The sequence below is a fragment of the Kitasatospora sp. CB02891 genome (genome assembly GCF_002803145.1).
GTDB lineage: Bacteria > Actinomycetota > Actinomycetes > Streptomycetales > Streptomycetaceae > Kitasatospora > Kitasatospora griseola.
On sequence record NZ_NNBO01000003.1, the window covers coordinates 459,739 to 515,968 of the forward strand.

The 56,230-nt window shown below is 72.4% G+C and carries 57 protein-coding genes and 3 riboswitches (2 of these 60 running past the window's edge); of the genes, 30 read left to right on the plus strand and 27 right to left on the minus strand.

The features are described from left to right. Positions 1-558, minus strand: the 5' portion of a protein-coding gene (locus CG736_RS10815; RefSeq protein WP_100585952.1) for a hypothetical protein. It extends 63 nt beyond the left edge of the window; the window shows 558 of its 621 coding nt (coding positions 1-558); the start codon lies at positions 556-558; its stop codon lies off the left edge, out of view. A gap of 86 nt (positions 559-644) precedes the next feature. Then, positions 645-860: a hypothetical protein gene (locus tag CG736_RS10820; RefSeq protein ID WP_100585953.1), complete on the minus strand. Its 216-nt coding sequence runs from the start codon at positions 858-860 to the stop codon at positions 645-647. A 203-nt stretch (positions 861-1,063) separates the two neighbouring features. Here CG736_RS10820 and CG736_RS10825 point away from each other — a divergent pair, with 203 nt between their 5' ends. Further along, positions 1,064-2,035 (plus strand): carbohydrate kinase family protein, encoded by a 972-nt coding sequence (locus tag CG736_RS10825; RefSeq protein ID WP_100585954.1) that lies wholly within the window; start codon positions 1,064-1,066, stop codon positions 2,033-2,035. A 24-nt stretch (positions 2,036-2,059) separates the two neighbouring features. Here CG736_RS10825 and CG736_RS10830 read toward each other — a convergent pair whose 3' ends face one another. Continuing rightward, positions 2,060-3,448: a cysteine desulfurase/sulfurtransferase TusA family protein gene (locus CG736_RS10830; RefSeq protein ID WP_100585955.1), complete on the minus strand. Its 1,389-nt coding sequence runs from the start codon at positions 3,446-3,448 to the stop codon at positions 2,060-2,062. 353 nt (positions 3,449-3,801) lie between these two features. On the opposite strand from CG736_RS10830, the gene coxB reads away from it, so the two are divergent. The 4 genes from coxB to CG736_RS10850 all read left to right on the plus strand — a co-directional run bounded on the left by coxB (position 3,802) and on the right by CG736_RS10850 (position 8,281). Next, positions 3,802-4,659, plus strand: a complete 858-nt coding sequence (gene coxB, locus CG736_RS10835; RefSeq protein WP_043913543.1) for a cytochrome c oxidase subunit II — start codon at positions 3,802-3,804, stop codon at positions 4,657-4,659. Then, complete coding sequence (gene ctaD, locus CG736_RS10840) at positions 4,656-6,431, plus strand: cytochrome c oxidase subunit I (RefSeq protein ID WP_100585956.1); 1,776 nt, start codon at positions 4,656-4,658, stop codon at positions 6,429-6,431. Before coxB ends, ctaD begins: the two co-directional genes overlap by 4 nt. Further along, positions 6,428-6,844, plus strand: coding sequence for a cytochrome c oxidase subunit 4 (locus CG736_RS10845; protein WP_043913540.1), 417 nt, complete (start codon positions 6,428-6,430; stop codon positions 6,842-6,844). Before ctaD ends, CG736_RS10845 begins: the two co-directional genes overlap by 4 nt. A 171-nt stretch (positions 6,845-7,015) precedes the next feature. After that, positions 7,016-8,281 (plus strand): Ig-like domain-containing protein, encoded by a 1,266-nt coding sequence (locus CG736_RS10850; RefSeq protein ID WP_232733914.1) that lies wholly within the window; start codon positions 7,016-7,018, stop codon positions 8,279-8,281. 70 nt (positions 8,282-8,351) lie between these two features. Here CG736_RS10850 and CG736_RS10855 read toward each other — a convergent pair whose 3' ends face one another. The 5 genes from CG736_RS10855 to CG736_RS10875 all read right to left on the minus strand — a co-directional run bounded on the left by CG736_RS10855 (position 8,352) and on the right by CG736_RS10875 (position 13,076). Beyond that, entirely contained in the window at positions 8,352-8,717 is a 366-nt protein-coding gene (locus tag CG736_RS10855; RefSeq protein WP_043913536.1) for a GntR family transcriptional regulator, read from the minus strand. Positions 8,718-8,819: 102 nt separating this feature from the next. Continuing rightward, positions 8,820-10,481, minus strand: a complete 1,662-nt coding sequence (locus tag CG736_RS10860) for a cytochrome bc complex cytochrome b subunit (RefSeq protein ID WP_100585957.1) — start codon at positions 10,479-10,481, stop codon at positions 8,820-8,822. After that, entirely contained in the window at positions 10,478-11,533 is a 1,056-nt protein-coding gene (locus tag CG736_RS10865; protein WP_232733915.1) for a ubiquinol-cytochrome c reductase iron-sulfur subunit, read from the minus strand. Before CG736_RS10865 ends, CG736_RS10860 begins: the two co-directional genes overlap by 4 nt. Positions 11,534-11,541: 8 nt before the next feature. Beyond that, entirely contained in the window at positions 11,542-12,363 is an 822-nt protein-coding gene (locus CG736_RS10870; RefSeq protein ID WP_043913533.1) for a c-type cytochrome, read from the minus strand. Between the two features lie 92 nt (positions 12,364-12,455). Then, positions 12,456-13,076, minus strand: a complete 621-nt coding sequence (locus CG736_RS10875) for a heme-copper oxidase subunit III (protein WP_043913532.1) — start codon at positions 13,074-13,076, stop codon at positions 12,456-12,458. A 325-nt stretch (positions 13,077-13,401) separates the two neighbouring features. On the opposite strand from CG736_RS10875, the gene CG736_RS10880 reads away from it, so the two are divergent. From CG736_RS10880 to CG736_RS10890, 3 genes are all read left to right on the plus strand, one after another. Continuing rightward, positions 13,402-13,827, plus strand: coding sequence for a response regulator transcription factor (locus CG736_RS10880; RefSeq protein WP_043913531.1), 426 nt, complete (start codon positions 13,402-13,404; stop codon positions 13,825-13,827). Between the two features lie 128 nt (positions 13,828-13,955). Beyond that, the gene (gene trpD, locus CG736_RS10885; RefSeq protein WP_100585959.1) at positions 13,956-15,026 is read left to right on the plus strand and encodes an anthranilate phosphoribosyltransferase; all 1,071 of its coding nucleotides are present in this window, start codon (positions 13,956-13,958) and stop codon (positions 15,024-15,026) included. Between the two features lie 175 nt (positions 15,027-15,201). Next, positions 15,202-15,319: riboswitch (SAM riboswitch) on the plus strand. A 47-nt stretch (positions 15,320-15,366) separates the two neighbouring features. Then, entirely contained in the window at positions 15,367-16,728 is a 1,362-nt protein-coding gene (locus CG736_RS10890; protein ID WP_100585960.1) for an aminotransferase class V-fold PLP-dependent enzyme, read from the plus strand. Between the two features lie 4 nt (positions 16,729-16,732). On the opposite strand, the gene CG736_RS10895 is transcribed toward CG736_RS10890, so the two are convergent. Then, positions 16,733-17,014, minus strand: a complete 282-nt coding sequence (locus tag CG736_RS10895; protein WP_043913528.1) for an Lrp/AsnC ligand binding domain-containing protein — start codon at positions 17,012-17,014, stop codon at positions 16,733-16,735. Next, on the minus strand, positions 17,011-17,817 hold the full coding sequence (locus CG736_RS10900) for a rhomboid family intramembrane serine protease (protein WP_232733916.1): 807 nt from the start codon (positions 17,815-17,817) through the stop codon (positions 17,011-17,013). The genes CG736_RS10895 and CG736_RS10900 overlap by 4 nt, the downstream gene beginning before the upstream one ends. 149 nt (positions 17,818-17,966) lie before the next feature. Here CG736_RS10900 and CG736_RS10905 point away from each other — a divergent pair, with 149 nt between their 5' ends. The 6 genes from CG736_RS10905 to CG736_RS10930 all read left to right on the plus strand — a co-directional run bounded on the left by CG736_RS10905 (position 17,967) and on the right by CG736_RS10930 (position 25,210). Next, complete coding sequence (locus CG736_RS10905; RefSeq protein ID WP_043913527.1) at positions 17,967-18,233, plus strand: hypothetical protein; 267 nt, start codon at positions 17,967-17,969, stop codon at positions 18,231-18,233. A gap of 175 nt (positions 18,234-18,408) precedes the next feature. Continuing rightward, positions 18,409-19,842, plus strand: coding sequence for an NYN domain-containing protein (locus tag CG736_RS10910; protein WP_100585962.1), 1,434 nt, complete (start codon positions 18,409-18,411; stop codon positions 19,840-19,842). 193 nt (positions 19,843-20,035) lie between these two features. Beyond that, positions 20,036-21,070, plus strand: a complete 1,035-nt coding sequence (locus tag CG736_RS10915; protein ID WP_100585963.1) for a C40 family peptidase — start codon at positions 20,036-20,038, stop codon at positions 21,068-21,070. A gap of 362 nt (positions 21,071-21,432) precedes the next feature. Further along, a riboswitch (cyclic di-AMP (ydaO/yuaA leader) is annotated at positions 21,433-21,588 on the plus strand. Positions 21,589-21,598: 10 nt separating this feature from the next. After that, a complete protein-coding gene (locus CG736_RS10920) occupies positions 21,599-22,666 on the plus strand; it encodes a C40 family peptidase (protein ID WP_100586030.1) in 1,068 nt (355 codons plus the stop codon). Between the two features lie 211 nt (positions 22,667-22,877). Continuing rightward, entirely contained in the window at positions 22,878-23,930 is a 1,053-nt protein-coding gene (locus CG736_RS10925) for an NlpC/P60 family protein (RefSeq protein ID WP_100585964.1), read from the plus strand. Between the two features lie 125 nt (positions 23,931-24,055). Continuing rightward, positions 24,056-25,210 carry a hypothetical protein gene (locus CG736_RS10930; RefSeq protein ID WP_100585965.1) on the plus strand — a complete coding sequence of 385 codons (1,155 nt, stop codon included), beginning with the start codon at positions 24,056-24,058 and terminating at the stop codon, positions 25,208-25,210. A 4-nt stretch (positions 25,211-25,214) separates the two neighbouring features. Here the strand turns inward: CG736_RS10930 and CG736_RS10935 are convergent, their stop codons facing one another. Then, positions 25,215-26,114 (minus strand): carbohydrate kinase family protein, encoded by a 900-nt coding sequence (locus CG736_RS10935; RefSeq protein WP_100585966.1) that lies wholly within the window; start codon positions 26,112-26,114, stop codon positions 25,215-25,217. A 73-nt stretch (positions 26,115-26,187) separates the two neighbouring features. After that, entirely contained in the window at positions 26,188-27,552 is a 1,365-nt protein-coding gene (locus CG736_RS10940; protein WP_100585967.1) for a glycosyltransferase 87 family protein, read from the minus strand. 256 nt (positions 27,553-27,808) lie between these two features. Here CG736_RS10940 and CG736_RS10945 point away from each other — a divergent pair, with 256 nt between their 5' ends. Next, positions 27,809-28,951 (plus strand): glycosyltransferase family 4 protein, encoded by a 1,143-nt coding sequence (locus tag CG736_RS10945; RefSeq protein ID WP_100585968.1) that lies wholly within the window; start codon positions 27,809-27,811, stop codon positions 28,949-28,951. Positions 28,952-29,152: 201 nt separating this feature from the next. On the opposite strand, the gene CG736_RS10950 is transcribed toward CG736_RS10945, so the two are convergent. Continuing rightward, positions 29,153-30,949 carry a long-chain fatty acid--CoA ligase gene (locus CG736_RS10950; RefSeq protein WP_100585969.1) on the minus strand — a complete coding sequence of 599 codons (1,797 nt, stop codon included), beginning with the start codon at positions 30,947-30,949 and terminating at the stop codon, positions 29,153-29,155. Positions 30,950-31,197: 248 nt separating this feature from the next. Here CG736_RS10950 and CG736_RS10955 point away from each other — a divergent pair, with 248 nt between their 5' ends. The 5 genes from CG736_RS10955 to CG736_RS10975 all read left to right on the plus strand — a co-directional run bounded on the left by CG736_RS10955 (position 31,198) and on the right by CG736_RS10975 (position 35,085). Next, entirely contained in the window at positions 31,198-31,632 is a 435-nt protein-coding gene (locus CG736_RS10955; protein ID WP_100585970.1) for an SRPBCC family protein, read from the plus strand. Between the two features lie 8 nt (positions 31,633-31,640). Then, positions 31,641-32,801 carry an ArsA family ATPase gene (locus tag CG736_RS10960; RefSeq protein ID WP_100585971.1) on the plus strand — a complete coding sequence of 387 codons (1,161 nt, stop codon included), beginning with the start codon at positions 31,641-31,643 and terminating at the stop codon, positions 32,799-32,801. Positions 32,802-32,827: 26 nt separating this feature from the next. Next, positions 32,828-33,106, plus strand: coding sequence for a DUF5304 family protein (locus tag CG736_RS10965; protein WP_043913518.1), 279 nt, complete (start codon positions 32,828-32,830; stop codon positions 33,104-33,106). 195 nt (positions 33,107-33,301) lie between these two features. Beyond that, positions 33,302-34,243, plus strand: a complete 942-nt coding sequence (locus CG736_RS10970) for an ROK family glucokinase (protein ID WP_100585972.1) — start codon at positions 33,302-33,304, stop codon at positions 34,241-34,243. Between the two features lie 83 nt (positions 34,244-34,326). After that, entirely contained in the window at positions 34,327-35,085 is a 759-nt protein-coding gene (locus tag CG736_RS10975; protein ID WP_100585973.1) for an endonuclease/exonuclease/phosphatase family protein, read from the plus strand. A gap of 56 nt (positions 35,086-35,141) precedes the next feature. On the opposite strand, the gene CG736_RS10980 is transcribed toward CG736_RS10975, so the two are convergent. Together CG736_RS10980 and CG736_RS10985 are read right to left on the minus strand one after the other, a co-directional pair. Further along, positions 35,142-35,732: a hypothetical protein gene (locus CG736_RS10980; protein WP_232733917.1), complete on the minus strand. Its 591-nt coding sequence runs from the start codon at positions 35,730-35,732 to the stop codon at positions 35,142-35,144. A gap of 10 nt (positions 35,733-35,742) precedes the next feature. Beyond that, a complete protein-coding gene (locus CG736_RS10985; protein WP_100585974.1) occupies positions 35,743-36,522 on the minus strand; it encodes a carboxylesterase in 780 nt (259 codons plus the stop codon). A 176-nt stretch (positions 36,523-36,698) separates the two neighbouring features. Here CG736_RS10985 and CG736_RS10990 point away from each other — a divergent pair, with 176 nt between their 5' ends. The 3 genes from CG736_RS10990 to CG736_RS11000 all read left to right on the plus strand — a co-directional run bounded on the left by CG736_RS10990 (position 36,699) and on the right by CG736_RS11000 (position 39,331). Next, on the plus strand, positions 36,699-37,469 hold the full coding sequence (locus tag CG736_RS10990) for a 1-acyl-sn-glycerol-3-phosphate acyltransferase (RefSeq protein WP_100586032.1): 771 nt from the start codon (positions 36,699-36,701) through the stop codon (positions 37,467-37,469). An 82-nt stretch (positions 37,470-37,551) separates the two neighbouring features. Continuing rightward, positions 37,552-38,670: a MacS family sensor histidine kinase gene (gene macS, locus CG736_RS10995; protein ID WP_100586033.1), complete on the plus strand. Its 1,119-nt coding sequence runs from the start codon at positions 37,552-37,554 to the stop codon at positions 38,668-38,670. After that, positions 38,663-39,331, plus strand: coding sequence for a response regulator transcription factor (locus tag CG736_RS11000; RefSeq protein WP_100585975.1), 669 nt, complete (start codon positions 38,663-38,665; stop codon positions 39,329-39,331). Before macS ends, CG736_RS11000 begins: the two co-directional genes overlap by 8 nt. Here the strand turns inward: CG736_RS11000 and CG736_RS11005 are convergent. The 5 genes from CG736_RS11005 to CG736_RS11020 all read right to left on the minus strand — a co-directional run bounded on the left by CG736_RS11005 (position 39,328) and on the right by CG736_RS11020 (position 44,465). After that, positions 39,328-40,212: an ABC transporter substrate-binding protein gene (locus tag CG736_RS11005; protein ID WP_100585976.1), complete on the minus strand. Its 885-nt coding sequence runs from the start codon at positions 40,210-40,212 to the stop codon at positions 39,328-39,330. The two genes, CG736_RS11000 and CG736_RS11005, sit on opposite strands and share 4 nt — an antisense overlap. Before the next feature lie 9 nt (positions 40,213-40,221). Further along, a complete protein-coding gene (locus CG736_RS11010) occupies positions 40,222-41,151 on the minus strand; it encodes a hypothetical protein (RefSeq protein WP_157815512.1) in 930 nt (309 codons plus the stop codon). A gap of 33 nt (positions 41,152-41,184) precedes the next feature. Beyond that, a complete protein-coding gene (locus tag CG736_RS37010) occupies positions 41,185-42,072 on the minus strand; it encodes a trypsin-like peptidase domain-containing protein (protein ID WP_198520433.1) in 888 nt (295 codons plus the stop codon). Continuing rightward, positions 42,069-42,392 (minus strand): CU044_2847 family protein, encoded by a 324-nt coding sequence (locus CG736_RS37015; RefSeq protein ID WP_198520434.1) that lies wholly within the window; start codon positions 42,390-42,392, stop codon positions 42,069-42,071. Before CG736_RS37015 ends, CG736_RS37010 begins: the two co-directional genes overlap by 4 nt. Before the next feature lie 135 nt (positions 42,393-42,527). Then, positions 42,528-44,465, minus strand: coding sequence for an anthranilate synthase family protein (locus tag CG736_RS11020; RefSeq protein WP_100585979.1), 1,938 nt, complete (start codon positions 44,463-44,465; stop codon positions 42,528-42,530). A 296-nt stretch (positions 44,466-44,761) separates the two neighbouring features. On the opposite strand from CG736_RS11020, the gene CG736_RS11025 reads away from it, so the two are divergent. Both CG736_RS11025 and CG736_RS11030 read left to right on the plus strand, forming a co-directional pair. After that, positions 44,762-46,093: a class II 3-deoxy-7-phosphoheptulonate synthase gene (locus tag CG736_RS11025; protein ID WP_043913507.1), complete on the plus strand. Its 1,332-nt coding sequence runs from the start codon at positions 44,762-44,764 to the stop codon at positions 46,091-46,093. A 140-nt stretch (positions 46,094-46,233) separates the two neighbouring features. Next, positions 46,234-46,467, plus strand: coding sequence for a bacterioferritin-associated ferredoxin (locus tag CG736_RS11030; protein ID WP_100585980.1), 234 nt, complete (start codon positions 46,234-46,236; stop codon positions 46,465-46,467). A 32-nt stretch (positions 46,468-46,499) separates the two neighbouring features. Here CG736_RS11030 and bfr read toward each other — a convergent pair whose 3' ends face one another. Beyond that, positions 46,500-46,979, minus strand: a complete 480-nt coding sequence (gene bfr / locus CG736_RS11035; protein WP_100585981.1) for a bacterioferritin — start codon at positions 46,977-46,979, stop codon at positions 46,500-46,502. Between the two features lie 287 nt (positions 46,980-47,266). Here bfr and CG736_RS11040 point away from each other — a divergent pair, with 287 nt between their 5' ends. Beyond that, on the plus strand, positions 47,267-47,896 hold the full coding sequence (locus tag CG736_RS11040; protein WP_100585982.1) for a sulfite oxidase-like oxidoreductase: 630 nt from the start codon (positions 47,267-47,269) through the stop codon (positions 47,894-47,896). 4 nt (positions 47,897-47,900) lie between these two features. Here CG736_RS11040 and pknB read toward each other — a convergent pair whose 3' ends face one another. From pknB to thiO, 5 genes are all read right to left on the minus strand, one after another. Further along, positions 47,901-49,631, minus strand: coding sequence for a Stk1 family PASTA domain-containing Ser/Thr kinase (pknB, locus tag CG736_RS11045; RefSeq protein ID WP_100585983.1), 1,731 nt, complete (start codon positions 49,629-49,631; stop codon positions 47,901-47,903). A gap of 43 nt (positions 49,632-49,674) precedes the next feature. Further along, positions 49,675-50,022 (minus strand): hypothetical protein, encoded by a 348-nt coding sequence (locus tag CG736_RS11050; RefSeq protein WP_100585984.1) that lies wholly within the window; start codon positions 50,020-50,022, stop codon positions 49,675-49,677. A gap of 55 nt (positions 50,023-50,077) precedes the next feature. Continuing rightward, complete coding sequence (locus CG736_RS11055; RefSeq protein WP_100585985.1) at positions 50,078-50,869, minus strand: thiazole synthase; 792 nt, start codon at positions 50,867-50,869, stop codon at positions 50,078-50,080. Position 50,870: 1 nt separating this feature from the next. After that, the gene (thiS, locus tag CG736_RS11060; protein WP_043913501.1) at positions 50,871-51,080 is read right to left on the minus strand and encodes a sulfur carrier protein ThiS; all 210 of its coding nucleotides are present in this window, start codon (positions 51,078-51,080) and stop codon (positions 50,871-50,873) included. Further along, positions 51,077-52,237, minus strand: a complete 1,161-nt coding sequence (thiO, locus tag CG736_RS11065; RefSeq protein ID WP_100585986.1) for a glycine oxidase ThiO — start codon at positions 52,235-52,237, stop codon at positions 51,077-51,079. Before thiO ends, thiS begins: the two co-directional genes overlap by 4 nt. After that, positions 52,232-52,344, minus strand: a riboswitch (TPP riboswitch). It overlaps the preceding gene by 6 nt. Before the next feature lie 48 nt (positions 52,345-52,392). Between thiO and CG736_RS11070 the strand changes: the two genes are divergently transcribed. The 4 genes from CG736_RS11070 (at position 52,393) to CG736_RS11085 (ending at position 55,334) form a co-directional block, all read left to right on the plus strand. Continuing rightward, positions 52,393-53,598 carry an NAD(P)/FAD-dependent oxidoreductase gene (locus CG736_RS11070; protein ID WP_100585987.1) on the plus strand — a complete coding sequence of 402 codons (1,206 nt, stop codon included), beginning with the start codon at positions 52,393-52,395 and terminating at the stop codon, positions 53,596-53,598. 21 nt (positions 53,599-53,619) lie between these two features. Next, complete coding sequence (locus tag CG736_RS11075) at positions 53,620-53,985, plus strand: Rv2175c family DNA-binding protein (protein ID WP_100585988.1); 366 nt, start codon at positions 53,620-53,622, stop codon at positions 53,983-53,985. Then, complete coding sequence (thiE, locus tag CG736_RS11080) at positions 53,982-54,629, plus strand: thiamine phosphate synthase (RefSeq protein WP_100585989.1); 648 nt, start codon at positions 53,982-53,984, stop codon at positions 54,627-54,629. The genes CG736_RS11075 and thiE overlap by 4 nt, the downstream gene beginning before the upstream one ends. Before the next feature lie 78 nt (positions 54,630-54,707). Next, on the plus strand, positions 54,708-55,334 hold the full coding sequence (locus CG736_RS11085) for a VanZ family protein (protein ID WP_232733919.1): 627 nt from the start codon (positions 54,708-54,710) through the stop codon (positions 55,332-55,334). Here the strand turns inward: CG736_RS11085 and CG736_RS11090 are convergent, their stop codons facing one another. Further along, a protein-coding gene (locus CG736_RS11090) for a polyprenyl synthetase family protein (RefSeq protein WP_100585990.1) crosses the window boundary here: on the minus strand, positions 55,335-56,230 show its 3' portion. Its footprint extends 211 nt past the window's final position; only the last 896 of its 1,107 coding nucleotides appear in the window; the start codon falls outside the window, past its right edge; the stop codon is at positions 55,335-55,337.

A 56,230-nucleotide genomic window follows, 5' to 3' on the forward strand; every position in this document is an offset into this window, starting at 1 on the left:
GTCCACCACGCCGCCGCCGTTCATCGGGCGGGGCAGGGTCACCGTCGCCTGCTGCTCCTTCATCACCTGCGGACAGGCCTGGCCCGGCGTGGCGGTCCTGGTGATCACGATCCGCAGCTTCACGGTGGGCGGGGCGTCCTCCTCCAGCCGGACCCCGTACTTGTCGCACACCCCGGCGACGTAGAACACCGTCAACTGGGTGGGGCTGTCCTGCCGGTAGCCCGTCACGGGGATCCTCACCGCGGTCGGCGGGTGCTCGCCGACCGCGATGCCCGGACTGGTCGGCTGTCCGGCGCCGGGCGTCGGCGAGGACTGGGCGCCCGTGTCGGCCCCGCCGGACGGGGTGGCCGTCGGCGATCCGGGGGCGGCGGTGCCCGGGCCGGGCGTCGCGTCGGAGGCGGCGGACGGGCTCGACGAGCCCGGAGAGCCTGCCGCGGTCGGGGCGGAACTGCCGCACGCGGTCAACAGGCCGCCAGCGAGGGACACGGCGGCGAGGGCCAGCGCGGTCCGGCGCAGGTGCGCGGGCTTGGCGGAGACGGCTGCGGTCCTGACGTCCATGATCTGCGTTCCTCCCGAGGGTCGCGCAGTGCCGCCGGGAGCGGCACCGCGCGGATTTGACGTGCTCGGGAGGAATCCGGTTCCCGCTACTCGCCGAACTCCGGCATCCCCGCCACCACCCGGCGCGCCTCCATCGGCACCCGGACGCCCAGCACCGTCGGCACCGACCGCGAAGGGCCCGGCCCGGTGGCCGGCCAGAACCGGCCCAGCTTGCGCGAGGAGTCCAGCAGGTCCGCCAGCGACTCCGCATCGGGGTCGTCCAGGCCGACCGGCAGTCGGCGGGGGGAGTGATCGATCACCATGCGGTACCAGCTCCGATCGCCGCGCCGCGGCCACGCTGCCGCGGACTGGACGGGGGCCGCGTCCGGCCCCCGTACTGGCGACCCTAGGACGCTCCCGGCCCCGGCGACAGGCCTACCCATCGGTAGTACCGGATCGGGCGGGTACCTTAGGTGGGTTGATGTCCGCTGCTCCGGCCCCCGCCGGGCCGCCCGAGGAGAACTCCGTGCGCATCGCCGTCGCCGGCTCGATCGCCACCGACCACCTGACGACCTTCCCCGGCCGCTTCTCGGACCAACTGGTCCCCGAGCAGCTGCACACGGTGTCGCTGTCGTTCCTGGTCGACACCCTCGACATCCGCCGCGGCGGCGTCGGCGGCAACATCGCCTTCGGCATGGGCGTGCTCGGCCTGCGCCCGGTCCTGGTCGGCGCGGCCGGCGCGGACTTCGCCGAGTACCGCAGCTGGCTCGACCGGCACGGCGTGGACACCGAGTCCGTGCACATCTCCGAGACCCGGCACACCGCCCGGTTCATGTGCACCACCGACCAGGACCACAACCAGATCGCGTCCTTCTACACCGGCGCGATGGCCGAGGCCCGCAGCATCGAGCTGAAGCCGATCGCCGACCGGGTCGGCGGCCTCGACCTGGTCCTGATCAGCGCGGACGACCCCGCCGCGATGGTGCGGCACACCCAGGAGTGCCGCACTCGCGGCTACGCGTTCGCCGCCGACCCCTCCCAGCAGCTCGCCCGCCTGGAGGGCGACGACATCCGGGAGATCGTCGACGGCGCGGCCTACCTGTTCACCAACGAGTACGAGGCCGCGCTGATCGAGTCCAAGACCGGCTGGTCCGCGGACGAGATCCTGAGCCGCGTCGGCACCCGGGTCACCACCCTCGGCCCGAAGGGCGTCTGCATCCAGCGCCAGGGCGAGCCGGACATCGTGGTCGGCTGCGCCGCGGAGGAGCGCAAGGTCGACCCCACCGGCGTCGGCGACGGCTTCCGGGCCGGCTTCCTGGCGGGTCTGTCCTGGGGCCTCGGCCTGGAGCGCGCCGCCCAGGTCGGCTGCATGATCGCCACCCTGGTCATCGAGACCGTCGGCACCCAGGAGTACGAGCTGCGCAGCGGGCACTTCCTGGAGCGCTTCGAGGCGGCCTACGGGGCGGACGCCGCGGCCGAGGTCCGCACCAAGCTGTAGTCCGGCCGGGGGCGGAGCCCGCCGCTACGCCCCCGACCTGACCACCAGGTACGCCGTGCCGTGGTCCGCGCCGTAGTCCGTGGCCGGGGTCTCGCCCGCGTAGGTGTGGCCGCACATCTCGCACCAGGCGGGGATGTCGTGGCGGGCCGCTTCGTCGTCGGAGAGGACGGCGACGCGGCCGCCGGGGGCGACCTCGGGGATGCGCTTGGCGAGCTCGATGACCGGGACCGGGCAGCGCCTGCCGAGGGTGTCGAGGACCAGGGCGTCGGCGGTGGCGGCGGGGGCGGGGAGGTCGAGGCCGAGCGGGGCGCGGATATCGGCGACGATCCGGGGGAGCACGTCGAGGAAGCGGTCCACGTCCGCGGCGGCGGTGCCCGGCGGGAGCGAGACGCGGACGTTGCCCTCGGTGAGGACGCCCATCGCGGCCAGCACGTGGCTGGGCGTCAGCGTGCTGGACGTGCAGGAGGAGCCGGAGTTGACGGCGAAGCCGGCCCGGTCGAGTTCGCCGAGCAGCACCTCGCCGTCCACGTACAGGCAGGAGAAGGTGACCAGGTGGGGGAGCCGGAGCTCGGGGTGGCCGACCACCTCCACCGAGGGGACCAGCTGCGGCACCCGATGCCGGATCAGTTCGACCAGGGCGTGCAGCCGGGCGTTCTCGGCCTCGGCCTCGGCCCGGACGGCGCGCAGCGAGGCGGCCGCGGCCACGACCGCGGGGACGTTGACGTAGCCGGGCACCCGGCCGTTCTCCCGGTCGTCGGCGGGCAGCGGCGACGAGTACCGGACGCCCTTGCGGACCGCCAGCACCCCGACGCCGGCCGGGCCGCCCCACTTGTGCGCACTGGCCGTCAGCACCGACCAGCCGCTCGGCGCCGGGAGCCGTCCGGCGCTCTGCGCGGCGTCCACCAGCAGCGGGACGTCCCCGGTCAGCGCGGCGGTCTCGGCGACCGGCTGGAGGGTGCCGACCTCGTGGTTGGCGGACTGCAGCACGGCGAGCGCGGTGTCGGGGCGCAGCGCGGCGGCGAACTCGGCGGCGTCCACCCGGCCGTGACGGTCGACCGGGACGGCGGTGGCGCTGCCGCCGTCGGCCTCCCAGCGTTCGGCGGTGTGCAGGACGGCGGAGTGCTCGACGGCGGAGTGCAGCAGGTGGGCGCCGCGACGGCGGTTGCCGCGCAGGACGCCGAGGACGCCCAACTGGACGGCCTGGGTGCCGGATGCGGTGAAGGCGATCTCGTCGGCCCGGGCGCCGAGGACCTCGGCGACGGTCTCCCGGGCGGCGTCGAGCAGCATCCGGGCCTGCCGGCCGGATCGGTGCAGCCTGGCCGGGTCGGCCCAGCCCTCGTCGAGGGCGGCGAGCAGCGCCTGCCGGGCGACGGGGTGCGGCGGAGCGGTGGATGCGGCGTCGAAGTAGGGCACGGGGCCACGGTAGACGACGCCCCTTACGGGGGGATTCCTCCCGGCCTCCGGGGGAGCCGACGGCCCGTCACCCGCGTGTCGTAGTGCGGTCGCCCGTTCGGTCGTGGGAGGCTCGGAAGTCCGCCATGACCTGCGACTCCGTCCCCTCCTACGAGGTGCTTCACCCCTCGGGGGCTGATCGGGTAGCCGGGCGGCGCGTTAGCGGGGGCTGCCCGTGAGTGCCGCATAAGGATGGAGTAGCGTTTGGCCCGCATAAGCATTCAAACCGTGCCCGTGGCCGGACCGCCGGAGAGACCAGACAACGGACTCTCCATGGTGGTGCGTTCGCGGGCGAGACTTCGGGAAGGCGCTACGTGAGTCCCAACGGCTCCGACCGCTCGCCGCGGCGCACGATGCGGCGGAAGCTGCCTCAGGCGCTGGCACTGGGCCTCGTCATCGCGACCGCCACCGGCTGCTCGGCCAACGACCTGCCCAGGCTTGGCCTCCCCAGTCCCGTCACCAAGGAAGGCCCTCTGGTCCTTCACATGTGGCAGGGCTCGTGGATCGCGGCTCTGGTTGTTGGTGCATTGATGTGGGGTCTGATCCTCTGGAGCGTGATCTTCCACCGGCGCAGCCGCACCAAGGTGGAGGTCCCCGCTCAGACCCGGTACAACGTGCCCATCGAGGCGCTGTACACCGCGGTCCCCCTCGTCATCGTCTCGGTGCTGTTCTACTTCGTCGCTCGCGACGAGGCCACCCTGACGAAGGTCTCCGAGAAGCCCCAGCACACCATCAACGTGGTGGGCTTCCAGTGGAGTTGGGCGTTCAACTACGAGAACAGCGAGATCCCCGACCCGTCGAGCACCACGGCGGCGTACGAGGTCGGCAGCACCAAGGAGGCTCCGACCCTCTACCTGCCGATCAACGAGTCGGTGAAGTTCAAGCTGACCTCGAACGACGTCATCCACGACTTCTGGCCCGTCAACTTCATGATGAAGATGGACGTCGTGCCCGGTGTGGTCAACGAGTTCGAGGTGACCCCGACCGCGTACGGCACCTTCCGTGGCAAGTGCGCCGAGCTCTGCGGCGTCGACCACTCGCGGATGCTCTTCAACGTGAAGGTCGTCTCGCACGACGAGTACGAGGCGCACCTGAAGGAACTTCGCGACAAGGGCCAGGCCGGCGCGGTTCCCGCAGGCATCCTCCCCACGGGAAGTAGTGAAGAGAAGTGACCATCCTCAACGAGCCCGCCGCGGCCGGTGGGGCAGCCGGGGCCGTCACCTCCGGGACCCCGCGCGTGCGCAAGCCGGGCAACGCGATCATCAAGTGGCTCACCACCACTGACCACAAGACGATCGGCACCCTGTACCTGGCGACCTCGTTTGCGTTCTTCCTGATCGGTGGCGTGCTCGCCCTGGTCATGCGCGCCGAGCTCGCCCGGCCGGGTACGCAGATCCTGTCGAACGAGCAGTTCAACCAGGCGTTCACCATGCATGGCACGATCATGCTGCTGATGTTCGCCACCCCGCTGTTCTCGGGCTTCGCCAACTGGATCATGCCGCTCCAGATCGGCGCCCCCGACGTCGCGTTCCCGCGTCTGAACATGTTCGCCTTCTGGCTGTACCTGTTCGGCTCGGTCATCGCGGTGGCGGGCTTCATCACCCCGCAGGGCGCCGCCGACTTCGGTTGGTTCGCCTACTCGCCGCTGTCGGACGCGGTCCGCTCGCCGGGCATCGGCGCCGACATGTGGATCATGGGCCTGGCCTTCTCCGGCTTCGGCACCATCCTCGGTGCGGTCAACTTCATCACCACCATCATCTGCATGCGCGCCCCCGGCATGACGATGTTCCGGATGTCGATCTTCTGCTGGAACGTCCTGCTGACCGCCGTGCTGATCCTGCTGGCCTTCCCGGTGCTGGCCGCCGCGCTGTTCGCCCTGGAGGCGGACCGCAAGTTCGGAGCGCACGTCTTCGACCCGGCCAACGGTGGCGCCATGCTGTGGCAGCACCTGTTCTGGTTCTTCGGTCACCCCGAGGTGTACATCATCGCGCTGCCGTTCTTCGGCATCGTCTCGGAGATCATCCCGGTGTTCAGCCGCAAGCCGATGTTCGGCTACTCCGGCCTGATCGCCGCGACCATCGCCATCGCCGGCCTCTCGGTGACGGTGTGGGCGCACCACATGTACGTGACCGGCCAGGTCCTGCTGCCGTTCTTCTCGTTCATGACCTTCCTGATCGCGGTCCCGACCGGTGTGAAGTTCTTCAACTGGGTCGGCACCATGTGGAAGGGCTCGCTGAGCTTCGAGACCCCGATGCTCTGGACGATCGGCTTCCTGGTCACCTTCCTGTTCGGCGGTCTGACGGGCGTCCTGCTCGCCTCCCCGCCGATCGACTTCCACGTCTCGGACTCGTACTTCGTCGTCGCGCACTTCCACTACGTGGTGTTCGGCACCGTCGTCTTCGCGATGTTCGCCGGCTTCCACTTCTGGTGGCCGAAGATGACCGGCAAGATGCTGGACGAGCGCCTCGGCAAGATCACCTTCTGGACGCTGTTCTTCGGCTTCCACACCACCTTCCTGGTCCAGCACTGGCTCGGCGCGGAGGGCATGCCCCGCCGCTACGCCGACTACCTGGCCTCGGACGGCTTCACCACGCTGAACACGGTGTCGACCATCGGCTCGTTCCTGCTGGGCCTGTCGATGCTGCCGTTCCTCTACAACGTGTGGAAGACCGCCAAGTACGGCGAGAAGGTCACCGTCGACGACCCGTGGGGCTACGGCCGTTCGCTGGAGTGGGCGACCTCCTGCCCGCCGCCGCGGCACAACTTCACCACGCTGCCGCGTGTCCGTTCGGAATCCCCGGCGTTCGACCTGCACCACCCGGAGATCGCCGCGCTGGACTACCTCGAGAACCACGGTGAGATGGCGAAGCACTTCGAGGGTGTCACGCCCGCGCAGTACGACGGCCGCTCCCTGGGCAAGGGCAAGGAGGGCGACGCCCGATGAAGGAACAGGGAAAGATCTTCGCGGGTCTGGCCGTCTTCACGCTGGCCATCGCCATCACGTACTTCGTGTGGACCACCAAGTCGGACCACGGCCTGGAGGCCGCCGGCACCACCGCGCTGTTCCTGGCCTTCGGCCTGTGCGCCTTCATCGGCTTCTACCTGGCGTTCACCGCCAAGCGGGTGGACACCGGTGCGGGTGACAACCCCGAGGCCGAGGTCTCGGACGACGCCGGCGAGCTGGGCTTCTTCGCCCCGCACAGCTGGCAGCCGCTGTCCCTGGCGGTCGGTGGCGCGCTGGCCTTCCTGGGCGTCATCTTCGGCTGGTGGCTGCTGTTCTGGTCGATTCCGGTCCTGCTGATCGGTCTGTACGGCTGGGTCTTCGAGTTCTACCGCGGCGAGAACCAGAACCAGTAGGGTTCCGGATCGCGCGAGCCGTACGGCGGGCCGGGTACTCCCCTCGGGGGGTGCCCGGCCCTTCGTCGTCGGGGTACCGCTCCGAAGTTCCCCCGCGCGGGTTACCCGGAGTGCCTCCGGGGTGACGCCTTCCTACGCTTCGAGGCAGGTTCCAACCCCTGGGAGGTTCCGTTGAAGGGCTCTCGGATAGTCAATACCCGGACCACGCTGGCCGCCCTGCTGGTGATCACACCGGCTGCGGCATGTTCCACCAGCGGCCCGTCCGGAAAGAACTCGCCCCACCAGGTCGACGTGGCGCCGCTGATCCACACCTCGGCGGCCGGGGCGAAGGCCGACCCCACGAAGGCGTTCAGCGTCACCGCGGACGGCACCGCCAAGCTCGGCGAGGTCACCGTCACCGGCCCCGACGGAAAGCCCGTCGCCGGACAGCTCGCCGCCGACCAGCAGCACTGGCAGACCACCGACCCGCTCCGGGCCGGCGCCGGATACACCGTCAAGGTCACCGCCGAGGACGGCAGGGGCGGCCACGGCGAGGCCGACTCCACCTTCACCACCGGGGCCGCCCCGCACGTGATAGGCGCCGACCTCGGCCCCGACAGCTCCGGCAGCGGCGTCTACGGCGTCGGCCAGCCGCTCACCGTGACGCTGTCCGAGAAGGTCACCGACCCGGCGGCCCGCAAGCGGATAGAGAGCGGCCTGACCGTCACCTCGCAGCCCGCCGTGACCGGCGCCTGGTACTGGGTCGACGACCAGAACCTGCACTTCCGGCCGGAGGACTACTGGCCGGCCAACGCCACCGTGAAGCTCGCCTACGACCTGCCCGGCGTCCGGGTCGCCGAGGGCGTGTACGGCGGCGACGAGAAGACCCTGGCGCTGCGGACCGGCGACCGGGTCGAGGCGGTGATCGACGCCGACAGCGACGAGCTGACCTACAAGCGCAACGGCGAGGTGGTCAGGACCATCCCGGTCACCACCGGCAAGCCGGGCTTCGACACCCGCAACGGCGTCAAGGTCGTGCTCGGCCAGGAGTCCTCCGTCCGGATGAGCGGCGAGACCATCGGCATACCCGACGGCAGCAGCGAGTCCTACGACCTGGACGTGAAGTGGGCGACCCGGGTCACCTGGAGCGGCGAGTACGTCCACGCGGCGCCCTGGTCGACCTGGGCGCAGGGCCGGGAGAACGTCAGCCACGGCTGCACCGGCATGAGCACCGACGACGCGAAGTGGTTCTTCGACAACACCCGGGTCGGCGACCTCGTGCAGGTGGTCAACAGCAAGGGTCACGAGATGGAGCCGTTCGGCAACGGCTTCGGCGACTGGAACGTCGACTGGGACGACTACGTGAAGCACAGCGCCCTCGGCAAGCCGGTGAACACGGCCGCGCCGGAGACCGCCGTGAACCACCCGGCGCCGGACGGGACGGCCGCGGGCCGGTAGCGGCACCGACGGCGGCGAGGTCCGCCCGGCAGGAGCCAGCGCTCCCGCCGGGCGGACCTCGCCGTCCGCGTCAGCGGTGGGCGGCGTCCAGCGCCGTCAGGACGGCGGCCAGCGCCTCGTCGCGGCCGAGGCCGAGGCGGGCGGTGCGGGCGACGTACTCGGCGGCGGCGTCGGCCGCCAGGCGGTGCGAGGTGTCCCCGGTGGGGGCGATGGAGGTGCCGGCCCGGCCGCGGGTCTCGACCACGCCGTCCGCCTCCAGCTCGCGGTAGGCGCGGGCCACGGTGTTGGCGGCCAGGCCGAGCTGCTCGGCCAGCGCGCGGACGGTGGGGAGCTTCAGGCCGGTCGGGAGTTCACCCGTACGGGCCTGGGCCGCGATCTGCGAGCGCACCTGCTCGTAGGGCGGCGTGGAGGAGAGGGGGTCGATCGCCACGTGCACCCGGCCAAGATAACAGGGCGTCGGGCCGGTGCCGGAGAAATATGCCAGAACCCCCACCGGCCGGAGCCGATGGGGGTTCTGACGTGGCGTGACAGCTAGGGATCAGTGGTGGCCGTGGCCGCTGGTGATCTCCAGGTACTCCTCGGAGGTGGGCTTGGCGATCTGGTTGCCCTCGCCGTAGAAGCCCTCGGAGAGCTTCGTACGGGTCTTGGTGACCACGCCGGCCTTGCGGGCCACGCCGTTCTCGTCGGTCTCGGCGGGCAGCTCCAGCGGCTGGGGCTGCTCGTGCGCGGTGAGGGTGTGCAGGTCCGTCTGCGACAGCGGGGTGTGGACCTCGACGAACTCACCGTGCGGCAGGCGCTTGATGATGCCCGACTCGCGGCCGTGCAGCACCTTGTCCTTGTCGCGGCGCTGCAGGCCGAGGCACCAGCGCTTGGCGACGAAGAAGGTGATGACCGGCACCACGAAGAAGCCGACCCGGACCATGTAGGTGATCGTGTTGATCGACATGTGCAGGTGAGTGGCGAACAGGTCGTTGCCACCGCCGACCAGCAGGACCAGGTACAGCGAGATCCAGGCCGCGCCGAGCGCGGTACGGACCGGGGCGTTGCGCGGGCGGTCCAGGATGTGGTGCTCGCGCTTGTCGCCGGTGACCCAGGACTCGATGAACGGGTAGACCGCGATCGCGACCAGGACCAGCGGGAAGAGCATCAGCGGGATGAACACGCCCAGGTTCAGGGTGTGGCCGCCCCAGACGGAGATCTCCCAGCCCGGCATGAAGCGGATCAGGCCTTCGGCGAAGCCCATGTACCAGTCGGGCTGGGCGTCGGTCGACACCTGGTCCGGACGGTACGGGCCGTACGCCCACACCGGGTTGATGGTGGCGATCGCGGACATCGCCGCGATGATGCCGAACACCAGGAAGAAGAAGCCACCGGCCTTGGCCATGTAGACCGGCATCAGCGGCATGCCGACGACGTTCTTCTCGGTCTTGCCCGGGCCCGCCCACTGGGTGTGCTTGTGGTAGAAGACCAGGATCAGGTGCGCGACCAGCAGGCCCAGCATGATGCCCGGGATGAGCAGCACGTGGATGGTGAAGAAGCGCGGGATGATGTCCGTGCCCGGGAACTCGCCGCCGAACAGGAACATCTGGATGTAGGTGCCGACGATCGGCACCGCCAGGATCGCGCCCTCCATGAAGCGGATGCCGGTGCCCGACAGCAGGTCGTCCGGCAGCGAGTAGCCGAAGAAGCCGTCGAAGAAGCCCAGGCAGAGCAGCAGGAAGCCGAACAGCCAGTTGATCTCACGGGGCTTGCGGAACGCGCCGGTGAAGAAGACGCGCATCATGTGCACGAACATCGCGGCGACGAAGACCAGCGCGGCCCAGTGGTGGATCTGGCGGATCAGCAGACCGCCGCGGATCTCGAAGCTGATGTCCACCGTCGAGGCGTACGCCTCCGACATCCGGATGCCGTTCAGCGGCAGGTAGGAACCGTGGTAAACGGTCTCCGCCATGCTCGGCTTGAAGAACATCGTCAGGTAGACACCCGTGAGGATGATGATGATGAAGCTGTAGAGGCAGATCTCACCGAGCATGAAGGACCAGTGGTCCGGGAAGATCTTGCGCAGGTTGGCCTTGGCCAGGGAGTAGATCCCCAGCCGGCCGTCGACCCAGTCCGCGGTCGCCTCGGCCTTGTTGGCGGGCTTGGCGCGCGTGCTGGCCGGCTTGGAGGCACCAGTGGTGGTGCCGCTCGCGGTGCTCATCGCTTGCGCTCCCAGTAACTCGGGCCGACGGGCTCGTCGAAGTCGCCGGTGGCGACCAGGAAGCCCTGCTCATCGGTGGTGATCTTCAGCTGGGGCAGCGGGTGGCCGGCCGGGCCGAAGATGACGCGAGCGCCGTCCGCCAGGTCGAAGGTCGACTGGTGGCAGGGGCAGAGCGCGTGGTGGGTCTGCTGCTCGTACAGCGAGATCGGGCAGCCGACGTGGGTGCAGATCTTCGAGTAGGCCAGGATGCCCTCGAAGCCCATGTCGCGGGACTGGGCGTCCTTGATGTCCTCCGGCGCGATCCGGACCAGCATCAGGGCGTCCTTGGCGATGCGCTGCTGGAAGTCCTCGTCCGACTCCTCCAGGCCGTGCGGCTTGGCGAAGGTCAGCGAGCCCTGGATGATGTCCTCGGGCTTCATCGGCTGGTCGGTGTTCATGTTGACCAGCTGGATCGGCTTGGCCTGGGTGGCCTCGTCCCAACCGGTGTGCAGGAGCTTCTTCTCCGGCAGCGGGCCGAGGTCGCGCAGCAGCACCACACCGGACAGCGGCACCAGGGCCATCGAACCGATGAGGGTGTTGCGGATCATCTTGCGACGGCCGAAGCCGGACTCCGCGGCACCGGTCTTGAACTGCTCGATGACGTCGTTGCGGACCTCGTCGGAGGCCTCGATCGGGTGACGGTCGGCCGGCAGCTCGTGGTCCGACATCAGGGTGCGGGCCCAGTGGACCGCGCCCGCGCCGATGCAGAACAGCGCCACGCCGAGGGTCATGCCCAGGGCGAAGTTGAGGGCGCTGACCTTGCCCAGCGGGAAGATGTAGACCAGCTTGTCGGCGTCGATCGCGGCGTAGGACGCGATGAAGCCGACGGTCGCCAGCATCGACAGCACGAACATCAGCGACACCTGGCGCTCGGCCCGCTTGGCGGCCCGCTCGTCGATGTCGGTCCGACGCGGCTCGTGGGCCGGCAGGCCCGGGTCGGCGAACGGGTCGTCGTGGGTGACGACCTCAGCGCCGTGGGAGGCTTCGTGCGCCTCCGGCAGGTTCTCTGACATGTCGTGGCTCATGACTTCTTGGCCTTGGTGGTGTGGGCGGCGACCCAGATCGCGATCACGATCAGCGTGCCGATACCGAAGATCCAGCTGAACAGGCCCTCGGTGAAGGGGCCGAGGCTGCCCAGGGCCAGACCACCGGGGTTCGGCGCGTCGTTGGTGTTCTGGACGTACGCGATGATCGCGCGCTTCTGCTCCTCCGGCATGGTGGTGTCGGGGAACGACGGCATGTTCTGCGGGCCGGTCTGCATGGCCTCGTAGATGTGCTTGGAGTCCACGCCCTCCAGGGAGGGGGCGTACTTGCCGTCGGTCAGCGCGCCGCCCTTGCCGGCGAAGTTGTGGCACTGGGCGCAGTTGGTGCGGAACAGCTCGCCACCCTTGGCGACCTGCTCGGCGTTGGTGACCTTGTCCTCGGACGGCTGGTACTGGTCCGGGTTCGGAGTGACCGGGCCGGGGCCGAGCGAGGCCACGTACGCGGCCAGCTGGTCGATCTCGGACTGGTTGTAGACGGCCTTCTTGCGCGGGACCTGCGCGCCCGGCTGCTGGGCCGGCATGCGGCCGGTGCCGACCTGGAAGTCGACAGCAGCAGAGCCGACGCCGACCAGCGACGGACCGTCAGAAGTGCCCTGGCCGTTCAGGCCGTGGCAGGAGGAGCAGCCGACGGCGAAGAGCTTCTTGCCCTCGTCGATGGCGAGCGACTGCGAGGAGCTGTCGGCCTGCGCCTTCGAGGCGGGCGCGAAAGCGGCGTACAGCCCCCCGGTGGCCGCCAGGGCGAGAAGTAGAACGACGACCGCCGCCAGTGGGTGGCGCCGTCGTGCGGAGAGCTTTTTCACGGAATAACCCCGGTGTCAGGATCTGGTCGGCAGCAGCCTGCCCCCGACTCCACACGCGTCGCGATGACGCCGGGTCAGGGGCGGGGCGGCTGTTACTTGATCAGGTAGATGGTCGCGAACAGGCCGATCCACACAACGTCGACGAAGTGCCAGTAGTACGACACCACGATCGCCGCGGTGGCCTGCTCGTGGGTGAAGCGCCGCGCCGCGTAGGTCCGGCCGAGGACCAGCAGGAAGGCGATCAGACCACCCGTCACGTGGAGTCCGTGGAAGCCGGTGGTCAGGTAGAACACCGTGCCGTACGGGTCGGAGGACAGCGAGAGGCCGTCCTTCTTGACCAGGTCGGTGTACTCGAAGATCTGGCCGCCGATGAAGATGGCGCCCATCACGAAGGTGACCACGAACCAGGAACGCAGCTTCTTCACGTCACCGCGCTCGGCGGCGAACACGCCGAGCTGGCAGGTGAGCGAGGAGAGCACCAGGATCGTGGTGTTGACCGAGGAGAAGGGCACGTTGAGGGCATGGGCCTTCTCGTGCCAGAACTCGGCGCCCTTGACCGAGCGGAGGGTGAAGTACATCGCGAACAGGGCCGCGAAGAACATCAGCTCCGAGCTCAGCCAGACAATGGTTCCCACGCTGACCAGGTTCGGCCTGTTGACCGCTCCGTGCGCGTGTCCGGTTTCTGTTGCTGTTGCTGTCGCCACGACGGACATTATGTCGGTCCCTTATTCCGTCTTCACGCCGGGGGGTCTCCCTCGGAGTGTCCGGTGCGTGAGGTATGCCCGCCTCGCGGTCCGTCCGTTTTCTGACGGTTGTTCGGACCGGGTGAGGGAACTGGGCCGGGGGAGTGAGCCCGTGGCGCGGCGGCTTGAGCGAGATCGCGTCGGGGTCTCTTCAGGACGGGCCCACCGGAGTAGCATCCGTCCCAGAACGTGGTCCGGGTCACACTGGGCCGTTCGGTCGGGGTCCGCGCGCGGTCGCGGCCCGCACGGACACAGTGGACACATATAAGAGGACGAGCACCAGGAAGCAGGGGACATGGCGCAGCACACCGACGAGACGCTCACCGTTCTCGTCTACAGCGACGACCGCAACACCCGTGAGCAGGTGACCCTCGCCCTCGGCCGGCGCCCCGCCGGGGACGTTCCCGCGCTGGAGTACCTGGAGTGCGCCACCGCCCCCGCGGTGCTGCGCGCCCTGGAGAAGGGCGGCGTCGACCTGTGCGTGCTGGACGGCGAGGCGGTGCCCGCCGGCGGCCTCGGCCTCACCCGGCAGCTGAAGGACGAGATCTACGGCTGCCCGCCGGTGCTGGTGCTGATCGGCCGCCCGCAGGACTCCTGGCTGGCCGCCTGGAGCCGGGCCGACGCGGCGATCTCGCACCCCGTCGACCCGGTCGCGCTGGTCGACGCCGCGACCACGCTGCTGCGGGCCCGGGTGGCCCGGCGGGCGCCGGTCGCACGCTGACCGGTCCGGTCCGCGGACCGGTCCGTCTCACCTGGAGAGAAGGGGACGGCAACTCGGGGCGGCCGTCCCCGCCCGCTCGATAGGCTGACTCCAATTCCTCTGCGACAAGACGAGAGCTGGAGACGGCCATGGTGAACGTGCACTCTGCGAACGGCGGTAGCGACCCCGCGCAGGTGGTCCGCACCTGGCCCGACCTCCTGATGGCCCTGATGCGCGGCGAGGACCTCGCCCAGGCCGACACCGCCTGGGCGATGGACCGGATCATGAGCGGCGAGGCCAGCCCCGTGCAGGTGGCCGGCTTCCTGATCGCGCTGCGCGGCAAGGGCGAGACGGTCGAGGAGATCTCCGGCCTGGTCGAGGCGATGTACGGGCACGCCGTGCCGCTGGACATCCCCGGCCCGGCCGTCGACATCGTCGGCACCGGCGGCGACCGGGCCAAGACCGTCAACATCTCCACCATGTCGGCGGTGGTCGCCGCGGCGGCCGGTGCGAAGGTGGTCAAGCACGGCAACCGGGCCTCCTCCTCCGCGTCCGGCTCCTCGGACGTGCTCGGCCGGCTCGGCATCAACCTCGACCTGTCCGCCGCCCGGGTCGCGGCGGTGGCCGAGGAGGTCGGACTGACCTTCTGCTTCGCCGCCAAGTTCCACCCTTCGATGCGGCACACGGCGCAGGCCCGCGCCGAACTCGCCGTCCCGACGGTCTTCAACATCCTCGGCCCGCTCACCAACCCGGCCCGGGTCGGCGCCCACGCGGTCGGCTGCTTCGACACCCGGCTGGCCGGACTGATCGCCGGCGTGCTCGCCCGGCGCGGCGGACAGGGACTGGTGTTCCGGGGTGACGACGGACTCGACGAGCTGACGATCACCACCACGTCCCACGTCTGGGTGATCCGGGACGGCCGGGTGACGGAGACCCGGTTCGACCCGCGGGACGTCGGCATCGAGCTGGTCGGGATCGAGGCGCTGCGCGGCGCCGACGCGGAGTTCAACGCGGCGGTCGCCCGGCGGGTGCTCAACGGGGAGCGCGGGGCGGTGCGGGACGCGGTGCTGCTCAACAGCGCCGCCGCGCTGGTGGCGCTGGAGCTGACGGACGCGCCGCTGGGCGAGCAGCTCGCGGCGGCGATGGTGCGGACGGCGGCGGCGATCGATTCCGGGGCGGCGGGGGAGCTGCTGAAGCGGTGGGCCGACGCGACCCAGTGAGCTTCAAGGGTCCGCCCGGGGAGGGGAGTTGCTCCTCCCCGGGCGGACCTTGCCGTTGGTGGGCGGCTGTCTGCGCCCCAGGCGGGGCGGGGGCGCGGGTGACGAGGTTTCAGGAGTGTGTCCAGGTGGCGGACGGGGGTTGAGCGCGAGGGGCTCTCGTGTAAGGTCTTTCGCAGGTCATGAGTGGCAGCGACAAGCCCCAGCTTGCTGTCCGGCAACCCTCCGTCCGTGGCGGGGTGCCCTGGGTGAGGACCGGGCTGCGCGGCGATCCGTCCGCACGGCAAGCGCGGACTTCCGGTCGATGCACCCCGGGGTCCTTACCCCGTGGAGGAGTGCATCCATGTCCGTGATCGCCGAAATCTGTGAGCCGCTGGCCGTCCTGGGCCAGGAGGTCGAGGTGCCGTTGGCGTCCGGCGAGAAGGTCGGGTACGCGGCGCTGGACTACGCGGCGAGTGCGCCGGCGCTGGCCCGGGTGTGGGAGGACGTGGCGGCGTACGCGCCGTACTACGGGTCCGTGCACCGGGGGGCCGGGTACCTGTCGCAGCTGTCGACGGACCTGTTCGAGCAGAGCCGACGGACCGTCGCGGAGTTCCTGGAGCTGCGGGACGGCGACCAGGTGGTGTTCACCCGGGCGACCACCGATTCGCTGAACCTGCTGGCCGGGGCGGTGCCGGTCGGGACCGAGGTGTTCGCGTTCGAGACCGAGCACCACGCCTCGCTGCTGCCGTGGCGGCGCGAGGGCCTGACGGTGCGTTACCTGCGGGCGCCGCGTTCGCACGGTGAGGCGGTGGCCGCGCTGGAGGAGGCGCTGCTGGGGGCGGCCGAGGGGCCGAAGCTGTTCTGCGTGACCGGGGCGTCGAACGTCACCGGTGAGCTGTGGCCGGTGAAGGAGCTGACTGCGGTCGCGCACCGGTACGGCGCCCGGGTGGTGCTGGACGCGGCCCAGCTGGCGCCCCACCACCGGGTGTCGGTGCGGGAGTTGGACGTCGACTGGATCGCGTTCTCCGGGCACAAGCTGTACGCGCCGTTCGGCGCCGGCGTGCTGGCCGGCCGGGCGGACTGGCTGGACGCGGCGGAGCCGTACCTGGCCGGCGGCGGGGCGAGCCGGACGGTGGCCCGGGAGCTGGACGGCTCGGTGGCGGTGGAGTGGCACACCGGCCCGGCCCGGCACGAGGCCGGTTCGCCGAACGTGATCGGCGCGTACGCGATCGCCTCGGCCTGCCGGGCGCTCACCGAGGCCGGCTTCGACGCGCTGGAGGCCCGGGAGCGGGCGCTGGTCGCGAAGTTGACGGAGGGGCTGGCGGCGATCCCCGAGGTGCGGGTGCTGAGCCTGTTCGGCGAGGACGCGGACCGGGTCGGCGTGGTGTCGTTCGTGGTGCGCGGCTGGAACAGCTCGCACTTCTCGGCCGCGCTGTCCGCCGAGTACGGCATCGGCGTGCGGGACGGGCTGTTCTGCGCGCACCCGCTGGTGCGGACGCTGCTCGGCGGGGAGGACGCGGCGCCGGGCGAGTGCGGGGCGCCCGAGCCGTCGCTGCCGGGGGAGCGCAGCCTGAACGCGATCCGGGTGAGCTTCGGCGCCGGCACCCCCGTCGAGCACCTGGACCGGTTCCTGACGGCCGTTCGGGACCTGGTCACCGACGGGGCGCGGTGGAGCTACCGCAGCGAGGGCGGCCGCTGCGTCGCGGACACCAGGCAGCGCTGAGCGGCTACTCGTCCAGGCCGAGCGAGAACGCGGCCTCCAGGTCGTGCTGCGAGTAGGTGCGGAAGGCGATGTGGGTCTCGGTGTTGGAGACGCCCGGGACCTTGTTGAGGCGGCCGGGGATCACCTCGGCCAGGTCCTCGTGGTTGCGCACCCGGACCATGGCGACCAGGTCGTAGGTGCCGGTGACGGAGTAGACCTCGCTGACGCCCTCGATGGCCGCGATCGCCTCGGCGATCTCGGGGATCCGGTCGACGCTGGTGTTGATGAGGACGATCGCGGTGATCACTGAGCAACTCCTGTTCGAGAAGGTGCGCCCAGGGTATCGCCCGCCGGACGGGCGGCCCAGGCGAACAGCCAGCCCGTCACGAAGCCGATCACGTGCACCAGATAGGCCACTCCGCTGCCGCCGGAACTGACGGACCACCACTGGAGCGCGAACCACAGGCCGAGCACCAGCCAGGCCGGGAACCGCAGCGGCAGGAACAGCAGGACCGGCACCAGCACCGTCACCCGCGCTCGCGGCCACAGCCGCAGGTACGCGCCCAGCACCCCGGCGATCGCGCCGGACGCGCCGACCAGGGCGCGCATCCCGTCCGCGGTGTGCGCCTCGGCCACCGCGTAGCCGTAGGTGGCCAGGTAGCCGATCGCCAGGTAGCCGGTCAGGAACCGGATCCGGCCCAGCCGGGCCTCCACGGCCGGGCCGAAGACGAACAGGAACAGCAGGTTGCCGACCAGGTGCAGCCACCCCGCGTGGACGAACAGCGAGGTGAGCACGGAGAGTTCGGGGATCTTCGAGGGGGTCGGCGGCAGCGTGCAGCCCGGCGTCGCAGGGGTGAGCGAGGACAGCCGGTCCGCCGTCAGGGGACGGCCGCCGAGCAGTTCGGCGGGCACCGCGCCCCAGCGGTGCTCGTAGCGCTGCTCGGCGCAGGCCCGGGCGGGGCCGCTGCCGTACGCCGGGTTCAGACCGCCGGCCGGGCCGGCCAGCAGGACCAGCGCGGAGAGCGCGATCAGCAGGTAGCAGACGACCGGGGTGCGGGCGGTCCGCCCGGTCGTCGGCGAACCGGCCCGGGCGGGGGTGGTGAGCACCATGCCGGTGAGCATTCCTCGGGGGCGCGTCCGCGACACCGGGCGCTGCTCCGGACGGGTGAGCGTCCGGGCGGTGGACCGGTGACCCGGCCGCCGCGGCACAGGCAATAGGCTGGAGGCCCGGAACCGGGACCAGCCGAGAGGGACCACTGATGACCATTGCCGCGCCGACCGCCGAGACCCGCTGGCGCTGCACGCTGTGCGGCAACCTCACGCGCTTCGACGTCACCCGGTCCTCCCGGGTGATCGATTTCGTGCACTTCGACCTCGCCGGCGACTCCAAGGTCGAGGAGACCCAGGTGCTCTCCGAGACCGTCGAGTCGGTGCGCTGCCGCTGGTGCAACGCCGTGGACCAGGTCGAGCTGGTGGCCCGCCCGGGCGCCGAGGAGTCCGCGGAGGGCGGCCCCGCGCAGGGCTGACGCACTTCCACCGCCCCGCGTTCCCGTCCGCGCCCCGGACGGGGGCGCGGGGCGGACTCGTCGGCGGGGTGCTGTCGGTGCGGCACGGTAGACGGGACAATTGCAAGCAGCGGCGGACACCAACGCCCCCGGCACCCGCCGGGGCCCGCCCGGACCAGGATCGGAGCCGAGAACAGTGGCGGAGGCAGCGAACGCGCCCACGGGCACGGACGGGACCGCGCCCGCTCCGGTCCGACAGACCCAGGACGCTGGGCCCGTCGAGGCCGCCGAGACCGCACCGGGCGCCGAGGACGGCAACGGCGAGACGGCCGGTCGGGCGCTGCCCGAGGGCGTGCGGCGCCGGGTGGTGGGCATCGCGTCCGACGCGCTCGGCGGCATCGCGCCCGGCGAGCTGCCCGCCGCGCTGCGCCCCTACGCGAAGTTCACCGCCGCCCGGCGGGCCAAGTACGCGGCGACCGCGCTGGCCGCCGCGCTGGAGTCCGACCCGGCGTTCCGGGTGCGGATAGCCGAGCGGCTGCGGCTCGGTCAGCCCGACCTGGTGCGCGCGCTGGAGGCGGGCACCGTGCCGGCCGCCGCCGACCCGATGGACGTGGCGGCCGCCGCCTACCTGGTGCGGCCCACCGGCTGGGCCCGGCTGGTCGAGGAGGCCGGCGAGCAGGCCGAGCGGGTGGACGCCGAGGGCGTCGCCGCGGAGGCCGCCCGGACGGTCGAGAAGCTCCAGGAGGAGCTCGCCGAGGCCCGCGCCGCCGCCCGCGCCGAGCTGGACCGGCACCGCGCCGAGTCCGAGGGGGTGCGCCGGGAGGCCGACTCGCTGCGCAAGAAGGTCCGCTCGCTGGAGGCCGACACCCGCCGGGCACAGGCCGAGAGCCGCCGCCTGGCCGCCGAGCTGGAGGCCGCCCGGGCCGCCGCCGCGGCCGAGCGCGGCGCCGCCGAGGTGGAGGCCCGCCGGCTGCGGCACCGGGTGTCCGAGCTGGAGTCCGCGGTGGAGACCGGGCGGCGCACCGCCCGGGAGGGCCGCAGCGTCGAGGACATGCGGCTGCGGCTGCTGCTGGACACCGTGCTGCAGTCCGCGCAGGGCCTGCAGCGGGAGTTGGCACTGCCGGTGACGGCGCTGCGCCCGGCCGACCTGGTGGAGGCGGTGGAGCCCGGCTCGGCCTCGCCGCACGACGTGGCCCGGCGCGGCCTGGCCGAGGACGATCCGGCGCTGCTGGACCAACTGCTGGCCATCCCGCAGGTCCACCTGGTGGTGGACGGCTACAACGTGACCAAGACCGGCTATCCGCAACTGCCGCTGGAGCAGCAGCGGCTGAGGCTGCTGGGCGGCCTGGCGATGCTGGCCCAGCGGACCCAGGCCGAGGTGACCTGCGTGTTCGACGGCCAGGACCTGGACGTGCCGGTGATCATGGCTCCGCCGCGCGGTGTGCGGGTCCGGTTCAGCCGGACCGGGGAGACCGCGGACGAGCTGATCCGCCGCATGGTGCGGGCCGAGCCGCAGGGCCGACCGGTGGTGGTGGTCTCCGCCGACAAGGAGGTCGCGGACGGGGTGCGCAAGGCCGGCGCCCGCCCGGTGGCCTCGGTGCTGCTGCTGAACCGGCTGTCGCGCAGCTGATCGAGTTGACGGGCGGTCAGCGGCGTTGAAGCGTCCGGAGTGTGTCGGTGTCGTGAAAGGGGGCGGAGAAGCCGATTCGGGAGCCCCCCGGGAGTGGACGCGGGGGTAGGGACTTCACTAGGGTCTGGCGTCAAACCTATATTCCGGACTATCGCCTGATCGGGTGAGTCCAGCAGGAAGAAGGAGCACCGCCGTGGCCTCCCACCGCCGTCCCAAGCAGCCGAGTCGCGCCCGGGTGACCGTGCTGACCGCTGCCGCCGCGACCGCGGTCGCCCTGTCGGCCCAGGTGAGTGCGCACGCCGCGCCGGCCCAGCCGAACAAGGACGAGGTCAAGGCGCAGGTCGACAAGCTGCTGGAGGAGCAGGAGCAGGCCGCCGAGAAGTACAACGGCGCCAAGGAGAAGGCCGACCAGCTGCGCAAGCAGGCCGACCAGCTGCAGGACCAGGTGGCCCGCGGCCAGGAGCAGCTGACCGAGCTGGCCTCCGGGCTGGCGGCGGTGGCCGGCGACCAGTACCGGCACGCGGGCATCGACCCGTCGATGCAGCTGATGCTCTCCTCCGACCCGGACAAGTACCTGGACCAGGCGTCCTCCTTCGACCAGGCGGCCAGCACCCAGGCCGCCACGCTGAAGTCGCTGGAGGACCAGCAGCGCCGGCTGGACCAGCAGAAGCAGGAGGCGGCGACCGTCCTGGCCGAGCTGGACAGCTCCACCCAGGCGCTCAACGACGCCAAGAACGACGTGCAGAGCAAGCTCCAGGAGGCGCAGAAGCTGCTCAGCCAGCTCTCCGCCACCGACCGGGCCGCGATCCTGCGCGGCGGCGGCGCAGCCTCGCGCGGCGCCGACCGGGTCGACCTGGGCAGCCTGCCGAAGGCCGCCGGCTACGCCGGCGTCGCGGTGCAGCGGGCGCTCGACAAGCGCGGCTCGGCCTACGTGTGGGGCGCGACCGGCTCGAGCACCTTCGACTGCTCCGGCCTGATGGTGTGGGCGTACGCGCAGGCCGGCGTCTCGCTGCCGCGCACCTCGCAGTCGCAGGCCGGCGTGGGCACCAACGTGGGCAAGGACTGGCACAACGCGCAGCCCGGTGACCTGGTGGTCTACTACAACGACGCGCACCACGTGGGCATGTACGTCGGCAACGGCATGGTGGTGCACGCGCCGCGCACCGGCGACGTGGTGAAGCTGATGGCCGCGGACACCCTGCCGATCCTCACCATCCGCCGGGTCTGACGGTCCGACAATCCGGACATACGCCCCAGAGGGCGACAACTGACGCGCCGTGACACGCCCGGACGGGTCGAGATTCCACTGTGATCTCGAACACGTCCGGGCGTTGTGTTTTTCGATGGAACGAAGGGAAATGCTGCGCACTGTGCAACGAATCCCTTACGTTCGGTCATTTCCGTAATCGAAATTGACTCAGATTCAGATTTTTTTCGGACAAGGATTTGAACCGATCACGGATCGGTTACTAGGGTCTTGGTTCGACCGCCGCAGAGTCGATCGCCCAAGGGGGGCGACGGTGGGGGTCGCCGCCGAGTCCGTGACGCAGCGGGCGGATCGTCAGAACGAGGTCCGCCGACGGGGATACCCCTGCGGGGGTGCTGTCGAACGGAGCCGGGGAACCACGTTCCCCCGGGGTGAATCGGCGCCGGGCCGGCCGCGACAGCGGTCGGTGAAGCGCTGTAGGGCATCTCTTCCGGCCCGAACCCGTCAGCTCACCCGGTAGGCGGTGTGAGGAAGAAGGAGTCCGCCTTCGTGGCGTCCCATCGCCGTCCCAAGCCCGTCGGCCGTGCCCGGGTCTCGATTCTCACTGCCGCTGCCGCCACCGCCGTCGCGCTCTCCGCGCAGACCGGCGCGCACGCCGACCCGGCGCCCACCAAGGACCAGGTCAAGCAGCAGGTCGACCAGCTCAACGAGCAGGCCGAGGTGAAGACCGAGGCGCTCAACGCCTCCGTCGAGAAGCAGCAGAACCTGCAGAAGCAGGTCACCCAGTTGCAGGACCAGCTGGCCCGCCAGCAGGACCAGGTGACCACCGTTCAGGACAGCCTGGCCAACATCGCCGCCGAGCAGTACCGCAACGGCGGCATCTCGCAGACCATGCAGCTGATGCTCTCCAGCAGCCCGGACGCCTTCCTCGGGCAGGCCGGCACGCTCAACACGGTCGGCGCCACCCAGGCGGACCTGCTGAAGAGCTTCAAGGCCGAGCAGGCCAAGCTGGACGGGCAGCGCAAGGAGGCCGAGCAGAAGCTCGCCGAGCTGGACACCACCACGAAGGCCCTCCAGGCCGACAAGGAGGACGTCCAGGCCAAGCTGGCCAAGGCGCAGGACCTGCTCAACACGCTCACCCAGAAGGAGCGCGACGAGCTCGCCGCGGCCGAGGCCAAGGCCGCCGACGCCTCCCGCAGCCAGGCCGAGCGGGCCTCCCGCGACACCGCCCGGACCGGCCTCGCCGCCCCGGTGCAGGCCCCGGCCGGCTACGCGGGCGCCGCGATGAGCGCCGCGCTGTCCAAGCTGGGCAGCTGGTACTCCTACGGCGCGGCCGGCCCGAGCACCTTCGACTGCTCCGGTCTGATGCAGTGGGCGTACGCCCAAGCGGGTGTGTCGATCCCGCGCACCTCGCAGGCCCAGGCGGGCGCCGGCACCAACATCGGCACCAACATCGCCAACGCCCGACCGGGTGACCTGATCATCTACTACGGCGACCAGCACCACGTCGGCATGTACGTCGGCAACGGGCAGATCGTGCACGCCCCGCACACCGGCGCGCAGGTCCGCTACGAGTCCGCCACCGTGATGCCGATCACCAAGATCGTCCGGATCTGACGGCTCCTTCGAGCGCCCGGCCCGGCACCCCGCACAGGGGGTGCCGGGCCGCACTCGTTCCGGTGTCCGATTCGCGGTCGAATATTCGAGGTTGTCAGGGTTTGGACTGGATCCTTCCGACTCGCTAACCTCTGGCCCGGCCCCCCGTGCGGACGGCCGCCCGACCGGCGGGCGGCGGCGGAGGCCGGCCGCAGGAACGGAGTCGTCGCACGTGTCCGTGCACCGTCGCCCCCCACTGCCCGGTGTCCAGCGCCTCGCCCGCGCCCTGGCGCTCACCGCCGCCGCGACCGGCGTCCTCCACCTCGGCGTCGCCCCGGCCGGCGCCGCGCCGACCGACCCGCCCGACCGCGCCGACGTCAAGGCGCAGGTCGACCAGCTGTACGAGGAGGCCGAGCAGGCGAACGAGAAGTACAACGCGGCCCAGGAGCAGCAGCGGAGGCTGCAGCGCGAGGCCGGCGCCCTGCAGAGCCAGGTCGCGGCCGGGCAGGACGACCTCAACCGGCTGCGCGGCGACCTCGGGGCGGTGGTCGCCGCCCAGTACCGCACCCAGGGCCTCGACCCCACCCTGCGGCTGATGCTCGACCAGGACCCGGCGTCCTACCTGGCCGGCGCCCGCGCCCTCGGCCAGGCCACCGAGCGGCAGAACGAGACCCTGCGCGAGCTGCACGAACGGCAGCGCCGACTGGACCAGCGGCGCCAGGAGGCCACCGCCAAGCTCGACGAACTGGAACAGGCCCGGCAGCGCCTGGCCGCCGCCAAGGACGAGGTCCACAGCCGGCTCGCCCGGGCGCAGCGGCTGCTGGGCGGCCTCAGCGCCGCCGAGCGGGTCCGGCTGGCCGACGACGACGCCCGGGACGCCCAGGACCGCGCCACCCGCGGCACCGACCGGCTCGACCTCGGCGACCTGCCCCCCGCGTCCGACCGCGCCGCGGCCGCGCTGAACGCCGCCGTCTCGAAGATCGGCTCCCCGTACGTGTACGGATCCACCGGCCCGACCACGTTCGACTGCTCCGGTCTGATGTACTGGGCGTGGCGGCAGGCCGGAGTGACCCTGCCGCGGACCTCGCAGGGACAGGCCTCGGCCGGTCGGCGGGTGAGCCTCGCCGAAGCCCGGCCCGGAGACCTGGTGATCTTCTTCAAGGACAGGCACCACGTCGGCATGTACGCCGGCGGCGGGGTCGTCGTGCACGCGCCCCACCCCGGCGCCCGGGTCCGCTACGAGAGCGTCAGCGCGATGCCGGTCAACTCGGTGGTGCGGGTCTGAACCAGCACGAGCCCCTGGTCACCGACCTGCCGCCGGAAGCCCCGCGACAGGCCGGGGCCTCGCTGTCCCGGCGGGCCGCGCTGCTGGTCGCCGCCGGGTGCGCCGCCCAGCTGTCGCTGCCCCGGGTGCTCCCGGCCGGGCCCGTCGCGCCGGCCGCCGCCCCGCCCGCGCCGGGCGCGCCGTCCGGGGTCCGGGAGGCCGTCACGCAGGTGCTGGCGCGGCGGGCGAGCGCGATCCTGCGGCGCGACCCCGGCGGGCTGCCGACGGCGGTGGGCGCCGAGGAGGCCGACCGGGACGTGCTCACCCGCACCGCGGCGATCCGCTTCACCGAGTACACGCTGCGGCTGACCACGTTCGCCGAACCCGCGCCCGGCGCCGACCGGCTGACCGTCGGCGCCGAACTCGGCTACCGGATCGCCGGCGTGGACGACTACCCGGCGCTGCTGGAACGGCAGGTCGAACTCCGGCGGGAGCCGGCCGGCTGGCGGGTGCTCAGGGAGGTGCCGACCGGCGCGGTGGCGCCCTGGGACCTGGGCGCCGTCCGGACCGCGACCGGGCAGCACAGCCTGGTGCTGGGCCTCGGCGAGGGCGCCGAACTGGCCGACCTGGCCGCCCTCGCCGACCGCGCGATGCCCACTGTCGAGGCCGTCTGGGGCGCCTGGAAGCCCGGCCGGCTGCTGCTCGAACTGCCGCTCACCGTCCAGCAGTTCGCCCGTCGGATGGACGTCTCGGCGGACGCCTACCAGGGGATAGCGGCGGTCACCCTGGCGGTCGGCGGCGCGCCGACGCACACCCCCGCCGACCGAATCGTGGTCAACCCCGAGGCGTACCGGCAGCTCAGCGAGCTCGGCCGGCGGGTGGTGGTGACCCACGAGGCCACCCACGTCGCGACCCGGGCCGACACCAGGTCGTGGACCCCGCTGTGGCTGTCCGAGGGCGTCGCCGACTACACCGGCTACCAGGGCACCGGGCGGACCGTCCGGCAGATCGCCCCCGAACTCGCCCGGGACGTCCGGGCCGGACGGATGCCCGCCGGGCTGCCCACCGACGACGCCTTCACCGCCGGTTCGGCCGGCATCGCCCAGGCCTACGAGCAGTCCTGGCTGGCCTGCGACCTGATCGCCCGCCGGTACGGGCCGCAGCGGCTGGTGGCGCTCTACCGGGCCGTCGGGCAGAACGGCAGCGGCGGTCTGGAGCGTGCCTTCCGGTCCGAACTCGGCCTCGGCGTCGCCGAGTTCACCAAGAGCTGGGAGGCCGAGGTGGCCACCCTGCGGTCCTGAGCTCTCAGGCCAGCGCCCGCTCCAGGCCCGCCGCGTCCAGGAACGCGGTGTGGGTGCCCGCCGTGGTGCAGGCGAACGCGCCGGCCGCCGCGCCCGCGCGCATGCACTCCTCGACCGGGCGGCCCGCCAGCCGGTGGTGCAGGAAGCCGGAGACGAACGCGTCGCCCGCGCCGTTGCTGTCGACGATCGGCGCGCCCGGGTCCACCGCCGGGAAGTGCCGGGGCGCGTCGTCCTCGCGGGTGAGCAGGAACGCGCCGTGGGCGCCCGCGGTGGCCACCACCAGCTCGGCCCGGCCGTGGGCCAGGATCGACCGCATCGCCGCCTCCGGGCGGTTGTCGAGGCCGGCCGCGGACAGGAACACCACGTCCGAGCGGAGTGCGTAGAAGCGGTGGTGCTCGTTCTCGCCGTCCCAGGCGTGCAGGTCGGTGGAGCTGGGGCGGCCCAGCCGCTCGACGTCCGGGTACATGTCCCGGTTGACGCCGGTGATCGACAGGTGGACGTGCTTCGAGCGCTCCAGCAGCGGCAGCCAGAACTCGCGCGGCAGCCGGGCGTCCGCCGGGTGGCGGCCGTCGTAGAAGGAGAACCGCAGGCCGTCGGCGTCCACCAGGTTGACGCTGCGCGGGGTGCCGGCGGGGGCGGGCAGGTGGCTGAAGTCCAGGCCGCGGCGGGCGTACTCGGACAGCACCAGGGCGCCCTGCGGGTCCTCGCCGAGGAAGTCGGCGAGCTTGGTGCGCAGGCCCAGCGTGTGGCAGGCCAGCGCGACGCCGTTGCCGGTGTGCGCCGGGTAGTCGCGCACCGGGGGGACGTGCACCGAGTCGCGGCCGGGCGGGATCTCCAGGCGGTCCACCCGGACGATGGTGTCCACGCCGACGCCGCCGACGATCAGGATGTCGTAGTCGATCATTCGGCGATGGTGGCAGCGGAGAGCCAGGCCCTGCAAGCGCTTTCAGAAACTTGCAGGGCGGTGTGACGGTCCGTCAGGTGCGGTCCGCCGGAGTGAGGTCGTCCAGCAGGTCCTGCTCGTAGGCGATGCCCGGCCGCACCGGGTACTGCGACACCACCTGCCCGGCCGGCAGCACCACCGTGGTCAGCGCCTCGCGCCGCCGGGTGGAGCGCCACAGCCGGTACGCCGACAGCACGGTGGTCACCAGCAGCACCAGGTTGCGGGCCGTCAGCACCAGCACGCCCGCCAGCTCGCTGCGGTTCACCGAGCCGAACATCACCGGGAACTCCAGCGTGGTCAGCACCGTGGCCACCAGCACCAGCACCGCCACCGGGCGCTGGCTGCTGCCCCGCACCGTCAGGCACACCGCCGCCAGGCCGACCACCCAGATCATGTACTGCGGGCTGATCACCCGGCTGGTCGCGGTGAAGATCAGCAGCGCGCACAGCGCCGCGTCGAACGTGGTCGCCGACGTCCACCGGGCCGCCCGCAGCCGCCAGATCAGCAGCCAGCCGAAACCGGCCACCGTCATGCCGACCATCACCTTGGAGATCACCGGCACCCACGGGCCGAGGAACTCCACCGAGCCGTAGTTCATCGTCACGGTGCCGTGCCACGAACCCGCCAGCTTCGCGAAGTGCAGCGGCAGCGCGCCCAGCGACTCGATCTCGATGCCCCGCTCCGACTGGAACTTCAGGAACTCGAACGCCCCGTTCATGCCCGCCGTCAGCAGGAAGCCCAGCGCCGCCGCGAACGCCGCCGCCGAGGTCCACGACCGCCGGGTGCGCCGGCCGCGCGGCGTTCCGAACAGCGCCAGCAGCGGCCAGATCTTCAACAGCCCGCCCAGGCCCAGCAGCACGCCGCCCAGCGCCGGGCGGCGCAGCACCACCAGCAGACCCGCCACCGCCAGCGCCGTCACGATGATGTCGTACCGGCAGTACACCGTCGGCCCGAGCAGCGGCACGCCCACCACCCAGTACCAGGCGCCCAGGTAGCTCCGGCCCTTGCGCACCCCCGCGCGCATCAGCAGGGCCATCGCCGCCGCGTCCACCACGGCGCAGATCACGAAGAACGACACCAGGTACGACCACGGCAGCAGCCCCGGCAGCAGGATCACCAGCGCCGCGCCCGGCGGGTACTGCCAGGTCACGTCGTCCAGCGGGAACGTGCCGGTGCACAGCACCTCGTACCAGCTGTGGTAGATCACCGAGACGTCCGCCGTCACGTCCGTGTTGGCGATCCGCAACACCCCCGAGACGACCAGCACGAGCAGTGTCCGGGAGACCGTCCAGGCGGCCCCCAGGGCCCACAGCGGACGGCGACTCGGCGCGGAACCGGACGGGGCAGGCAGCGCCGGGGCCTCCGAACTGCCGGGCCGTTCGGCCTGGGGTGACTCCACTACGCTCCTTCGGGTCGTCGCGTACGCACCGGTACCGGGCGCCCGCCGGGGGTACCGGTCAGGCCACCAAGCACACCGCATCGATTGCGGCCGTGTCCTCTAACTTCTCCGAACCGTGTCCGAACCTTCCGATCCTGCGACGGTCCCGCCGCCGTGGACGGTGCGGGCCGCGTTCCCGGCGGACGGGCACGGTGACCTATCGTACGGACCACTCACGGGTACTCCGAGCACCCCCTGACCGAGCGAGCCGCGGCACATGACCAGAACCCTCATCGTCACCAACGACTTTCCGCCCAGGCCAGGCGGCATCCAGGCGTTCGTCCACAACATGGCGGTCCGGCAACCCGCCGGATCGATCGTGGTGTACGCCTCCACCTGGCGCGACGGGCGGGAAGTCGCCGAGTTCGACGCCGAACAGCCCTTTCCGGTGATCCGCGACCGCACCAGGATGATGATCCCCACCACCCGGGTCACCCGGCGGGCCGCGGAGATCCTGCGCGCCGAGAACTGCACCTCCGTCTGGTTCGGCGCCGCCGCCCCGCTCGGCCTGATGGCCCCGCACCTGCGCCGGGCCGGCGCCCAGCGGCTCCTCGGCATGACCCACGGCCACGAGGCCGCGTGGGCCCAACTGCCGGTCTCCGCGCAGCTGCTACGCCGGATCGGCGGCAACACCGACGTGCTGACCTACCTCGGCGAGTACACGCGTTCGCGGATCGCCCGTGCGGTCGGCCCCCGGGTCGCCTCCCGGATGGCCCAACTGCCGCCGGGTGTCGACGAGTCCACCTTCCGGCCCGACTCCGGCGGGGACGCGGTCCGGGCCCGGCTCGGGCTGACGGATCGCCCGGTCGTGGTCTGCGTGTCGCGGCTGGTCCCCCGGAAGGGGCAGGACACGCTGATCCGCACCTGGCCGCGAGTGTTGGCGGCGCAGCCCGACGCGGTCCTGCTGATCGTCGGCGGCGGGCCGTACCGCGGCGACCTCGAAAAACTCGTGGACCAGGTCGGGGTGCGGTCCTCGGTGGTCTTCACCGGCGCGGTGCCCTGGGAGGAACTCCCCGCCCACTACGGCGCCGGGGACGTCTTCGCCATGCCGTGCCGCACCCGGCGGGGCGGACTCGACGTCGAGGGCCTCGGCATCGTCTACCTGGAGGCCTCCGCGACCGGCCTGCCTGTCGTCGCCGGAGACTCCGGCGGCGCGCCGGACGCGGTCCGCGAGGGGGAGACGGGGTTCGTGGTGCCGGGCAAGCACGGCGAGACGGTCCTGGCGGACCGGCTGGTGCGGCTGCTGGGGGACGCGAGTCTGCGACGCGAGATGGGGGAGGCGGGGCGCAAGTGGGTTCATGACGCGTGGCGCTGGGACATGCTGGCGGAACGGCTCACGGGGTTGCTGGAGGTGCGCTGAAGCGAAAACAGGGGCGCGGGGAACTGCGCGAAGCGGAAGGCACTCCGTCCGCAAGATCGCGCCGCAGGACAATGACCTGCACGTGATCGCGACCTAACGGACGGGCCTTGCGCTGGTCGCGCAGTTCCGCCCCCTCGGCTTCGCCTGGGGGTACCCCCAGCGCCCCTGGTCGTGCGCCCCTGTTTTCGCGCCCACCACCCGCTAGCGGGTGTAGAGCGCTTCGATCTCGGCCGCGAAGTCCTTCAGGACGACGTTGCGCTTGAGCTTGAGGGACGGCGTGATGTGGCCGCTGGCCTCGGTGAAGGCGGTGGTGAGGAGGCGGAACTTCTTGACGGCCTCGGCGTGGGAGACGGCCTGGTTGCCGTCGTCGACGGCGGCCTGGATCGCGGCGAGGAGGTCGGGGTCCTCGCGGAGGTCGGCGACGGTCGCGTCGGCGGGCTTGTTGTTGAGGGCCTTCCAGCGGGGGAAGAACTCGTCGTCGACGGTGACCAGGCAGGCGATGAAGGGCTTGCGGTCGCCGACCACCATGACCTCGCCGATGATCGCGTGGGCGCGGATGCGGTCCTCGATCACGGCGGGGGCGACGTTCTTGCCGCCGGCGGTGACGATGATCTCCTTCTTGCGGCCGGTGATGGTGAGGTAGCCGTCGTCGTCGAGGCTGCCGAGGTCGCCGGTGGCGAACCAGCCGTCCCGGAGGGCGTCGGCGGTGGCGGTGGGGTTGTTCCAGTAGCCGGTGAAGATCTGCGGGCCCTTGAGCAGGACCTCGCCGTCCTCGGCGATCCGGACCGCGGAGCCGGGCAGCGGCTGGCCGACGGTGCCGATCTTGGCCCGGTCGTTGGGGTTGAAGGTGGTGGCGGCGCAGGACTCGGTGAGGCCGTAGCCCTCCAGGACGGAGAAGCCGATGCCGCGGTAGAAGTGGCCGAGCCGCTCGCCGAGCGGGGCGCCGCCGGAGATGGCGGTCTTGCAGCGGCCGCCGAGCGCGTTGCGGAGCTTGACGTAGACCAGCTTGTCGAAGATCGCGTGCTTGATCCGCAGGAGCAGCGAGGGGCCGCCGGCGTCCAGCGCGCGGCTGTAGGCGACGGCGGTGTCGGCGGCGCGGTCGAAGATCTTGCCCTTGCCGTCGGCCTGGGCCTTGGCGCGGGCGGTGTTGTAGACCTTCTCGAAGACCCGGGGGACGCCGAGGATCAGCGTCGGCCGGAAGGAGCCGAGCTCCTCGGTGACGTTCCGGATGTCGGAGACGTGGCCGAGCTTGACCGGGGCGATGGCGGCGGCGATCTCGGCGATCCGGCCGAGCACGTGGGCCAGCGGCAGGAAGAGCAGCACCGAGGACTCGCCGGTGACGAACAGCTCGGGCATCCGGGCGGTGACGTTGCCCAGTTCGGCGAGGAAGTTGCCGTGGGTGAGCTGACAGCCCTTGGGGCGGCCGGTGGTGCCGGAGGTGTAGACGATGGTGGCGATCGTGTCGGGGTTCGCGATCACCCGGCGTTCGGCGATCACCTGGTCGGCGACGTCCTGGCCGGCCAGGGTCAGTGCGGCGATGCCGTCACGTTCGATCTGCCAGGTGTGTTCGAGCGCGGGCAGCGCCTCGCGGACCTCGGCCACCACGGCGGCGTGCTTGTCGGTCTCGGTGACCACGACGCGGGCGCCGGAGTCGCCGAGGATCCACTGCACCTGCTCGGCGGAGGAGGTCTCGTAGACGGGGACGGTGATCGCGCCGGCGGTCCAGATCGCGAAGTCGAGCAGCGTCCACTCGTAGCGGGTGCGGGACATCACGGCGACCCGGTCGCCGGGGCCGACGCCGACGGCGATCAGGCCCTTGGCGACGGCGTGCACCTCGGCGAGGAACTGGACGGCGGTGAGGTCCTGCCACTGCCCGTCCGCCTTGCGGCTGAGCACAGCGACGCCCGGGTGCCGCTCCGCGTTCTGGTGGACCAGGTCGGCGAGGTTGCCGTCGCTCGGTACCTGGTAGCGGGCCGGAAGGCTGAACTCCTCGAGCAAGACTGCTCCTCGTCTGCGACGCTGCGGGACGACTGGACGTTACTGCTGGGTAGGTGAGTTCGACCAGAGGGGTCGGCCTCGGTGTTCCGATCGTCACATCGCAGGTCGGACGTGGGATGGATCGATGCGAACCCTACGTCAGGCGTGAGGTGACCCGCCGGTAAGGTGCCTCGGCGGAAAGGACGGGGTCCCGCCCGCGATAGCCTCTGCTGGGCGCACAGCAGCACAGGGAGATCGCGGAGGCCGCAATGGCGGAGCACACCAGGTCGAGCATTGTCATCGACGCCACCCCGGCCGAGGTCATGGCGGTGATCGCCGATTTCGGGGCCTACCCGGAGTGGACCGACGAGCTGAAGGAGATCGAGGTCCTGCAGACCGGTCCGGACGGCCGCGCCGCCGAGGTGCGGCTGCTGCTGGACGCCGGCGCGATCCGCGACGAGCACGCGCTCGCCTACACCTGGGACGGCGACCGCGAGGTCAGCTGGACCCTGGTCAAGAGCCAGATGCTGCGTTCGCTGGACGGCTCCTACCGGCTCACCCCGGTCGGCCAGGGCCGCACCGAGGTCACCTACCAGCTGGCCGTGGACGTCAAGATCCCGATGCTCGGCATGATCAAGCGCAAGGCGGAGAAGGTCATCATCGACCGGGCGCTGGCCGGCCTGAAGAAGCGCGTCGAGGGCTGACCGGGCCCGTGGCCACCCGCACCGTACTGATCAGCGGCCCGGAGTCCGCCAGGATCGCCGCCGCCACCGCCCTGCACCACGCCCGGCAGGGCAGCACGACCCTGCTGCTGGCCGCCGACGACCCGCACCGCGCCGTCGACGACCTGCTCGGCGTCCGGCTCGGCCCCGAGGCCGTCGAACTGGAGCCGTGCCTGGCCGCCGCCCGGATGGACGAGCAGGCCGCCTTCCGCGCCGCCCTGGACGGCTACCGCGACCGGCTCGCCCCCGCGCTCGACCTGATCGGCGCCCAGCCGCTCGACCCCGACGAGCTCGCCCCGCTGCCCGGCACCCGCGCCCTCGCCCTGCTGCGCGCGCTGCCGCGGGCCGAGGCCGAGGTGCTGGTGGTCGCCGCCCCGCCGCCCGCCGAACTGATCGCCACCCTGGCGCTGCCCGCCCAACTGGAGCGCTACCTGGCCCGGCTGCTGCCCGAGCAGCGGCAGGCCGCCCGCGCGCTGCGCCCGCTGCTGGCCGGGCTGGCGGGCGTCCCGATGCCCACCGACAAGCTGTTCGAGGCCCGGGCCGCCGCGTCCGCCGCGCTCGCCGAGGCCGCCGCCGTGATCGCCGCGCCCGGCACCACCGTCCGCCTGGTGCTGGACGCCGCCCGCCCCGCGCCGCGCGCCCTGGCCCGGATCCGGGCCGGCCTCGCGCTGCACGGCCTGCTGCTGGACGCGGTGGTCGCGCACGGCGCGCACCCCGCCGGCGCCGTGGACTCCCCGGACCCCTGGCTGGCCCGCACCGCCGCCCGGCAGCGCGAGCAACTCGCGGAGATCGCCGAGCAGTTGAACGTCCCGCTGCTGACGGTGCGACAGCCCGACTCGCTGCAGGCGCTCGCCGAGGAGCTGTACCCGGCCGGCGCGCCCCGGATCCCCGCGCCCGCCGAGCCGTGGACCGAGGACCGGCTGGCCGCCGAGAACCAGCTGATCTGGCACCTGCCGCTGCCCGGCGCCGACCGCACGGACCTCGAACTGCTGCGCCGCGGCGACGAACTGGTGCTCGGCGCCGGAAGCTACCGGCGGGTCGTGGCACTCCCGTCGGCGCTGCGCCGTTGCACGGTCAGTGGGGCCGGCCTGGTCGACGGAACGCTGTCGGTGCGGTTCACCCCCGACCCCGCGCTGTGGCCGCGCGGGTAGCGGGATCTGACGGACGGGAGCGTGTGATGGGTACGGAACAGCCGGGCGGGACGGGCGAGTTCGCGCCGCTGGTGGAAGAGGTGCGGAAGTTCGCGACCGCACTCGGCGGCAAGGCCGTGGAGATCGGCGGCAAGCTGCGCGAGTCCAACCCCGAGGTGTACGGCCACCTGGCCGCCGCCGGCGGCGAGTTGCTGGCCGCGTACCGGGCCGTGGTGGCCGGGCACGAGCGGCGCTGGTCGGCGCCCCAACACGCCGAGACCGAGCGGGTGGACCTGGACGGGGCCGAAGAGGCCTCCGACAAGTAATTAAGCCGACGCTTCGTCATCGTCACGTTATGGTTTCGAGTCATCACCGAACGGGACAGTTGGTATGACTTCTGAAGGCAGATTCGTCGATGATCGAACGTTGCCTTCGGATAATGTAGGCCGAACTGTGTACGTGGGCACCCCTCAGCCGGTACCGTTCGCCTGAGCGGGAACGAGTGAATAGCTGAGGGACACATGGCTCTGACCATCGGCGTGGACGTCGGCGGTACCAAGATCGCAGCGGGTGTGGTCGACGAGTCCGGCGAGATTCTGGCCAAGACCCGGGTGCCCACCCCGGCCGACCCCCAGTGGGCGGTCGACGCCATCGCCCAGGGCGTGCGGGAGTTGAAGGAGCAGTACCCCGATGTCGCCGCCGTCGGCGTCGGCGCCCCCGGCTTCGTCAGCCGGGACCGCTCCACCGTCCTGATGGCGCCCAACATCGCCTGGGAGAACGAGCCCCTCAAGCAGCGCGTCGAGGAACTCACCGGCCTGCCCACCGTGGTCGAGAACGACGCCAACTGCGCCGCCTGGGCCGAGTTCCGGTTCGGCGCCGCGGCCGAGTACGAAGACATGGTGCTGATCACCGTCGGCACCGGCATCGGCGGCGGCATCGTCCTCGACGGCCGCCTGCACCGCGGAAGCTTCGGCGTGGCCGGCGAGATCGGCCACCTCAACATGGTCCCCGACGGTCTGCTCTGCGGCTGCGGCGGCCACGGCTGCTGGGAGCAGTACGGCTCCGGGCGGGCCCTGCGACGCTACGGCCGGGAGAAGGCCGCGGCCGACCCGATCGCCGGCAAGCGGATGCTCGAACTCAACGAGGGTCTCGCGGACACCATCCGCGGCATCCACATCACCCAGGCCGCGGAGGAGGGCGACCCGCTGGCCCTCGCCTGCTACGCGGAGGTCGCCGACTGGCTCGGCCGCGGCATGGCCGACCTCGCCGCGCTCTTCGACCCGGCGGTCTTCGTCCTCGGCGGCGGCGTCTCCGACTCCGGCCGCCTCCTCCTCGACCCGGTCGCGGCCGCGTTCGAACGGTACCTGACGGGTGGTCCGGCCCGGCCCCGCGCGAACGTCGTCCTGGCGTCGATGGGGTCGGCGGCGGGGATCGCCGGCGCGGCGGACCTGGCACGCAGCTAGGGGTTGACGGGCGCGAAAACAGGGGCGCCGGGGGTTGTCCCCGGCGCCCCTGTTCGCGCGCCCCAGCTGTTACTGTCGGTCAGGTGACGGACACTGATGTTGCGTTGGCGTCCTCCGGGGTGGAGCCGGACGGGGCGCGGCGGGTGCGGGTGATGAGTTACAACGTGCGGTCGTTGCGTGACGACCGCACGGCGGTGGCTCGGGTGATCCGGGCGTGTGATCCGGACGTGGTGTGCGTGCAGGAGTCGCCGCGGTACTGGAAGAGCGAGAAGGCCGCGGCGTGGCTGGCGCACCGGACCGGGATGGTGATCCTGGCCGGCGGCGGCCGGGTGGCGGCGGGGCCGTTGCTGCTCGGCAAGCTGCGGGTGGACGTGCTGGAGCTGCGGGACGTGCTGCTGCCGAAGACCCGGGGGCTGCACGCGCGCGGGTTCGCCAGCGCCTTGGTGCGGATCGGCGGGTCGCGGCCGTTCTCGGTGACGAGTTGTCACCTGAGCCTCCAACCGGAGGAGCGGCTGCGGCAGTTCGAACTGTTGCAGCGTCAAGTGCAGCCGGGGGAGCCGGGCGTGGTCGCGGGGGATTTCAACGAGCCGCCGGAGGGCCCGGGTTGGCGGGCGTTCGCGGAGGGGTTGACGGACGCGCACGCGAAGGCGCCGTGGGGCGGGACGTTCACTTCGGTGCCGGCGCAGCCGTATCAGCGGATCGACGGGGTGTTCGCCACGCCGGACATCGACGTGCTGGGCTGCGGGGTGCCGTATCCGCTGCCGGGTGTCTCGGAGGCGGATCTGCGGGCGGCGACGGACCATCTGCCGGTGCTGGCGGCACTGCGGGTGCCGGGGCCGTGAGGAGCCTTTCGCGCCGGGGCTGAGCGGTCGTCGGCTCCGGCGCGCGGCGGGGGTGTTCAGACGACGGCTCCGCCGTTCGGGTCCTCGGGCTCGTCGTCGTCGCGGTCCTTCATACGGGAGACCAGGGTGCCGAAGCCGCCGAGGAAGGCGATGACGCCGACCCAGGCGGGCCAGCCGGAGACCTCGCGCCAGACCACGGCGTCGAACAGGAGCAGTGCGGGGCCGCCGAGGACGGCCAGCCAGGCGAACTTGGCGGTGGTGTCGGCGGAGGGCAGCGGCGGGGGCTCCGGCGGGACGAAGTGGCCCTCGTCCTCGTCCTCGGCGACGGTGTAGTCGCGCGGGCCGTCGGTGGGGCGGGGGACCGGGCGGGGGGTGAAGTCGCCGAGGCCGGTGGGGCCGGTGGGCGCGGTGGGACGGCGGGGGCGCTCGCGGACGTTCTCCGCGTCGGGCCAGGCCTGGTCGGTGGCGTCCACCGGCTCGTCGAACTGGGCGACCAGCGCGGCGAAGATCGCGTCCTGCTCGGCCTGGCTGCCGGCGGCGGGGCGCCGCTGGGCGGGCTCGGGCGCGGCTTCTTCGGCGGGCTCGGCCGCCTTGGGGTCGTCGCGGGGCAGGTCCTCGTCGTCGTTCGCCTTGCTGGTCTCGTTCACTATCGGCCTTTCAGCCCGAGTGGTTCCCGGCATCGACCGCCGCTGCCGGGGCCAGCCGCCGGACGAAGTCGAGGCTCGCCCCGAAGATCAGACCGGCGTCGTGGTCCAGCGTGGCCACGTGGAAGCTGCGGTCGAGCAGCAGCTCCGTCACATCGGTCGAGGATATCCGGGCGAGCACCAGTGCCGAGTTGCTCGGCGAGACCACGTGGTCCTGCGGACTGTGCAACAGCAGAACGGGCTGGGTCACTGCGGGCATTCCCGCCTGGACGCTCTTCCACAGCCGGGCCAGTGACCAGGCGGCGTGCAGCGGGAGCCGGTCGTAGCCGACCTCGGCCGTGTCGGGCTTGGCGATGTCCGAGGCGATGCCGGGCAGCGAGGGCAGCACGTGGCGCAGGACCGGAAGAAGCACCGTTGCGGGGTTGTCGGAGCGCACCGACGGGTTGACGAGCACCAGTCCGGAGATCCGGTCGCCGTGCTTCTCGGCGAGCTTGAGGGCGAGCGCCCCGCCCATCGACAGCGCGCAGACGAAGACCTGCTCGCACCGGGCGGCGAGCTCGGTGAGGGCGGCCTCCGCGGTGGCGTACCAGTCCTCCCAGCGGGTCGCCTGGAGGTCCTGCCAGCGGGTGCCGTGGCCGGGCAGCACCGGGACGCTGACGGTGAGTCCGGCGTCGGCCAGGTGTTCGGCCCACGGGCGCATGGACTGCGGGGAACCGGTGAAACCGTGGATGAGCAGCACACCGACCGGACCGCCGTCGTGGCGGTACGGCTCGGCTCCCGGCAGCATCGGCATCGGCAGGACTCCTGGGTGTGGGGGCAGGCGAGGGGAACTCGATCGTCCCACGGGCGGGTTGCCCCGTACAGAGGCCCGCCGCGGCCCCGACGGGTCGCCGGTGCACGGGTGCGCGGGCGCAAGCATTAGGATCGTCCGGTCCGCACAACAGGAGGCCCCGGTTGTTCTACCGACTGATGAAGATGATCGTCGCGCCGCTGCTGCGGATCTTCTTCCGGCCGTGGATGGAGGGCGAGGAGAACATTCCGGACGAAGGCCCGGCCATCCTCGCCAGCAACCACCTGTCCTTCTCGGACTCGTTCTTCCTGCCCGCACTGCTGAAGCGGCGGGTGACGTTCATCGCGAAGGCCGAGTACTTCACCACGCCCGGCATCAAGGGCCGGCTGACCGCCGCGTTCTTCAAGGGCGTCGGCCAGCTGCCGGTGGACCGCTCGGGCGCCCGCGGCGCCGGCGAGGCGGCGATCCGCAGCGGCATCGCGGTGATCGAGCGCGGCGAGGTGTTCGGCGTGTACCCGGAGGGCACCCGTTCGCCCGACGGCAAGCTGTACCGCGGCAAGGTCGGCGGCCTGGCCCGGGTCGCGCTGGCCACCGGCGCGCCGGTGATCCCGGTCGCGATGATCGACACCGAGAAGGTGCAGCCGCCCGGCCAGGTGATCCCCAACTTCGGCGTCCGCCCCGGCATCCGGATCGGCCGTCCGCTGGACTTCTCCCGCTACCAGGGCATGGAGAACGACCGGTTCATCCTGCGCTCGGTCACCGACGAGGTGATGTACGAGATCATGCGGCTGTCCGGCCAGGAGTACGTGGACATCTACGCGACCGCCGCCAAGCGGCAGCTCGCGGAGGAGAAGAAGGCCGCCGACGCCGACCGCAAGGCTCAGCAGAAGGCCGAGAAGGCCGCCGAGCAGGAGAAGGCCGCGGAGCAGGAGAAGGACGCCGGGGCCTGACCGGCCGTCAGGGGGGCTTGGCGTGGAGGATCACAGACCTGTCGTGACGCGGTCGGCCCGGACCGGGCCGACCGCGGCCGTGATGGCCGGCGGGATGTCGGTGGAGCTGCCGCTGTGGCGCGCCATGGGGTACTTCCGGGTGCTGGCGCTCGGCTACGCGGTGCTGCGGTTCTTCAGCGCGTACCGGGAGTTCCTGCACCCGGTGTCCGGCTGGATCTACCTGGGCGCGCTGACCCTGTGGACGCTGGCCAGCACCCGGGCGTTCGCCGGCCCGAAGCGGTGCACCTGGGCGGTGCTCGGCACCGACCTGACGTTCGCGGTGTTCGGCATCGTGCAGAGCGGCTTCATCGACACCCCCGCCCGGATCCACGCCGGCGCGCCGACGCTGCCCACCATCTGGGCGGCCGGCACCGTGCTGGGCTTCGCCGGCAAGGGCGGCTGGCGGCCCGCCGCGTTCGCCGGGGCGGTGATCGGCGCCGCCAACATCCTCGGCCACGGCGGGATCAGCCCCGACAACCTGCACAACATCGTGCTGCTGCTGGTCGCGGGCTGCGCGATCGGCTACGTCATCGAACTGGCCCGGGCCAGCGAGGCGGTGCTCACCCGGGCGCTCCAGGTGGAGGCCGCCACCCGGGAACGCGAACGGCTGTCCCGGGACATCCACGACGGCGTGCTGCAGGTGCTCGCCCTGGTGCACCGTCAGCAGGGCGACGCCGTCGAGCTGGGCCGACTGGCGGGGGAGCAGGAACGGGCGCTGCGCGCGCTGATGACGGGCGCCGAGCTGCCGGAGCCGGGCGACGGCGAGGCGGACCTGCGGCCGCTGGTCTCCCGGCACGCGAACGAGCGGATCACCGTCGCCGCGCCCGCCACGCCGGTGCTGCTGCCCGCGCCGGTGGCCGCCGAGCTGGCCGCCGCGGTCGCCGCGGCGCTGGACAACGTCCGGGTGCACGCCGGGGAGGGCGCCCGGGCCTGGATCCTGCTGGAGGACGAGCCGCAGGCCGTCACCGTCTCGGTCCGCGACGACGGCCCCGGCTTCCCGGCCGGGCGGCTGGCGCAGGCGCAGCGCGACGGCCGGCTGGGCGTGTCGCAGTCGATCCGCGGCCGGATGCTGGACCTCGGCGGCAGCGCCGAGCTGTACTCGGTGCCCGGCGAGGGCGTCGAGGTGGAACTGCGGTGGCCGCGGAGGGGTGGCGATGACTGATCAGCCGGTGCGGGTGATGGTGGTGGACGACCACCCGATGTGGCGCGACGGGGTGGCCCGGGACCTGGCGGAGGCCGGGTTCGCGGTGGTCGCCACCGCCGGGGACGGCGAGGAGGCGGTGCGCCGGGCCCGGGCGAGCGCCCCGCAGGTGGTGGTGCTGGACCTCAACCTGCCCGCGCTGCCCGGCGTCGAGGTGTGCCGCCAGGTGGTGGCCGCCGACCCGGCGGTGCGGGTGCTGGTGCTGTCCGCGAGCGGCGAGCACGCCGACGTGCTGGAGGCGGTGAAGTCCGGCGCCACCGGCTACCTGGTGAAGTCGGCGGGCCGCGAGGAGCTGATCGACGCGGTGCGCCGCACCGCCCTCGGCGACCCGGTCTTCACCCCCGGCCTGGCCGGGCTGGTGCTCGGCGAGTTCCGCCGCCTGGCCACCGAGCCCGGCACCCCCGCGGAGTCGGCCGCGCCGCAGCTGACCCCCCGGGAGACGGAGGTGCTGCGGCTGGTCGCCAAGGGCCTGTCCTACCGTCAGATCGCCGACCGGCTGGTGCTCTCCCACCGCACCGTGCAGAACCACGTGCAGAACACCCTCGGCAAGCTCCAGCTGCACAACCGGGTCGAGCTGGTCCGGTACGCGATCGAGCAGGGGCTGGACGAGGAGCTCGGCTAGGCGGAGCAGCGGTTGCCGACGGACGTGGTGACGGGTCGGAAGGTGTCGCGGATCTCGTCGTTGGTGAAGTCGCCGAGGCCGAGGTTCTGCTTCAGCGAGGTCGTCCAGTCGGTGTCCTGGAGGTAGTCGGCGATCGCCTTGCGGAGCAGTTCGCAGGCCTTCTGGTGCCCCTTGGGCAGCACCATCATCAGCTGCTGCGCCTTGCCGATGTGGGCGTCCCGGGCGACCCGGTACGTGTGCTCGGTGCCGGTGCCGGAGTTGACGGCGATGCCCTGCAGCACCACGTAGTCGGCCAGCACCGCCTGGGCGGTGCCGTCGTTCAGCCGGGCCATGCAGGCGTCGAGGTCGGGCTGGACGACGGGCGGCAGGCCGCCGTTCAGCTGGAGGGTGGCGTACGCGGTGGTGTTCTCCTGCACGCAGACGGCCAGCGGGCGAAGGTCCTCCGCCTTGCCGATCGGCGTGCCGTCCGAGGCCTTGAGGAGCACGCCGAGCGGGGTCTGCAGGTACGGGCCGGCCAGGTCGTAGTCCGTCTTCAGGCTCTCCTGCTCGGAGATGTCGGCGATCACCAGGTCCACCTTGTTGTGGTTGACCTTGCCGTCGCTGAGGGCGTCCTTCCAGTTGGCGGTGGTCACGGTCAGCGAGGTGTAGCTGCGGCCGAGCGACTCCTGGAGCACCTTCAGCGCGACGTGCGGCTCGAAGCCGTCGAAGGAGCCGTTGTGGGTGAGGTCGGACATGCCGGGGCGGCCGATCTTGAACCCGACCTTGATCGGCAGGCTGTCGAACGGGGCCGCCGAGTTCTTGTCGGCGGTGTCGCAGCCGAGCAGGGTGCCGGCCAGCAGGAGCAGGCCGGCCGACAGCGGGGCGAAACGTGGTCGGGGCACGGGGACCTCCTATCGTTCGAACTCGACGCGCTGGGTTTCGATGCGCTGCTTGCAGCCGTCCGGGGCCTTCAGGTGCAGGGAGATGGTCAGTCTGGTGTGGCCGGGCGGCACGGCGACGGACAGCGTGGCGTCCGAGGGCTGCCACTTGGTGAACTCGCCCAGGTCGGTTTCGAGGTAGACCTGCATGTCGGTGCAGCTGCCGAGAGCCGGACGCTGATCCGTCAGCTGGATGTGCGCCACCAGGCGGTGCGCCTCCGCCGGGACGTTCACCTGTGCGACGGACAGGCCGTTCGGCTCCACTTCGGCGGGGTCCCAGCGCACCTCCCGGTCGGGCAGCGGCGGCGGCCCGCCGGGCAGCAGCGCGGCCGTCACCACGCCCGCGACGGTCAGCAGCACGGCGACGACAGCTGCGACCGGCCAGTACCGGGGCGGCGCCGGCACGTGCGGGACGTAGGCGCGTGAGCGTTCCACCGCGGTCCGGGCCTGCTGGGCCAACTGCACGTCGAGGCGGTCGATTTCGAGCAGCAGCAGGGCGGGGCTGCCGCTGGACAGGGCCGCTTCGGCCAGGACGAGCAGTTCCAGGCCGGTGGCGTGCTCCGACGGCTGCGGCGGGAAGCAGAGCACCTCGGCGATCACCACGAAGTCGGCGCGCTGGTCCACCGTCAGCCCGCGGGCGTCCTGCACCCGGCCGAGGAACGCCACCCAGTCGCCGCGCAGTTGGGTGCCCATGGCGTCGGTCAGCCAGTCGTGCAGGTGGCCGATCGCGGCGGCGGGCTGGGCGTGATCCTCGGCCAGGTACTTGGCGATCCGCTGGGCGGACTGCGGGAGGCCGGTGTGGTGGACCTGGACGACGTAGTCGGTCTGTTCGGCGAGGTGCTGTTCCAAGTGGGGCAGCGGCAGGGCCAGTTCGTACCAGCCCGACAGGATGCGCTGCAGCATGTGCCGGGTCTCCCTGGTGCAGCGGTCCATCCCTCACCCCTCCGGGTCGATGTGCAGCAGTCTTCCGAGTTCGGCGAGCGCCCGGTGCGGTCCGCACAGGGCGAGGGCCCCGTTCAGCAGCGCGGGCAGGGCGGTGGCGGGGTCGCTGTGGTTCAGGCAGGCGGCGGCGATGCCGCGCAGGTGCAGGTATGCATGCCCGTGGTAGGGCACCTTGATCCGTGCGTCGGGGCCGAGTTGCTCGTTCACGGACTGGACCAGCTCCAGCCGCACCGCCGGGTCCTCCAGCAGGGCGACCTCGGCCAGCAGCCGGGCGCAGGACAGCGCCGTGACCTGCGGCTCGGGCGCGGACGGGGGTCCGCCGAGCAGCGGCAGCAGTTCGGACAGCGGGGTCAGCCAGCCGCCCACCGGGTTGCGGTGGTCCGCGGTGGCCTTCACCATGCCGACCACCCGGCCGTTCCCGTCCACGGCCATGCTGCCGCTCAACCCCCGCGGGATCCATCCCTGTTCGCCGCGCAGGCCGATGCCCGACGGGCCCGCCACGGTCAGCCGGGTCGACTCCGGGCCGACCTCGCGGGTCACCGCGTTCACCGCGTAGCCGTGCACCAGCACGTCCGTGCCGTACGCGATGTCGCGCTCGGCGAGTCGGACGGCAGGGGCGTCGGCCAGGCCGGGGACGGCCAGCACCGCCAGGTCCGGCGGCGGGTGCACGGCGGATCCGGGCGGGCGCTCGGGCGGGGCCAGCAGCACCACCCGGGCCGGGTACGGGGTGCCGGAGTGGCGGACCGTCACCACCGGCTGTCCGGCCACCACGTGGGCGCAGCTGACCACCCGGCCCGCGCCCAGGTGGAAGCCGCTGCCGAGGAACTCGTCGTCGGACCCGGCCAACCAGAGCGCGGCGGCCGGCGCGTCCTGCGCGGTCACTCGGCGGGGCGGTCGTCCGGGCGGGACCAGCCCAGTCGCACCACCAGGCTGGCCTCCCCGGACGCCTCCGCCAGCACGCTGATCAGCTGGCCGGATTTCAGCCCCAGCGTCAGTCCGAACTCCACCTCGAAGGAGTCCGGGTCGCCGGCCTCCCGTGCGGTGTCCCGGGCCCAGCGGCCGACCGCCCGGACGGTCCGCCGCACCTCGCCCAGGCTGTGCGTCACCGTCCGGGAGACGGCCCCCGCGTCGCCGGCCGCCCGCTCGGTGTCCGCCCGGACGGCCGCGTGCAGGACGGTGCCGTCGTCCAGGACGATCTCCATCGTTTCGTGTTCTGCCGAATACGCCATGTCTTCCTCGATTCCCCCTCGCACGGCGAGATATGAATATCAGTCAACTCAAGTCCGGACTAGGCGTTTTCGGCGTTCGGTGCGGGTGCGGCGGATGTGGCGGACGGGTCAGCGGCGCACGGCCGGGACGCCGCGCAGCAGCTCCGCGACGATCTCCACGCCGTCCCTGGTCAGCACCGACTCGGGGTGGAACTGGAGCCCCGCGAAGCCCGGCCCGCGCAGCGCGTGCACGTCCCCGGTGCGCGGGTCGCGGGCCACTTCGATGCCCTCGGCGGCCAGCCGCTGCGCCGCCGGGTCGTCGCAGCGCGCGGTGAAGGTGTTGTAGAAGCCGACGGTGCGGCGGACGCCGAACAGGTCGATCGCCTCCTGCGCGCCCTGGTACGGCACGGCCTTGCGGGCCAGCGGCAGGCCGAGCTGCGCGGACAGCAGCTGGTGGCTGAGGCAGACCGCCAGCAGCGGTGCGGTGCGGGAGCCGTCCCGGGCGGCTGCGAGGGCGTCGGCGACGATCGGGCGCAGCAGCGCCATCTTCGGGTCGGCCGGGTCGGCGGGGTCGCCGGGGCCGGGGCCGAGCACCAGCGGGCCGCGGTGGGCGGCGGCCCGCTCGCGCAGCCCGGGCGTGTCGTGGCGCAGCACGGTGACGGTGTGCCCGAGCGAGCGCAGCAGGTGGGCGAGCATCGCGGTGAAGGTGTCCTCGCCGTCCACCACCAGGGCGTGCGCGTCCGGCCGGGGCTCGGCCGGCTGCTGCATCCGCAGCCAGAACGGGGCGAGTCCGGCGCGGCGGGAGCCCAGTGCGGCCTGCACCCGGTGGTCCTCGGCGAGCCGCGGCCGGGCGGCGGCGGCCCGGCCGGGCCGGGCCGGGCGGGCGCCGATCGCGGAGAGCACGCCGGCGGCCTTGGCGTGCGTCTCGGCGACCTCCGAGTACGGGTCGGAGTGCCGGACCAGGGTGGCGCCGACCCGGACCACCAACGAGCCGTCGGCGGGGTCGATGTCGGCGGCCCGGATGCAGATCGGCGAGTCCAGCTGCTGGCCGCCGCTGGCGGAGCGGCCGATCAGCGCCAGCGCGCCCGAGTAGTAGCCGCGTCCGCCGCGCTCGTACCGGTCGATGACCCGGGTGGCGTTCTGCACGGGGCTGCCGGTGACGGTGGCGGCGAACATGGTCTCCCGCAGCACCTCCCGGACGTCCAGCGAGGTGCGGCCGCGCAGCTCGTACTCGGTGTGCGCGAGGTGCGACATCTCCTTCAGCCGCGGCCCGAGCACCTGCCCGCCGAGGTCGCCGACCGCGCACATCATCTTCAGTTCCTCGTCGACCACCATGGTGAGCTCCTCCAACTCCTTGGGGTCGCGCAGGAATTCGAGGAGGGACTCGGCGGTGGGGCCGGTCGGCGGATAGCGGTAGGTGCCGGAGATCGGGTTCATCACCACGGTGCCGCCGGACTGTCGGACGTGGACCTCGGGGGACGCGCCGACCAGCACCCGGTCGCCGGTGTGCACCAGGAACGTCCAGTACGCGCCGCGCTCCTGCTCCAGCAGCCGCCGGAACAGGGTCAGCGCGGTGGCGGTGGAGAAGCCGTCCAGTTCGGCCCGGAAGTCGCGCCGGATGACGAAGTTGGCGCCCTCGCCGCGCCCGATCTCGTCCTCGATCACCCGCCGGACGATCCCGGCGTACTCCTCGTCCGCGATGTCGAACCCGCCGCCGAGGAGCTCGACCGGCGCGTTCGGCAGCGCGGCCAGCAGCTCGGCCAGCGGCAGCGCGTGCTGCTCCTCGACGGCCAGGGCGCGCAGCGGGGTGCCGTCCTGGCGGGCGGCGAAGCCGCGTTCGCGCAGCTGGGCGTAGGGGACCAGGGCGAGCAGGTCGTGCCGGGGGCCGTCGGCGGGCACGCCGTGGCGCACCGGCAGTTCGGCCAGCGTGTCGTGCTCGGAGACGGTGCCGAGCAGCAGCTCGACGGTGTCCGGCGCGAGCCGCGGCGCGCGGCGGTGCAGCAGGGCGAAGGCGGGGGCGCCGGGCGCGGTGAGCCGGGCGAGCAGGTCGGCTGCGGTGGTGGTCACGACTGCGGGGGTCCTTCCGGGAGTGGGCTGCGGGCTCTGCCGCCGCCCTCCGGAACGGTCGTGACGCTGGACACAGACGCCGACGGCCGCCCCGAAGGGCGGCCGTCGTTCGTCGCTAGGGACGCGCGATCCGTGGGCCGCCCAACGGGCAGGCCCACCACCAGGAGCAGGTGTAGGTCGCGGTCACGGAGCAGACGATAGCCCACTGTTCGCCCGCCCGGGAGGATGTCCACGAGCTGTCTCACCCACCGGGCGGCGTCCCCGTCCTGCTCCGACGACCCCGTAGCCTTGCCCCTGTGACCGTGACTAACCACTCCTGGCAGTCCCTGCCCGCGGCGCAGCAGCCTGAATGGCCGGACCAAGAGGCTCTGCGCAAGACCCTTGCGGAGCTCGCCTCCTATCCGCCGCTCGTCTTCGCCGGCGAGTGCGACCAGCTGCGCGCCCGGCTCGGCGCCGTCGCGCGTGGTGAGGCGTTCCTGCTGCAGGGCGGTGACTGCGCCGAGGCCTTCGACGGCGTGTCGGCCGACCACATCCGCAACAAGCTGAAGACCCTGCTCCAGATGGCGGCGGTGCTCACCTACGCCGCCTCCGTGCCGGTGGTGAAGGTCGGCCGGATCGCCGGCCAGTACTCCAAGCCGCGCTCGAAGAACACCGAGACCCGCGACGGCGTGACGCTGCCGGTGTACCGCGGCGACTCGGTGAACGGCTTCGAGTTCACCCCCGAGTCCCGGATCCCGGACCCGGAGCGCCTGAAGCGGATGTACAACGCCTCCGCCTCGACCCTGAACCTGGTGCGCGCCTTCACCACCGGCGGTTACGCCGACCTGCGCCAGGTGCACGCCTGGAACCAGGACTTCGTGCGCAACTCCCCGGCCGGTCAGCGCTACGAGCAGCTGGCCCGGGAGATCGACCAGGCGCTGGCCTTCATGAACGCCTGCGGGGTGGCCCCGGAGGAGTTCAAGACGGTCGAGTTCTTCTCCTCGCACGAGGCGCTGATCCTGGACTACGAGACGGCGCTGACCCGCACCGACTCGCGCACCGGCGACCTGTACGACGTCTCCGGCCACATGGTGTGGATCGGCGAGCGCACCCGCCAGCTCGACCACGCGCACATCGAGTTCGCGTCGAAGATCCGCAACCCGATCGGCGTGAAGCTCGGCCCGACCACCTCGGTCGACGAGGCGCTCACCCTGATCGACCGGCTGGACCCGGACCGCGAGCCCGGCCGCCTCACCTTCATCACCCGGATGGGCGCGGGCAAGATCCGCGACCACCTGCCCACCCTGGTGGAGAAGGTCACCGCGTCCGGCGCCCAGGTGGTGTGGATCAGCGACCCGATGCACGGCAACACCTACGAGGCGTCCAGCGGCCACAAGACCCGCAAGTTCGACGACGTGCTCGACGAGGTCAAGGGCTTCTTCGAGGTCCACCGCGCGCTGGGCACCCACCCGGGCGGCATCCACGTGGAGCTGACCGGCGACGACGTCACCGAGTGTGTCGGCGGCGGCGACGAGGTGCTGGTCGACGACCTGCACCAGCGCTACGAGACCGCCTGCGACCCGCGGCTCAACCGCAGCCAGTCGCTGGACCTGGCGTTCCTGGTGGCCGAGATGTACCGCGGCCAGTAGCAGCCCGTCACCGGCCCCGGCCGGTGTGACGAAGGCCCCTCCGTTTTCGGTGATCCGAGGACCGAGGGGCCTTCTTCGTACCCGGAGCACCAGGTAAGGTAAGGCTCAGTAAACAAGCGCCGAGCTGGAAGGGGCCGCACATGTACGTGTGCATGTGCCACGCGGTCACCGAGGCCCGGGTCAAGCAGGAGATCGACGGGGGCGCCACCACCCCGCGCCAGATAGCCCGCGGCTGCAAGGCCGGCACCGACTGCGGCTCCTGCGTGCGGCGCATCCAGGCGCTGCTCGGCGAGAGCGGCGCCCGTCCGTGCCCCACCGCCCGGCTGGCCAAGCGGATCGGCCTGGCCGAGCAGGCCGCCCCGCAGGCGGCCTAGCGGGCCCTCCGGCAGGATCGGCCGGGCCGGGCCTAGCTGTCGGGCTGTTCGATCAGCTGCGCGATGTAGAGCGCCTCGCCGAGCTTGTCGATCAGTTCCAGCTGGGTGTCCAGGTAGTCGATGTGGTGTTCCTCGTCGGCCAGGATGTCCTCGAAGATGTTCGCCGAGGTGACGTCGTTCTTGGCGCGCATCACCACGATCCCGCGCTTGAGGCGGTCGATCGCCTCCACCTCGACCTGCCGGTCGGCCTGGAACATCTCCGTGACGGTCTGCCCGATCCGGACGTGGAACAGCCGCTGGTAGTTCGGCAGCCCCTCCAGGAACAGGATCCGGTCGGTCAGCGTCTCGGCGTGCTTCATCTCGTCGAAGGACTCGTGCCGGGTGTATTTGGCGAGCTTCGTCCAGCCGTTGTTCTCCTGCATTTTCGCGTGCAGGAAGTACTGGTTGATCGCGGTGAGCTCGGCGGTCAACTGCTCGTTGAGGAACTCGATGACCTCGGGATCGCCCTGCATGGCCTGCCTTCCTGACTCTTCGTTCCGGTCGCTGCCCGGTTGCCCGCATCGTGGCAGCCGGTCGAGGTCACTTCCAGTAAGTTCACGCTTACCGGGCGGCCCCGGATCGGCGTTTCGTTCCGCCCGGGAATTCGCTGACCTGCGCAGATGTCGCGCGGATTGGGCCGTTAGCGGGTATCTGGCCCGAATGGCCGGGCGCATTTCCGTCGTGTTGCCCCCCTCCGTCGGAATGCGTTCCCGAAGGGGCCGGACGCGGTTCGGCGAACGTCGTCTGTCACCATGGAGCCATGGGTCAGCACCAATCGGAACCGCCGCCGCCCTCTGACCCGAGGCTCCCGCCGGGCCAGCGCCGACAGCGCGGCTGGCCGGTTCTGCACTACGGGCCGGTGCCCCGGTTCAAGCCGCACAGCTGGGACTTCCAGGTGTTCGGGGCGACCGCCGACGCGGAGAAGACCAGCTGGGACTTCGCCGCCTTCCACGCCCTGCCCAAGGTGACCGTCCGCGGCGACTTCCACTGCGTCACCAAGTTCTCCATGCTCGACAACGAGTGGTGCGGCGTCGCCGCCCGGACGGTGCTGGACCTGGTCCCGCCCGACCCGACCGTCACCCACGTCATGGTGTGGGCCGAGTACGGCTACAGCGCCAACCTGCGGCTGGCCGACTTCGCCGACCCGGCGACCGTCTTCGCCACCCACCACGACGGGCAGCCGCTCACCGCCGAACACGGCTTCCCGGTCCGCCTGGTGGTGCCGCACCTGTACGCCTGGAAGGGCCCCAAGTGGGTCCGCGCCGTCGAGTACATGCGGGCCGACCGGCGCGGCTTCTGGGAGGAGCGCGGCTACCACAACCGGGCCGACCCCTGGCAGCAGCAGCGCTACTCCTACCAGGAGCAGGACGGCGACGGCCCGCTGCGCTGAACCGCTAGAACAGGCTGATGGTGATCGTCACCGTCGACCCCTGCGGGCGCGGCGTCCCGGCGGCCGGGGACTGCTCGGTCACCTTGCCGAACGGCAGCAGGCCGGCGATCTGCGGGGTGAACCCGGCGTCCTGCAGGGCCTTCGCCGCGTCGTCCCGGGACATCCCCGAGACGTCCGGCACCGGGCGCATGCCCTTGGAAACGGTCAGCGCCACCGGCGAGTTCGGGGCCAGCGCCGTCCCGGCCGCCGGGTCGGTGGAGATCACCGCGCCCTTCGGCACCGAGTCGCTGAACTGCTCGGTCGTGGTGCCCGCCGTCAGCCGGGCGTCGGTCAGCGCCTTCGACGCCTCCGCCAGCGGACGGCTCGTCACCTGCGGCACCGGCACCCGCTCCGGGCCGCGCGAGACCACCACCTTCACCGCGTCGCTCTTGCGGACCTTGGCGCCCACGCCCGGATCGGTGGAGATCACCTGCCCGGCCTGCACCGACTCGCTGAACTGCTCGCTGAACGCGCCGTGCAGGCCCTGCTTGTCCAGCACCGTGACGGCCTGCTGCCGGCTCTGCCCCAGCACGCTCGGCACCGTCGCGTACACCGCGCTGGACAGCGTGTACGTCACGCCGCCGACCAGCAGCAGCACCACCAGCACCACCGCCGACCAGATCAGCGGGGTGCGGCTGCGCCGACGCGCGGCGCGGCGGCGGCGCGGCGGAAGGTCCTCGTCCACCGGGCGGACCGGCGGCAGCAGCTCCGGCGGGACGTCCAGCACGCTGGTGCGCTCCAGGCCCGGCGGGGCGCTGATCACCGCGGTCGCCTCGCCCGGGCCGAACTGCGGGGTGGGCCGGCCGGACGCCGGCGGCTCCGCGTCCAACTGCGCGGCCGGCAGCGTGCGGCGCACCCGCTGCACCGCCGCCAGCAGCTCCACCGCGTCCCACGGCCGGGCCTGCGGGTCGCGGGCGGTGGCGGCGGCGACCAGCGCGTCCAGCTCCCGGCCCACCGCGGGGGCGGTGCGGGACGGCGCGGGGACGTCCTCGTGCAGGTGGCGGTACATCACCTGGGCGGCGTTCTCGCCGGTGTGCGGCTTCGCGCCGGTCAGCATCTCGTACAGCAGGATGCCCGCCGCGTAGACGTCGACCCGCTGGTCGGCGGGCGCGTTCTGGCTGATCTGCTCCGGCGCCAGGTACGAGACGGTGCCGAGCAGTTGGCCCGCCTCGGTGGCGGCGGTGGTGCTCGAATCGGCGGCGCCCATGATCCGGACCAGGCCGAAGTCCGCGACCTTCACCAGCCCGTTGTCGGTGATCAGCACGTTCTCCGGCTTCACGTCCCGGTGCACCAGCCCGGCCCGGTGCGCCGCGCCGAGCGCCGCCAGCACCGGCTCCAGGACGTCCAGCGCCGCCCGCACCGAGAGCGCGCCGCGGTCGCGCAGCAGGTCGCGCAGGGTGCGGCCGGGGACGTACTCCATCGCCATGAACACCGCGCGCGGATCCGCGCCCTGGTCCAGCACGTTGACCACATTGGGGTGCGCGAGCCGGGCCACCGCCTTCGCCTCGCGGATGAACCGCGCCGTGAAGTCGGCGTCGCCCGCCAGCGAAGGGTGCATCACCTTCAGTGCGACGGCGCGGTCGAGACGGGTGTCGGTGCCGCGGTAGACGGTCGACATGCCGCCGACGGCGATCCGCTGCTCGACCCGGTAGCGCCCGTCGAGCAGCACGCCGAGCAGAGGGTCGCCTATGGTCATGTCCACCCGAGGAGTCTAGGGGCCGAGTCGCCCGAATCGGTCATCACGACCGGAGCGCCGACACGGCGATCGGGGCGAGCAGCGCGCCGACGAGCAGCAGGTGGCCGATCAGCGCGCCCAGGCCGGCCCGGCTCAGCCGCCGCAGGCGGCCCGCGTCGCGCCCGGCGCCGACCGCGCCGACGGCGGCGCAGACCAGCACCGGGAGCAGCAGCAGCCCGGAGAGCCGCACCGCGCCGTTGCGCGGGGCGTCGCGTCCGGCCGTCTCCAGGCCCGGGGCGAGGTGGGTGAACTGCCAGACCAGCCACAGCAGCGCGCCGGTCAGCAGCGCCGCCGCCGCGCAGAACACCACCGCGCCCACCAGGTCGGCCCGGTTCCGTCGTGCCTGTGCCATGCGCACCCCCTCGGCCCGAGGACGCGCCGGGGCGCCCGGCGGTTCGGGCGCGCCGTCAGAACGCCGGGCGCTCCCGGGTGTCGGCCAGGCCGGCGGTGGGGGAGGAGGCCTCGGCGTAGTAGCGGCGCGGGATCCGGCCGGCCCGGTGGGCGAGGCGGCCGGCCTCGACGGCGCGGCGCATCGCGTCGGCCATCAGCACCGGATCCTGGGCGCGGGTCACGGCGGACGCCAGCATCACGGCGGAGCAGCCGAGTTCCATCGCCAGGGCGACGTCGCTGGCGGTGCCCGCACCCGCGTCGAGCACCACCGGGACGTTCGCGGACTCCACGATCAGCTGGAAGTTGTGCGGGTTGCGGATGCCCAGGCCGGAGCCGATCGGCGAGCCCAGCGGCATGATCGCCGCGCAGCCGACGTCCTCCAGCTTGCGGGCCAGCACCGGGTCGTCGTTGGTGTACGGCAGCACGGTGAAGCCGTCGTCGACCAAGGTCTCGGCGGCGTCCAGGAGTTCGATCGGGTCGGGCAGCAGGGTGCGCTCGTCGGCGATCACCTCCAGCTTCACCCAGTCGGTGCCGAGCGCCTCGCGGGCGAGGCGGGCGGTGAGCACGGCCTCGCCGGCGGTGTAGCAGCCGGCCGTGTTCGGGAGGATCCGGATGCCGTTGCGGGCCAGCACCTCCAGCACCGAGCCCTGGGTAGCGGTGTTGACCCGGCGCATCGCCACCGTGGTCAGTTCGGTGCCGGAGACCCGCAGCGCCTGCTCCAGCACGTCCAGGCTGGGCGCGCCGCCGGTGCCCATGATCAGGCGGGAGGCGAAGGCGGTGTCGCCGATGGTCAGCAGGTCGTCGGCCATCTCAGCCTCCCTGCACGGCGGTGAGGATCTCCACCCGGTCGCCCGCCAGCAGCGCCGTGGTCGGCCACGAACTGCGCGGCACCACGGCCTCGTTGACGGCGGCGGCGACGCCGGTGTTGGCGGCGGACACCTCGGCGACCACCGCGTCCAGGGTGGTGGCTTCGGGCAGTGTGCGGGGTTCGCCGTTGACGGTCAGGGCGACGGTGTTCATGCGGGCACCTCGGTGCGGAAGCGGTCGGGGGTGAAGTCGGTCGCCAGCGGGGAGAGTTCGCCGGTGGCCAGGTAGTCGGCGAGCAGGTCGGCGGTGACCGGGGTGAGCAGCACGCCGTTGCGGTAGTGCCCGGTGGCGGCGGCCAGGCCGGGCAGTGCGGTCGGGCCGAGCAGCGGCGCGTTGTCGGGCGAGCCCGGCCGCAGCCCCGCGTTGGTCTCCACCAGCGGCAACTCGGTGATGCCGGGCACGAGTTCGTGCGCGTCCCGGAGCAGCTCGTACACGCCGCCCGCGGTGACGGTGGTGTCGTGGCCCATCTCCTCGGTGGTCGCGCCGATCACCAACTCGCCGTCGGCGCGCGGCACCAGGTACAGGTGCTGCCCGCGCACCACGGCGCGCACGTTGCGGGACAGGAACGGCGCGTACAGCTTCGGGATCCGCAGCCGCACCACCTGCCCCTTCACCGGGCGGATCGCCGGCAGCACCCCGTCCGGCAGGCCCGGCAGCAGGTGGCTGCGGGAGCCGGCCGCCAGCACCGTCCGTCCGGCGGTCAGTTGCTCGCCCGTCAACAGCCGCACGCCGATGGCCCGGTCGCCGTCGGCCCCGTCGCGGTCGACCAGCAGTTCGGCGGCCTGGGTGCGGTGGAAGGCGACGCCCAGCAGCTTGCAGGCCGCGACCAGCGCGGCGGCGAGGCGGCGGCCGTCCACCTGGTGGTCCTCGGCGACGTGCAGGCCGCCGCGTACGCCCGGGGCCAGCATCGGCTCCAGCCGCCGGCACTCCCGGCCGGTCAGCCACTGCGACTCCAGGCCCAGCCGGCCGTGGAAGGCGTGCAGTTCGCGCAGCTCCTCGCGGTCGTCGGAGTCCAGCGCGACGGCCAGCGTGCCGGTGCGGCGGTAGCCGGTGTCCAGGCCGGTCAGCTCGGTCAGCTCGGCCGCGAACGCGCCGTAGCGCTCGTTCGACGCCATGCCCAGGCGCAGCAACGGCTCCTCGCCGTACTGGAGTTCGGTGACCGGCGCGAGCATCCCGGCGGCGACCTGCGCCGCGCCGCCGCCCGGCGACGGGTCCACCACCGCGACGCTCAGCCCGCGCTGCGCGGTGCGCCAGGCGACGCCGAGGCCGATGATGCCGCCGCCGATCACCAGCACGTCGGTAGGTGCCACAGCACTTCTTCTCCCTTCGCCGGCATGACCCGGATCAGGTTCGGACGGTCGCGGGCCGCCACAGCCCGCCTCTCAGCCCGGTGCGCCGGGCTCCCGTGATGAGGTAGTCCCTCCACTTTAACGCCGGTGCCCGCAGCGGCCGCAGGCCGGTTAGGGTGGACGCCGTGGCTGAGCTGAGGGCAACGGACCGGGTCGTCGTGGTCGGGGCGGGCATGGCGGGCGCACAGGCCGCCCTGAACCTGCGGCAGGGCGGCTGGCAGGGCGCCGTCACCCTGGTCGGCGAGGAACTCCACCTGCCGTACGACCGGCCGCCGCTCTCCAAGAACGTGCTGCTCGGCAAGGCCGACGCCACCGCCTTCGAGATCGACTGGAGCGGCCTCGGCGTCGACCTGCTCACCGGCCACCGGGCCACCGGCCTGAACGCCGGCGTGCTGCACACCGATCGCGCCGAACTCCCGTACCACGCCCTGGTGATCGCCACCGGTGCCGACCCCCGCACGCTGCCGGGCCTGCCCGGCGCCCGCACCCTGCGCACCGTCGACGACGCGCACGCGCTGCGCGCCGCGCTCACCCCCGGCAAGCGGATCGTGCTGGTCGGCGCGGGCTGGATCGGCGCCGAGACCGCCACCGTCGCCCGCGCCCTCGGCTGCCACGTCACCGTCGTCGAGGCCGCCGCCACCCCGCTGGCCGGGGCGCTGCCCGCCGAACTCGGCACGCTGATGACCGAGTGGTACGCCGCCGCCGGCGTCGAACTGCGCTGCGGCGTCGGCGTCGCCGGGGCCGCCGACGGCGGGGTGCTGCTCGCCGACGGCACCCACCTGCCCGCCGACGAGGTGGTGGTCGGCATCGGCGCCCGCCCCGCCACCGGCTGGCTCGCCGGCAGCCCGCTCGCCCTCGACCCCGACGGCACGATCCCGGTCGACGACCGCCTGCGCACCGCGCTGCCCGGCGTCTGGGCGGCCGGCGACTGCGTCTCCTACCCGTCCGCCCGGTTCGGCGCCCGGCTGGCCGTCCAGCACTGGGACCACGCCCTGCACTCCGGCGGCACCGTCGCCGCCTCCGTGCTCGGCGCCCTGGACGCGCCCTACGACCCCGTCCCGTACTTCTGGTCCGAGCAGTTCGACCGCATGGTGCAGTACGCCGGCCGGCACGCCGGGGCCGACCACCTGCTGTGGCGGGGCTCCCCGTCCGGCCGGGACTGGTCGGTGCTGTGGCTGCGCGACGGCGCGCTGGTCGCCCTGCTGGCCGTGGACCGGCCGCGCGACCTGGCGCAGGGCCGCCGCCTGATCGAACGCGGCACGGTGCTCGACCCGGAGCTCGCGGCCGATCCGGCCGTCCAGCTGAAGGCGGCCACCCGCTAGCGGATGGGTAGGCTGGGTGCCGTGAGCAAGATTGATCCCAAGATTGACGCCCTGGTCCCTGCGTGGCTGTACCTGCCCGACATCTCGGAGCGGTGGGGCGTGGTGATCACCGAGGTCCGCGACATGGTGAGGAACCGCACCCTGTTGGCCGTCCGCCGCGGCGAGAACAACTCCCTCCAGGTGCCCGCCGACTTCATCGAGGACGACGGCCCGGTCAAGCACCTGGTCGGCACCCTCACGGTGCTCCGCGACTGCGGCTTCTCCGACCAGGAGATCCTGGAGTGGATGTTCACCGAGGACCCGTCGCTGCCCGGCAGCCCGATCCAGGCGCTGCGCGAGAACCGCGGCACCGAGGTCAAGCGCCGCGCCCAGGCCCTGGCGCTGTGACCAGCCCGGTGGCAGCCCGTCAGCAGCTCGCCGACGCGAAGCTCTACCTGTGCACCGACGCCCGGCGCGAGCAGGGCGACCTGGCCGACTTCCTGGACGCCGTGCTGGCCGGCGGCGTCGACATCGTCCAGCTCCGGGACAAGAACCTGGAGGCCCGCCAGGAGCTCGACTACCTGGAGGTCTTCGCGGACGCGGCCCAGCGGCACGGCAAGCTGCTGGCCGTCAACGACCGCGCCGACGTCGCCTTCGGCGCCCGCCCCGACGTGCTGCACCTCGGGCAGGACGACCTGCCGGTGGCCGTCGCCCGGGCCATCCTCGGCGAGGACGTCCTGATCGGACGCTCCTGCCACGCCGAGACCGAAGTGGACGCGGCGATCACCGAGCCCGGCGTCGACTACTTCTGCACCGGCCCGGTCTGGCCCACCCCCACCAAGCCCGGCCGCCACGCCCCCGGCCTCGACCTCGTCCGCTACGCGGCCGCCGCCGACCCGGCCCGACCCTGGTTCGCGATCGGCGGCATCGACCACGACAACCTCGACCAGGTCCTGGCCGCCGGCGCCACCCGCATCGTGGTCGTCCGGGCCCTCACGGCCGCCGAGGACCCGGGCGCGGCGGCGGCGCAACTGGCTGCGCGCCTGCGGTAGGCAGGTGGGTGACCGATCGCCCCTGGTTCCGCACCCTCACCGGGAACCGTTGGCGGCTCTGGTGGCCTCCGTGCAGTCGTGAACCCCGAATTCCGTGCCCGCCGGGCCGTGCTGCTCGCCCCGGCCGTCCTTCTCGCTGCGGCCGTCGCGTTCGTCGCGCAGCGACCGTTGCATCACCGTGCCGGGTGGCAGCCGTGGCTCGGGACGGTCAATGCGGCGGTGTTCTGGTCGCTGGTCGCGTTGCCGCTGTCGGCGGGGCTGGTGTGGGTGCTGGCCCGGCGGCGGGGCGACCGGGGGTGGGGGCGGTCGTTCGCCGAGGTCGCCGTGGTGCACGGGACGGTTCCGTGGGTCTGGATGATTCTGCTGCCGGGCCCGGGGGCGGGTGTCGCACCCCGGCGGGTCAGCCTGCTGCCGTTGCGGGACCTGTACGAGGTCCTCACCCAGGGCACGCCGGTCACCGCGGTGGTGCAGATCGGCGGCAATCTGCTGGTGTTCGCGGCGCTCGGCTTCTTCGCGCCGGTGCGGTTCCGTGCGCTGGCGTCCGTGCCCCGGATGCTGGCGCTCGGTGCGGCCTGCTCGGTGCTGGTGGAGACCGCCCAGTACGTGCTGTGGCTGGACCGCGTCTCCTCGGTGGACGACGTCCTGCTGAACGCCACCGGCGCCGGGCTGGCCGCACTCGCCTCCCGGCGGTGGTGGGCCCGCTGATCAGTACTTGCGCACCGTCGCCGCGTCCGCCAGCGCCTGGAGCACTTCGCGGGTCGGGCCGTCGGCGATCGGCGCGTTGCGCAGGGCGGTCAGCGCTTCGGTGAGCAGCCGGTCGATGCGGGCCTCGACGATCGCCGGGGCGCCGCTGGCGGAGATCAGGTCGCGCAGCTCGGCCACCTCGTCCGCGGTGAGGTCGGGCGCGCCGAGGCGGGCGTCCAGGGTCTGGGCGTCGATCTCCGACAGGCCGCGCATGGCGTGCGCGACCAGCAGGGTGCGCTTGCCCTCGCGGAGGTCGTCGCCGGCCGGCTTTCCGGTGACCTCCGGGTCGCCGAACACGCCGAGCAGGTCGTCCCGGAGCTGGAACGCCTCGCCCAGCGGCAGGCCGAAGTCGCCGAGCGCCTCGACCAGGTCGGGGCCGGCGCCGGCCAGCAGCGCGCCGACCTGCAGCGGGCGTTCGATGGTGTACTTCGCGGACTTGTAGTGCAGCACCGTCCGGGCGCGGTCCAGCGCGTCGGCGTCGGTGGAGTCGCCCGCCACCGGCTCCAGCACGTCCAGGTACTGGCCGAGCATGACCTCGGTGCGCATCAGGTCGAACGCCGGCTTGGCGGCGGAGACCGCGGCGGCGGGCAGCCCCGAGCGCTGGAACAGCTCGTCGCACCAGATCAGCAGCAGGTCGCCGAGCAGCACCGCGGCGGACGCGCCGTACTGCTCGCGGTCGCCGCGCCAGCCGCTGGACCGGTGCAGGCCCTCGAAGCGGCGGTGGATGGACGGCAGGCCGCGGCGGGTGTCGCTGCGGTCCATCAGGTCGTCGTGCACCAGGGCGCTGGCCTGCAGCAGCTCCAGGGCGGCCGCGGCCCGCTCGATGCCGGGCTCGTCGGCGTCGCCGCCGGCCGCGC

Coding starts and splice junctions, on each gene's coding strand:
- trpD (WP_100585959.1), top strand. CDS start 13,956: ATGGTGAACGTGCACTCTGCGAACGGCGGTAGCGACCCCGCGCAGGTG.
- CG736_RS10965 (WP_043913518.1), top strand. CDS start 32,828: ATGGGTACGGAACAGCCGGGCGGGACGGGCGAGTTCGCGCCGCTGGTG.
- bfr (WP_100585981.1), bottom strand. CDS start 46,979: ATGCAGGGCGATCCCGAGGTCATCGAGTTCCTCAACGAGCAGTTGACC.
- thiS (WP_043913501.1), bottom strand. CDS start 51,080: ATGAACACCGTCGCCCTGACCGTCAACGGCGAACCCCGCACACTGCCC.
- CG736_RS11055 (WP_100585985.1), bottom strand. CDS start 50,869: ATGGCCGACGACCTGCTGACCATCGGCGACACCGCCTTCGCCTCCCGC.
- CG736_RS10970 (WP_100585972.1), top strand. CDS start 33,302: ATGGCTCTGACCATCGGCGTGGACGTCGGCGGTACCAAGATCGCAGCG.
- CG736_RS11030 (WP_100585980.1), top strand. CDS start 46,234: ATGTACGTGTGCATGTGCCACGCGGTCACCGAGGCCCGGGTCAAGCAG.
- CG736_RS10990 (WP_100586032.1), top strand. CDS start 36,699: ATGAAGATGATCGTCGCGCCGCTGCTGCGGATCTTCTTCCGGCCGTGG.
- CG736_RS10875 (WP_043913532.1), bottom strand. CDS start 13,076: ATGTCCGTCGTGGCGACAGCAACAGCAACAGAAACCGGACACGCGCAC.
- CG736_RS11040 (WP_100585982.1), top strand. CDS start 47,267: ATGGGTCAGCACCAATCGGAACCGCCGCCGCCCTCTGACCCGAGGCTC.
- CG736_RS10820 (WP_100585953.1), bottom strand. CDS start 860: ATGGTGATCGATCACTCCCCCCGCCGACTGCCGGTCGGCCTGGACGAC.
- CG736_RS37015 (WP_198520434.1), bottom strand. CDS start 42,392: ATGGAGATCGTCCTGGACGACGGCACCGTCCTGCACGCGGCCGTCCGG.
- CG736_RS10935 (WP_100585966.1), bottom strand. CDS start 26,114: ATGATCGACTACGACATCCTGATCGTCGGCGGCGTCGGCGTGGACACC.
- CG736_RS10955 (WP_100585970.1), top strand. CDS start 31,198: ATGGCGGAGCACACCAGGTCGAGCATTGTCATCGACGCCACCCCGGCC.
- CG736_RS10890 (WP_100585960.1), top strand. CDS start 15,367: ATGTCCGTGATCGCCGAAATCTGTGAGCCGCTGGCCGTCCTGGGCCAG.
- CG736_RS10985 (WP_100585974.1), bottom strand. CDS start 36,522: ATGCCGATGCTGCCGGGAGCCGAGCCGTACCGCCACGACGGCGGTCCG.
- CG736_RS11000 (WP_100585975.1), top strand. CDS start 38,663: ATGACTGATCAGCCGGTGCGGGTGATGGTGGTGGACGACCACCCGATG.
- CG736_RS10905 (WP_043913527.1), top strand. CDS start 17,967: ATGACCATTGCCGCGCCGACCGCCGAGACCCGCTGGCGCTGCACGCTG.
- CG736_RS10860 (WP_100585957.1), bottom strand. CDS start 10,481: ATGAGCACCGCGAGCGGCACCACCACTGGTGCCTCCAAGCCGGCCAGC.
- CG736_RS11050 (WP_100585984.1), bottom strand. CDS start 50,022: ATGGCACAGGCACGACGGAACCGGGCCGACCTGGTGGGCGCGGTGGTG.
- CG736_RS10865 (WP_232733915.1), bottom strand. CDS start 11,533: ATGTCAGAGAACCTGCCGGAGGCGCACGAAGCCTCCCACGGCGCTGAG.
- CG736_RS10845 (WP_043913540.1), top strand. CDS start 6,428: ATGAAGGAACAGGGAAAGATCTTCGCGGGTCTGGCCGTCTTCACGCTG.
- CG736_RS10900 (WP_232733916.1), bottom strand. CDS start 17,817: ATGGTGCTCACCACCCCCGCCCGGGCCGGTTCGCCGACGACCGGGCGG.
- CG736_RS11010 (WP_157815512.1), bottom strand. CDS start 41,151: ATGCTGCAGCGCATCCTGTCGGGCTGGTACGAACTGGCCCTGCCGCTG.
- CG736_RS10880 (WP_043913531.1), top strand. CDS start 13,402: ATGGCGCAGCACACCGACGAGACGCTCACCGTTCTCGTCTACAGCGAC.
- macS (WP_100586033.1), top strand. CDS start 37,552: ATGGCCGGCGGGATGTCGGTGGAGCTGCCGCTGTGGCGCGCCATGGGG.
- CG736_RS10945 (WP_100585968.1), top strand. CDS start 27,809: ATGACCAGAACCCTCATCGTCACCAACGACTTTCCGCCCAGGCCAGGC.
- pknB (WP_100585983.1), bottom strand. CDS start 49,631: ATGACCATAGGCGACCCTCTGCTCGGCGTGCTGCTCGACGGGCGCTAC.